Raw genomic sequence first — 57,671 nt, 5'->3', positions numbered from 1 at the left:
GATATTGCTTACAAAGCGATTATAATTGGTTAATAGAGAGGCTCGCACCTTGATTTTAACATTTTTTTAACAATTTATTTGGAGGTTTATTCGTTATTTGGTCGTACCAAATCTTAAAATGCCCCAAAATGAATACCTATACCTACAAAGTAGTAGTTATACTATTTGCTGTATTCCTAACTTTTTCATGTAGCAAAGACAGTATTGATGACGATCTTTCAGCAGAAGCCATCGTTGATATCAGTTATACCAGTTTTGAGATCGATATCCTGATGAAGATCAATGAACACAGGACTTCTATAGGCCTGCCGGAGCTTCAGATATCCGATAAAGTATCTTCTGTGGCTCAAGGCCATACAGAACATATGATAGAGGTTAACAAAGTATCTCACGATTTCTTTTTTCAAAGAAGATCTGCCCTGGCTAATAACCCGGGTGCTCAATCCGTGTCTGAAAATGTAGCTTTCGCCTTCAGTACAAGCGGAGGTGTGGTTAGAGGATGGTTAGAGAGCGATGCTCACAGGGCCATCATCGAAGGAGATCATACCCATTTCGGGATTTCGGTAGAAAAGGACTCCGATGGGAGAAACTATTTTACCAATATCTTTATCCGTCTGGAGGACTAATTTTACCTCAGGGAAATGATCAGGAACTCTGTTCTCCTGTTCAACTGATGCTCGTGTTCGGTACATCTGGAACCGTTAGGACAATTGGCTACTAACTGTTCCTCTCCGTAACCTTTCACCTCAATGATCCTTTCCGGAGCTACTCCGCGTTCTACCAGGTATTTAAAGGTAGAATCCGCTCTTCTTTGAGAGAGTCCAAGATTATAGGCCGATGAACCTCTGGAATCTGTATGAGAACTGATCTTGATGGTCATTTTCGGGTATTCTTTCAGCATTAGCTCTATAACCCTGTCCAGTACTTCCTGCGCATCACTTCGCACATTGGAATGGTCGAAATTAAAGTAAATATTGTTGATCACCGGAGGTGTCTCATCAATAAAAGGTATCCTGCCCAGAATGACATCCACTATAATCTCCGTAGTTTGGTTCGGAATGCCTTTGGAAGTGAGATCGGTTTTCTTTTCGTTATAACCTTCCTTTAGTGTGGTAAGCTGATAGTCTGTATTACGCTCTATATCTATTTCATAATACCCGTTTTCATCTGTTTCCACCTGTGCTATCAGGTTTTCACGATTGTCCTTTAACACCATAATGGCATTCGGGATCGGGAGTTTGGAAATACTGTCTGTAACGTGCCCCTTCAGTTTTAAAGGAGGTATTTTTGTAAAGACATAAATATCGTCGTCGTAAATATTTTCACCCCTGTTGGATGCAAAATAACCGGTTACCCCGTCCTCTTTAAGGAAAAAGGAGAAATCGTCCTGATTACTGTTAATAGGAGCCCCCAGGTTGATGACATCCACATAGGCACCGCTTTCATTCTTCACCGAAGAAAATACATCCAGTAATCCGAGTCCCACATGCCCGTCCGAAGAGAAAAACAAGATCCCTTCATTGTTGATAAATGGGAAAACATCGTCTCCCGATGTGTTGATCACATCTCCCAGGTTCTGAACATTGGTCAGGCTTCCGTTTGCTCCGATCTCAGCCTTGTAAAGGTCCATCCCTCCAAATCCTCCTGGCATATCGGAAGCAAAATAGAGATATTTGCCATCCTGACTTAAAGCCGGGTGAGTTACCGAATAATTATCGTTGTTGATGGAAAGGCTTTTTTCATTGGCCCAGGCACCATTTTCCCTGGAAACCGAATAGATCTTCAGGTGGGTTATTTTTTTGCTGTCGCGACCACGCTTGTTATTGTAATAACTGTTACGTGAAAAATACATGGTATTCCCATCCGGGCTGATGCTTACGGATGCTTCATGGAAACGCGTATTGATCCCATCGGAAAGCCTGTTTTTATGTGTAATCGTATCAGTTCCTTCTTCAACCGCATAAAGGTCGAGGAAAGGCTGCTGATTCCAGCTGTATTTTCTTTTTATGGATACTCCTTCGTTACGTGAAGAAGAGAAATAGAGTGTCCCGTCTCTTTCATAGGCACCAAAATCGCTGTAATCTGAATTAAAGGCTACGGTGTCTACCTCGTATTTAGGGTTAACGGCAAATATATTTCCCGAATAGGTGTCCTTACCGGCGCCGTGGAGATTGGAAAGATCCCCGCCTTTTTCTTCGAATTTAGCAAGCCATTTCAGGGCTTCATCATATTTTTCGATCCCCTTTAACGCCTGGGCGTATTTGTAGTAATACTCTACAGGAACATCGGGCTGGTTAACCACATCTTTATAGTAGATAACCGCATTTTCCGGATCTCTTAAATAGGTATAGGACTCGGCCAGCCTTCTTTTGGCGTGATCTACATTATATCCTTTTTCTACAAGTTTTTTGTAGGAGTCAATGGCTTTTACGTATGCAAATTTATCAAATAATGCATCTGCTCTTTTTTGTGTGCCGTATTGCGCATAAAGCGAAGTGCTGAATGCCAATAGGAGAAGAGATATTATATATTGTATACGCTGCATCTGATTTTGCTTTTAGAAGTATCTTGGCGATTTTAATTTTGAACTGCTGAATTTAAATTCATAAATCAACAGAAATTCATGGGTTCCACTGTTAAAGGGCCTGATATCCGACACCGAATATTCATAGGCATATCCTAACCTGAGCTGGGGAGATATCTGAAAATCCGCAATAGCTCCTACAGAGTCTCCGAAGCGGTAGGAAGCTCCCAGCCATAATTTCTCATGAAAGAGGAAGGTAGCCGTCATATCTACCGAAGCAGGAGCACCTTTGGTGTATTTAACTAAAACGGAAGGGCGGAACTTTACACTGTAACTAAGCGGAAATACATACCCACCCAGAAAGTAATAACTGTTCCTGTCTAAAGCCCTGAAGGCGTCTCCTTCTGTTTCGTTATTATCGTAATTAATGATCCTTGGAGATGAAGCTCCGATATACCATTCATCACTGTGAAAATAGAGCCCTAATCCGAAATTGGGATTCCATCTGTTTACAGGTTGCTGGAAGAAAGGATCGTTCGCTACATCCGGGTCCAGGAATAATTCATCATCCAGGGAATATCTGGTAAAACCTCCTTTTAGTCCGAAAGCCAGTTTTGTCTTTACCCCGGTCTGGATGGTATATGAAAAATCTCCGTAAAGGAATGTAAAGTTCTCAAAACCAAGGGCATCATTAATAAATGATACTCCCAGACCTATTTTATCGTTCCTGAGAGGAGAATGAATGGACAAAGTGCTGGTTTCCGGTGCCCCGTCAAAACCTGTCCACTGGTTCCTGTGAATACCAACTATACTCAGGGCATTTCTGCTTCCTGCATAGGCAGGATTAATAGAAATGGTGTTGTACATATATTGGGTGAATTGCGGCAATTGCTGAGAATAGGCCGTAAAAGCACACCAAAAAAGAATGATATATACTAAGTTCTTTTTCATCAATTAACGGGAATTTGTTCCTACATAGATAAATCCGGTAATGGGATCTATTCCACTATTTCTTAAAGTCACTACGTAATAATATGTTCCGGAGGGTACGAAGCCTGAACCAGATCTTGAAGTTCCGTTCCAGTTGTTCTGGTAGTCCTGAGATTCGAATACTTTATTTCCCCATCGGTTAAAGATGATCACATCTACTATAAAACCGCATCCTTCAATTCCGGTAACCTCGAAGAATTCATTATAGGGATCTCCGTTAGGAGTCAGTACTTTAGAGATAACCACATCTCCTTCAGTACAAGGGAAAACCACACAATCGCCGTTTACATTGATCCTGAACTCTATGGCTGCAGGACAACCCTCATCCTCATTGGTGAAGTACAGGATCTCATAATCTCCCAGAGCCAGATCTTCAGGGTTGAAGATACTTCCGTCAAGAGTTACATCTCCTGATCTTACTTCAAAGGTACCATCGGTAGGTACTCCGTCAGGGAGAAGGTTCAGCAGGTCAACCGGATCATCCAGGGTACAGAACTGGAATTCCAGAATGGTACTGTCGTCGGCAGTTGCGCTTATGATCTGATCGTGTACCACCTCATTTCCGCAGGTATCTACAGCAGTCCATGTTCTGATAACAAGGAAATCGTTAGTCCCTTCTACGTCTTCTCTTCTTTCTTCGAAGCTTACTTCTACTTCGCCTGCACAATTGTCTACGGCTGTAAGAACAGGTGCATCAGGGATCTGGCTACATGAAATGGTAATATCTTCAGGAAGCTCTTCCACAAAGGTAGGAGCCTCGGTATCGCTAACAGTAATGGTTTGTACGTGAGAAACTGAGTTTCCGGTACAATCGGTAGCAGTCCATGTTCTTCTGATGGTCATATTGAACGGACAGGAAGCATCGGTCTGCTCTACCACTTCTTCAAAAGTAACTTCCACATCCGGGTCGCAATTATCGATTGCTGTTAGTACAGCTGCATCAGGTACTTCATTACAGGAAACCTCTGCGTCCTGAGGAAGTTCTTCTACAAAAGTCGGTGCTTCCGTATCGCTTACGGTGATGGTTTGTACATGAGAGACTGAATTTCCTGTACAATCTGCAGCGGTCCACGTTCTGGTAATTACAAAGTTGGCATTACATAACGGATCCTCGGTTCTGGATTCTTCAAACAGAACTTCCACCTCCGGATCGCAATTATCTATAGCCGTTAACACGGGTGCATCCGGTATATCGTTACAGGAAACTTCTGCATCCTGAGGAAGTTCTTCCACAAAAGTTGGCGCTTCGGTATCGCTAACAGTAATGGTCTGTACATGAGAAACCGAGTTTCCGGTACAATCTGTAGCAGTCCACGTTCTGGTAATTACAAAATTGGCATTACACAGCGGATCTTCCGTCCTTGTTTCCTCGAAAACCACTTCTACTTCCGGATCACAATTATCTATCGCTGTTAACACAGGTGCATCCGGTATATCGTTACAGGAAACCTCTGCGTCCTGCGGAAGTTCCTCCACAAAAGTCGGTGCCTCCGTATCACTTACGGTGATGGTTTGTACATGAGAAACCGAATTTCCGGTACAATCTGCAGCAGTCCATGTTCTTGTAATTACAAAATTGGCATTACACAGCGGATCTTCTGTTCTTGTTTCCTCGAAAACCACTTCCACTTCCGGATCGCAATTATCTATCGCTGTCAGTACAGGTGCATCCGGTATTTCGTTACAGGAAACTTCTGCATCCTGCGGTAACTCCTCTACAAAAGTTGGTGCTTCGGTATCCCGAACTGTGATGGTTTGCACATGAGAAACCGAATTTCCTCTACAATCTGTGGCCGTCCATTTTCTGGTGATCACAAAATTGGCATTACATAACGGATCCTCTGTTCTTGTTTCTTCAAAAACTACTTCCACATCCGGATCACAGGCGTCCTTTGCCGTCAGTACCGGTGCTTCGGGAATATCATCACAGGAAACCTCTTTGTCCTGCGGAAGTTCCTCTACAAAAACAGGTGGTTTGGAATCTTCAAAGAATACGATCTGATCATCAGAATCAAAATTTCCGTATTTGTCATATACATACCAGGTCCTGATAATTTTTACGATCCCGCATTCGTCATATACGATCCTTTCTGTCCACTCTACCGTATAAGGGTGATCCTTATCGTAACCGTTAACGTCTACGGTCGGGTAATGGAATATTACTTTAGGATTTTTAAAGCAGATAGAAGCGATCCCTCCGTCTCCGTCGAGAACCACTTTCATTTTGTACACATTTTCATAAGCTCCCAGTTCAACGGTAGAAATACCATTGTCACCTCCAACCGGAATAGGAAGAGAGGCTATAAGGGAATCATCCGATCCGAATAACTCGATATGAGCATCGGTTTGATCGGCTTCTATATCTATCAGACGGATCCTCGACATACGTACACCTCCCAGACTGCTGAGATCGAAGAAGATATAAGCTCCTTTTTCATCCAGGTCTTTTGGCGTTGCTGAGGACGGATCCTGTATTATCAGAATATTATTTCTTGCAATTGCATTGGCTCCCGCACTGGAAGGAATTCCTCCTGTACCTTGTCCCGGACCGCCAAATGCTGCATTGGGAGTTCCAAGGTCTGTTTCCGCACCGGGAGAAGAGCTGTCAAATATCGCAAGGTTTGCAGTATTTCCGGGATATCCCGCACTTACTGAAACTCTGTTGTCCCTGAGATATATGTTGGAAGGATCGGATACGTCCTCGAAATCCATACACGGAATATAATCTGTACATTCGGTACACTCAAACTTCCTGTTGGAAGGAGCGTGGATCTCTATACTTCCCAGCTCTGTGTCTGTATCCGACCCCGAACCAGGCTTTGGATTATTTAATTGATCCCCATTTCCGGTTGAAAAAAAACCGTAAGTACCAATTAACCAGAAAAGAAAAATAAATTGTAAAAATTTCCCCATTTATAGCTCTTTATTTTTTTATAAAAGCTAAGTATGGTTTAAGTTTGTTCTATGGTGTATAAAACACCTTAAAATCAACATGTAAAAAAGAATTGGGAATAAAATATTGTCTGAAACAATAACGGAGCCAAAATAGATTGGTATTTTTTTCTGACAAAGAAATTAAGACAAAAACGCGGTTTTATACGTTTAATTGTAAGTTTTAAGAATGTTGAATAGGAAATTAATCTTAGTAAGACACGCCAAGTCATCGTGGAATTACGATGCAGCAGACAGGGACAGACCCCTGGCTCAGCGTGGAATAAATGATGCGCATTTGGTATCTTCATATCTGGGAGGGAAACTACCTTCTGCAGATGCTGTTTTTTCGAGCCCTGCAAACAGGGCATTACATACCTGTACTATCTTTTTGAGGAATCTGAATATCCCCTTTTCCAAACTGACCGTTACGGAAGATCTTTACGATTTTGGAGGAGAGGGAGTGGTACGCTTCCTTAAAAATGCGGACGATTCACACCAAACCATTATGATCTTTGGGCATAATCATGCATTTACCTCCGTAGCTAACTTATTCGGAAGCACATATATAGATAATGTGACAACCAGTGGAGTGGTAGTTATCGAATTCAATACGGATAGCTGGAAAAACATAGATGAAGGAAAGACAGAACTAACCCTTTTCCCAAAGCAACTAAAAAAATGAGTGAACCCAAAAATCAATATGTAAACAGAGAGATAAGCTGGTTACAATTTAATGCAAGAGTCCTTCAGGAAGCAGAGGATAATACCGTTCCCTTAATTGAAAGACTTCGTTTTCTGGGGATCTTTTCCAATAACCTGGATGAATTCTTTAAAGTTCGTTATGCCACGGTAAAACGGATTGCCCTTGCGGGAAAAAAGGGAAAGAGTGTTTTGGGAGGTGCTAATGCAAAGGATCTTCTGGAAGAGATCACTCAAATAGTTATCAAACAGCAGGCCGACAGTTTGAATATCCTGAAGGGTATTGAAGAAGAGCTTCGGGCCGAGAATATTTTTATCATTAATGAGGAGGAGGTAAGTCCGTCCCAAAGTGCATTTCTTGAGGATTATTTTCTCAGAAAAGTGAGCCCGGCCCTGATGACCATCATCCTGAACGAATTGGATGAACTCCCGTTATTAAAGGATAGTGCAGCTTATCTGGCCATTAAATTCGTTCTGAAGGATGAAGAGACCAAAGGGATCAAAAAGATATTCGGAGGTACTTCAAGAGCCAATATAAAATACGCTCTTATCGAGATCCCTAAGTCCATGGATCGTTTTATTGTTTTGCCTACTGAGGGAGATAAACAATATATTATTCTGCTGGATGATCTTATTCGTCACTGTATGGGGATCATATTCAGTATTTTCGACTACGAATCCCTTAGTGCTCATATGATTAAGATTACCAGGGATGCCGAACTGGATATAGACAACGATCTGAGTAAGAGTTTTATCGAAAAGATATCTACCAGTGTAAAAGGACGTAAAATAAGCGAACCTGTCCGTTTTGTCTACGATAAGGAGATTGATAAGGATACCCTTAAGTTCCTGATGGATAAAATGGGAATTGAAAACACCGATAGTGTTATTCCGGGTGGACGCTACCATAACAGACGGGACTATATGAGCTTTCCGAGCCTTGGAAGACATGATCTGTTGTATAAGACATATCCGCCTCTTCCGGTAATCGGGCTGGAACAGCACGGAAGCCTCCTGGAGAAGATATCTAAGAAAGATTATTTGCAGTACGCTCCCTATCACACCTTTTCCAATATTGTAAAGTTCTTGAGAGAGGCAGCCCTGGATCCTCAGGTAAGATCTATTAAACTAACGGTTTACAGACTTGCCAAGGTGTCTCATATTGCCAGCTCCCTTATCAACGCAGCTAAAAACGGAAAACAGGTAACCGTTCAGATAGAATTGCAGGCACGTTTTGATGAAGAAGCCAATATTATGTATGCCGAACAGCTTCAGTCCGAAGGCGTAAACCTGATTTTCGGAGTTCCCGGCCTTAAAGTACACAGTAAGATATGTGTGATCGAACGCCTGGAAGAGGATAAACTTAAACGATATGGTTTTATCAGTACGGGGAACTTTAATGAATCGACTGCAAGGATCTATACGGATTATACACTCTTTACATGCAATCCGGATATCCTGAAGGAAGTAAACAGGGTCTTTAATTTCTTTGAAGCCAATTATAAAGTAAACAGGTATCAACACCTGATCGTTTCTCCTCACTACACCAGAAGTGCCTTATTCAGGCTTATAGACGGAGAAATAGAGAATGCCAGAGCGGGAAAAAAAGCCTATATCAAACTTAAAATGAATAGTTTGACCAGCTATAAAATGATCGATAAGCTCTACGAAGCAAGCAGGGCAGGAGTTAAGGTACAGATGATCATCAGGGGGATCTGTTGCCTGATACCCGGGGTGGAAGGAATGAGTGAGAACATTGAGGCTATCAGTATTGTGGATAAATTCCTCGAACACCCCAGACTCTATATTTTTGGCAACAACGGGAATTCTAAAATATATATATCTTCGGCCGATTGGATGACAAGAAATATTGACAACAGGGTAGAAGTAGGTTGTCCGGTGTATGATGAAGATATTAAAAAGGAACTGCTGGATACCTTCGATATTGCCTGGAACGACAATGTAAAGGCCAGGGTATTTTCTGTAGATCAGAATAATGCGTATCGCAGAAACGACAAACCAAAAATTCGCTCACAATTTGCTACATACGATTACTATCTCGCAAAAATGTCGAACAAAAACTAATTGAGATTTGAAAATACGAAAACTCGCAGCTATCGATATCGGTTCCAACGCGATCAGGCTTTTGATAAATAACGTCATAGAGGAAAAAGGAAAGAGCCCTCAGTTCAGGAAAAGTTCCCTGGTAAGGGTTCCTATCCGCCTTGGGCAGGATTCCTTTACCTTTGGTGAGATCTCCGATGAGAACAAACAGAGGATGATCGATGCCATGAAAGCCTTTAAGCTGATCATGAATGTGCACGGCGTGGAAAAGTATATGGCCTGTGCTACTTCGGCAATGAGAGAAGCCAATAACGGGCAGGAGGTTGTAGGACTGATAAAGAAAAAGTCGGGTATTAATATAGAGGTTATCGACGGAAAAAAGGAAGCTGCAATTATTGCTTCCACCGATCTGTACAAACTTATAGAAAAAGACAAATCCTATCTCTATGTGGATGTGGGAGGGGGAAGTACCGAATTTACTGTTTTTACAGGCGAAAAGGTCATCGCTTCCAGGTCTTTTAAGATCGGTACGGTGCGATTGCTTAATGAAATGGTGGGCCAGCCTGTTTGGGATGAAATTGAGAAATGGATAAAGCAGTACACTTCCAACCTTTCCAAGATCTCTATTATGGGTACCGGTGGAAATATCAATAAACTTCACAAAATATCCGGAAGGAAGATCGGAGAACCGCTGTCCTATATCTGGCTGAATGCGCAGTATCAGTTTCTTAAAAGCCTGAGTTATGAAGACCGGATCTCAGAACTGGGACTGAATCCCGACCGGGCGGATGTGATCATTCCCGCAACCCGTATCTATCTGTTGGCGGCCAAATGGAGTGGCGCCAAAAAAATACATGTACCTAAGATCGGATTGCCCGATGGTGTGATCAAGATGCTTTACCACAATTACTACAATAACAAAACGAAAAAGAAAAAGGGCTGATTTTTTAGCCCTTTTATTATTAGTATCGATTTAATTGAGAAGCTGATCCCGGTTTTTCTTTAATCAGCCGTGCATGGTTTCTTTTTTTCCCAGGTTTTTCATGATCTCGGCTTCATATTCCAGAAGATCGTTCCATTTCTTATCTACTTCTTCCCGATCTCCGTATTTCCTGGCAAAACCAAGGAACATGGTATAGTGGTTAGCCTCACTCGCCATCAGGTTCCTGTAAAAGGTGGCCAGCTCCTTATCATTGATATTTTCGGATAAGAGACGGAAGCGTTCACAACTCCTGGCTTCTATCATGGCGGCATATAATAATTTGTGGATGAGGTGTGTTTCCCTGCTGCCTCCTTTTGGGAAAAATTTCATCAGTTCTATAACGTATTCATCCTTCCTTTCTCTGCCCAGTTTCCATCCTCTTTCAAGGATCCGGTCGTGTACCATTTTAAAATGGCTGATCTCTTCTTTTACCAAAGCAGTCATCTCCTGTACGAGGTCACTTCTTTCCGGAAATCCTATGATCAGTGAAATGGCCATTGAAGCCGCTTTTTGTTCACAATAAGCATGATCGGTAAGGATCTCTTCTATATTCTTTTCAACGATATTTACCCAACGAGGGTCTGTAGGTAATTTTAATCCAAGCATTTTATCAAAAATTCAGTGTTTATCTCTTTTCTTTAATAAGGCTTAACTCTAATTTAAGCTAACTCATATATACTAAAACTCTTTTGGCCGGTTCTTAAAAGGAGTTTTTATACGTCCAGATCAAATTCTTTTCTCAGCTTGTCCAGCAGGGGATTCTTTTCTCTCAGCTTCTCATATTTTTCCTGAGGGGTAAAAGCATATTTTTTGGCAGCTACTTCATTTACAGTGATCTTAAGCTCGATCTTGTAGTTGTTAAGTCGCTTTTTTAGGTGTTCCATCAAAGGATAATGCTCCCTTTCGATCTCCTTTTTCATGGTATCGTTCGGAAGTTCGATCCAGATGGTATTTGTATCTCTTAGTTTGGGAGTATCGGCTGCAAGATTGGAAGCCATTATCTTTTTCCCATCCCCTTCAATCTTCTTTATATAATCACTCCAGGCATCCTGCATTTCCTCTTCCTTAAAGCTGTCTTCCGGGAGTTGCTCTTCATCGATCACAACCTCCATCTTGTTTATCTCGTGCTCTTTCTTCGCTTTAATGCTTGAAAGGGAAAGGCCTGAAACCCTTTTTCCTATATCCTTCAGCTGGATCTTTGGAGGTGCTTCTGTTTTTTCTTCTTCAGTCTCAGGTTCGTTTGCAGGTATTTCTGCCGGGGTTTCCACTTTTTCTTCTGCAACCGGTTTACTATCGGTTTCTGCAGATGCAGGTACTGGAGTCGGGCTTTCGGTTTTTACGGTTACCGCGCTGCCATTAACAAAAAAGGAAGCGGGAATTATGAAGGGTCCGTCATTTTTTTTTTCTCCATCGAAAGTGATGGAGGCAAGCTGCATAAGGCAAAGTTCTACCAGCAGTCGCTGATTCTTACTGACCTTATAATTCAGATCGCATTCATTGGCCAGCTCTATCGCCTTCATTAAAAAGGGGAGAGAGGTATTCTGAGATTGTTCCGTATATTTTTGCCTGGTGCGTTCTCCTACCTCCAGTAAAGCTATGGTAGAAGGGTTTTTACAGACCATCAGGTCTCTGAAATGGGAAGCGAGTCCCGAAATAAAATGATGCCCGTCAAAACCTTTGGCCAGGGTATCGTTAAAATTGAGAAGTAACTGAGGAATATTGTTTTCCAGTATCCTGTCGGTAGCCTCGAAATAAGTCTCGTAATCGAGTACATTCAGGTTTTCGGTAACCGCCTTTCTCGTTAGCTCGGATCCTGCAAAACTCACCACCCTGTCAAAAATCGAGAGGGCGTCCCTCATAGCTCCGTCTGCTTTTTGGGCAATAATATGAAGAGCATCATCCTCAGCCTGGATCTGCTGGCTTTCTGCAATATATTTTAAATACTCCTTGGCATCGCTTACCGTGATCCTTTTAAAATCGAAGATCTGACAACGGGAGAGGATGGTGGGAATAATTTTGTGTTTTTCTGTAGTAGCCAGGATAAAAATGGCATGTTTCGGAGGCTCTTCCAGCGTCTTCAGGAAAGCATTGAATGCTGCCTGTGAAAGCATGTGAACCTCGTCTATGATATACACCTTGTATTTACCAACCTGGGGAGGGATGCGTACCTGATCGATCAGGCTTCGGATGTCATCCACGGAATTGTTGGATGCCGCATCGAGTTCAAAAATATTAAAGGCGAAATCCTCTTCCGGATTTTCGGTACCGTCCTGGTTGATCTTTTTAGCCAGGATACGGGCACAGGTTGTTTTTCCTACCCCTCTGGGGCCACAGAATAAAAGTGCCTGAGCCAGGTGATTGTTCTCTATGGCATTCAGCAAAGTATTGGTAATTGCCTGTTGCCCGACAACGTCTTTAAACGTTTGCGGGCGATACTTTCTTGCCGATACTATGAAATGTTCCATATAGAAAAACTGGTTCCACAAAGATAAAAATCTCCCAAAGATTTTGAATTCCTGCAACTGAATTTTCGGAGGAGTTATTAACAATTCCTGAGGTTGCTATGAATAAAAAATGTAGTTTTGCGCCGGCAGGCTATCTTATCGCTCCTGTTTATTTCGGGGGAGGAAAGTCCGGACACCAAAGAGCAGTATAGCGGGTAACGCCCGTCCGTTGAAAGACGAGGACAAGTGCAGCAGAAAGAATGTACAGGTAAGGCTGTAGTGAAATCAGGTAAACTCTATACGGTGCAACGCCATGTATACCAGTGTTTGAGGGTTGCTCGCCCGATGCTGGAGGGTAGGCGGTTAGAATTGTCGGGTAACCGGCAATCCAGATAAATGATAAGACCAGACAGAATCCGGCTTATCGGCCTGCTTTTTTTTATTCTTTGGATTTAGCAATCTTCGTCGCAGCAGTTCTCATCCTTTACCAGCTTACAGCTTACTACAGCCAGAAGAGCACCTATAACAGGAGCCAGGAAGTAAAGCCACAAATGTTGGAAGTGACCGGAGATAAGGGCCGGCCCCAAAGAACGTGCAGGATTCATAGAAGCTTTGGTAATAGGGCCTGCAAACATGGCCTCAAGTAATATAACTCCACCGATTGCAATTCCGGCAATCACCCCGATCTCTTTTGAGCCTGTAGAAACATTAATGATCACCACCATAAGAAAAAAGGTGAGCAATAATTCCAGCACAAAGGCCCTTAAAGCATCTACAGACGGGATCGTGGCCCCGTAATATTCGCTGTCGGGAAATAAAAACAACAATAAGGAACTGGCGGCAATAGCTCCAAGGAATTGAAAGAATGCGTATTTGGGAACTTCTTTCCAGGCAAACTTTTTGGCGTAAGCAAAGGCAATGGTTACGGCAGGGTTAAAATGTGCACCCGAGATATCCCCAAATGCGTAGATCATTCCCATTACAATAAGTCCCCAGGTAATAGCTACTCCTACGTGCCCGATCTCTCCTCCGGTTACTTCATTAATGGTCATAGCTCCTGTTCCGCAGAAAACAAGAGAAAAGGTCCCTATAAATTCTGCAATGTAGTTCTTGGAGTTTTTCATCTGTCAATATTTGCTTTTAGGAGACGGAAAGGACAAATCACTTTCAGCCCTTTGCCATGGTTACGGTTTATTTGCAATGGCAAAAATAGAATATTTTAAAATGAGAACGTTATGTGAATGTTAATGATTGGGCAACGGTAAGGGGGAAATATATTTGATTTTACAGTTATATTTTACTGTTTATCTGTTTTAAAGCCCGGAATAAACCGATTCTTATTATTTTTAAGAACAAGCTATTAATCTATGATCAGAGGGGGTATTATTCTGTTTTTTATGTGTGTTTTCGGAGTTTCGGCACAGACCGGATTCACCGAAAAGGGGACACTTCCAGGTGAAGTGGAAGAAAATTCCGGACTCATCTTTTACAATAACAAACTCATTACTCACAACGATTCTGGCGGAGCTGCGGAGCTTTATGAAATAGATACACTTACCAATGCGATAAGCCGGACCGTGAGCATAATGAATGCCACCAATGTTGACTGGGAAGATATAAGCCAGGATAACAATTATATCTATATCGGAGATATCGGTAACAATAGCGGAAGCAGAACGGACCTCAGGATATACCGTATAGCAAAATCCGATTACGATGCAGGAGACACTGTTAATGCGGATATTATCTCCTTCAGTTATGAAGATCAGACCGATTTTACCCCCAGCCTTAATAATACCAACTGGGATGCGGAAGCCCTTTTTGTGTTCGATAATATGCTGGTGATCCTTACCAAGGAATGGATAGACCGGGAAACCTCTGCCTACAGCGTTCCGCTGGAGCCGGGAGATCATATTGCACGTAACCTAGGGGATTTTGACATACAGGGACTGGTAACCGGAGCTACTTACAATCCGGATACCCAATTGCTGTATATCTGCGGATACAGCCCCACTTTGTTGCCTTTTATCAGCAGAAGTTCAGGCCTGACCACGAATAATATTTTTGCCGGAACCCAGATCAAGACCAATATTTCCGAGGAAATAGGTTTTGCCCAGATAGAAGGGATTGCCGGAATTTCATCTGACCGCTATATGTTTTCCAGTGAAAGGAGTACCGCATTTTTTACTCTGGAACCCAAATTGTTTGCTTTCAATACCGATGATGGGTCTAACCCGGATGAGGTTGATATAGATCTGGTAATTTTTCCTAATCCCGGAAGCGATTTTCTGAATTTTGAGAACCGACTTAATGCTCCACTTCTCCGGTTGATCATTTTTGACGAGACCGGCAGGAAGGTCATTGATGAAAATGCTTCTGCTATTGAAGACAACCGATTAGATATATCTTCGTTACAAACGGGTTTTTATCATATAAAGTTTTGTTTTGAATCCCGAACCGTGAGTAAGAGTTTTATCAGGAAATAACTGTAACTGCAAGCTCATTTTAAGTTTTCCTTAACATTTAATACCTTTTTTATGGAGTAATTTCGTGCTAGTAATAACTAACACTAATAAAAACATGAAAAAAATAGCATTATTTTTCAGCTTTGTAATAGCCGCACTTACTGTAAATGCGCAGGTTACAACACCACAGCCAAGTCCAACGGCCAAAATAGAACAAAAGGTAGGTCTTACCGATGTAAGCGTAACTTACTCCAGGCCATCTATGAAAGGAAGAACAATATTCGGAAACCTGGTTCCTTATGGAGAATTATGGAGAACAGGTGCCAATGCCAATACGGTAATTAGCTTTAGCGATGATGTAAAAGTAGGAGGTCAGGAATTAAAAGCAGGATCCTATGCGATCTTTACCAAGCCTTCGGCAACTTCCTGGGAAGTGATCTTTTATGCAGATACCAACAACTGGGGAACTCCAGGAGAATGGGATGAAAGTAAAGTAGCAGCAAAAGTTTCTGCCAATGTAGTGAAGGTTCCTTTTAAAGTAGAGAGCTTTACCATAGATTTCAATAACCTTGGCAATAGCGGTGCAAACCTTGAATTTATCTGGGAGCAGGCGTATGTAGCCGTTCCTTTTGAGGTACCGACAGAAAAAGCGGTTCTTGCAAGTATTGAAAGAACTATGTCTGGTCCTTCTGTAAACGACTACTACTCTGCAGCAGTATATTACCTGGAAGAAGGAAAAGATCTTAACAAAGCCAAGGAGTGGATAAACAAAGCCATTTCTAACAGAGAGCAACCTGCTTTCTGGATGTACAGACAGAAATCTTTGATCCTTGCAAAAATGGGAGATAAGAAGGGAGCTATCGCGGCAGCTAAAGAATCTCTTAAACTGGCTAAGGCAGCACCTAACGCAGATTACGTAAAGCTAAACGAAGATTCACTTAAGGAATGGGGAGCTTTCTAAAAAGTGCCATTTCCAAGAAATAAAAAAGGCCTGGTGTTTAACACCGGGCTTTTTGTTTTTAATACTTTAAACCGATCAGGTTTCTTATCTTATCGAGGAGTTGGATGAGTTGTAAACTCATTTCAAAAGACATCAGAGGACTCTCCTTTTTGCCCTGCAGAAAAAGCTCGGTCATATGGGCTGCCTCATAACTGTATCCTCTGCTGGTATATCCGAAATCGAGAGTTTCTTCTTTTCCGTTATCAGGTTTGATAGTAATGTCTGTTGCTTCATGAAAACGGGTATTCAGATGAAGTTCTCCCTGTTCACAGTAAAATACAGCTTTGGTAGGTGTGTCCTCTCTCACCGTACTTTTGAGACGTGCTACCGCACCGTTCTTATATTTAAACCTGATGAGGCATTCATCGTCCACTCCGGTCTGGCAAAGATTGGCATCAGCTTCTATTTCATCCGGATACCCCAGAGAAGATAAGGCAGCAAAAACCGGATAAATACCAATATCCAGCAAAGTTCCTCCACCAAGTTCTTTGTTAAAAAGCCGGGAATTGGGATCGAAGGCAGCATAAAAACCAAAATCTGCTTCCAGCTTTTTTACTTTCCCAAGTTTTTCCTCCCTGATAAAATCCAGGGCAAAACGAAAGTGGGGAAGAAAGCAGGTCCACATAGCCTCCATAAAAAGGGTATCGTTCTCCTTTGCAGCTTTGATCATTCCGCTGACCTGCTCTGTATTCATGGCCAGGGGTTTTTCGCAAAGAACAGCTTTTCTGTTTCTCAGGCAAAGCAGGCTATTCTCATAATGAAATACATGAGGAGTGGCTATATAAACAATATCAACTTCCGGATCTTCCACGAGCTCATTGTAAGTCCCGTAGGAACGCGGAGCGTTGTATTCTGAGGCGAACTCCTCAGCTTTCTTCAGATCTCTTGAAGCTACGGCATATAGTTCGGCCTGAGCGACCTGTTGCAGATCCTGTGCAAATTTATGAGCGATCCTTCCCGGACCTATAATTCCCCAGCGTACTACTTTTTCAGGAAGTGCCATTGCTTACTTTATTAAATGCCGTTAAGAGAACCGCAATTAAGATAACAAGCGCACATCCGATAAAGTTTAACCATAAATACCCGATCATCTCATCAACATAAACAAATTGATAATAAATGTAAAAGATGATCAATTGAGTTATAACTGCCGATAAGAAAACAGCATTTGCTTTTATAAACTTAAAGAAAAAGGCCAGTAAAAATATTCCGAGGATATTTCCGTAGAATACCGAACCAATAATGTTTACCAACTGGATGAGGTTATCCACCAAAGAACCGAAACTGGCAAAAATAATGGCTATGACCCCCCAGAGCAGGGTAAACCATTTAGAGGCATTTACATAATGCTTATTATCTCTTTCTTCCTTTCCTTCATGGCTTCGTTTATAAAGGTCAATAGCAGTAATGGTACCCAATGCATTCAATTCGGATGCGGTAGATGACATAGCCGCAGACAGAATAACCGCTAACAGCAGTCCGATAAGCCCTCTGGGCAGGTTGTTCAGGATAAAATGAATAAATACGTAATCCTTATCGTTGGTTTCCTGAGAATCATCAGCTTTCTTTATAATGGCACGGGCTTTCTCACGATTTTCCCGCTCCATCTCATTAATACTCACAATGGTGTTTTGGGCATCCTTTATAGTGTTGTATTCCTTTACATCCAGTACTGATGAGAAATGCTCCTGAGCCATTTTCTTTTCGACCTCCAGTTTCTGATGCTCTGCCTCCAGAGCCTGGTATTCTTCTTTGTAGTCCGATTTAAGTACCATTTCCGTGGCAGCCGGATTAAAATTTAATGGTGATGCATTGTACTGATAGAAGACAAATACCATCACCCCTACAAGAAGGATAAAGAACTGCATAGGAACCTTTAACAGGCCGTTAAAGATGAGCCCTAACTGACTTTCCCGGATCGATTTCCCGGAGAGGTATCGTTGCACCTGACTCTGATCGGTACCAAAATAGGAGAGAGCTAGGAAAAAACCACCGGTAATCCCACTCCAGAAAGTATATCTGCTTTTGGTATCCAGTGAAAAGTTGAGAATATCGAGTTTTCCGTTAGCACCGGCTATTTTCATTGCCTTGCTAAAAGTAATATCAGAAGGGAGATAACTCAGAATAAGAAAAAAGGCTACAAACATTCCGGTCATGATCACGAACATCTGTTGTTTCTGAGTTACACTCACTGCTTTTGTTCCTCCGGATACCGTATAGATAATTACCAGTAATCCGATGATCACGTTTAAGGTCTTCAGATCCCATCCGAGGACAGCAGAGAGAATAATGGCAGGAGCAAAGATGGTGATCCCTGCAGCCAGCCCCCTCTGAACAAGAAATAAGACCGCAGCCAGTGTCCTGGTTTTAAGGTCAAACCTCCTTTCGAGGAATTCATATGCTGTAAATACGTTTAACTTGTGATAAATTGGTATAAAGACCATACATATGACCACCATGGCCAGAGGAAGTCCGAAATAAAACTGAACAAAACCCATTCCGTCGTGAAATGCCTGTCCGGGGGTGGAGAGGAAGGTGATGGCACTGGCCTGAGTAGCCATGACCGATAGTCCGATGGTCCACCATTTGGCTTCCTTGTTTCCTAGAATATAATCTTTAACGTCTTTACTACCTCTTGTTTTTAGAACTCCGTACACTACAATAAAAAGCAGTGTACAGATAAGTATTACCCAATCAATTTTATCCATGGATTATCGGTTTCCGGTCATTATAAAATAAAAAATAAGTATGTAGATGAGATTAGCTATAAGAACCACAGTATAGCTTTTTCTCCAGACAAATTTATTGAGCATAGGTTTATCCTTTTATGTTTTCTCTTTTTTCTATTTTGGTTTTCCCGATAGACAGCATATTGGCAAAAAGCTTATATGCACCGGGTACTCCCGCAGGAAGTTCCCTGAAGAAACTCAGACCGGTATAAATATAATGACCTTTTCCGTAAGGAGCTACAAGTAAGCTCCCGTCTTTAGCATTCTCTCCCTTGTCGTTCATAGAAAGGACCGCTGTAAATTCACTTCCCCATTTATTCGGGAAATACAGGCCTCTTTCCTGTACCCATCCGTCAAAATCCGTTTCCTGGATCTTATTAGGGAAGTTTAAGAGGGAATGCTTTTTGGCCAGCAGGCGTACTTCTGCATTCTCATCGGTTACCCTGTCTCTGGATAACTGCAGATCATACGGGGCCAGGTTATCGATACCCAGGCCATTTCTCCTGGCGGTATTGTACTGGATGATGAGATTTCCTCCGTCATTCACATACTCCAACAGGAATTTTTGCTTGAACCTAAGCGATTGTACAACATTGTAGGCACGGATCCCCACTACGATAGCATCGTATTTTTCGAGGGTACCTTCTTCAATATCTTCGGGTTGTATGGTAACAACATTATAACCTATTTGTTTCAGACTTTCCGGAACACCATCACCTGCACCAACAATATAACCTATGTTCTCACCGGCTTTCTCAATATTGAGGCGAACCACTTTAGCTTCTGACGGAAGCAATACGGATTGCTTTGGTATATGATCGTAATTAATTTCTATAAGTTCTTTGGAATAGTTACGACCTTCTGTTTCGATAACCGGATTGATATAACCTTCACTTTCATTATCCGGAGGACTAACCGTAAACACAACTGTTTTTTCATCGCCTTTCTGGGCAATTGAAAAATCTATTCGCTCCGGGCTTACTTTCCATCCGGCAGGATAGGATAGAGAAACGGTTCCGTTAAGATTGGATTTACCCGCTTTTATTTTTACCGGAAATTCTCTTGGATTGGCATCGGCAAAGATGGTTACCTTATCTGCCATACTTGCCGTAGCCGGAGGAAGTATCTCGAAAGGCTCGTAGATCTCTCCTTTGGCAGGGTTTCCGTATTTAAAGACCAGGTCTTTATCAAAGCTTATGTCTGTATTCCCGATCTGCAGGGTAAACCTTACCGAGATCGCTCTTGGTGTTTCGGGAAGCCCTCTCAGCATGATATCATCTACTTTATACGTACCTAAAGACCCTTTGCTTTCTAACCAGTAGGGAGCTGTATACTTTGCATCGGCTGCAATGGAAAAATCCAGTCTTTCATTCCAACGTTTGTTATCCTGCAGAATTTGTCCGGGATTCGTTTTCTGGTTGTATCCGGATAGCTCTACCGACTTAAGGACAATTTTCTGGCTGCTTCTGTTCAGCGCTTCCAGGTTAATTGTTACTTTCTCCCCCGGTGCAGCTGAGGACTGATTTGCTACAGCTTCCAGATATAAACCTGTTACCGCTTCTATGATCCTTTTTATTTCTTTTGATTTCAGATCCCTCCAGTGCTTATTCTCCAGCTTCTGGATAAGATCATAAGCCTTGAGCAGTTCCGGAAGGTGTGAGGAAGGATCGTTAAAATTAAAATTCTTTTCCACTCCGTCCATAATGGATTTAACTGCCTGTCCGCCCTTAACTCTGGTCCATGTGGTATTGATCCCTTCAAAAAGGTTGGTCTTGTCTTTCGGCGCATCACCTTTCAGCAATTCCACCCATTCTTCCTGGCTTCCTCTAAAGGAAACCCTTCCGAAGCCCTGGCAAAGGTGTTGACTACTGGCAATAGAGGCTATTTCATTATTGGAAAGACCTTTTAGAGGGTAATATACTCCCACATCTACAGAGACGAGATTGGTCTTATCTGCTTTATCAAAGTTTTCTCTGCTTCCGTAGAACCACCAACCGGTGTTAAAGAAAAGTCTTTTGGGTTGCCAGGTATCTACATATTTAAGTTGTTCGGGATATACATTTTTATCGTTTACAATATCGAAAGCCTCTACACTTAAAATAGCAGAAGTAGTATGATGTCCGTGTGTAGTTCCCGGAGTACGATGGTTGAACCTGTTGATAATTACATCGGGTTTTAGCTTTCTTATGGCCAGTACCACATCGCTTAGAACCGCATCTTTATCCCAGATACTTAAAGTCTCATCCGGGTGTTTGGAAAAACCAAAGTCATTGGCCCTGGTAAATAGCTGTTCTCCTCCGTCTACACGTCTTGCTGCCAGAAGTTCTTCTGTTCTTAAAACCCCGAGGAGTTCTCTTAATTCGGTACCGATAAGGTTTTGACCTCCATCACCCCTGGTCAGGGAAAGATAGGTTGTTCTGGCTTTGATATTGTTGGCCAGATAAGCAATCAGACGGGTGTTCTCATCGTCGGGATGTGCCGCAATATAAAGGGCAGTTCCCAGAAAGTTGAGTTTTTGAACGGCTTCATAGATCTCTGTAGAAGATAGTTTTTTAGGAGCCTGCGCCTGAACCGAAAAATTAAATAGAAAAATAATGAGCAGAAGTATAGACTTTCTCATACTGGTGTTTTTTATTAGAGTTGCACCAAATATACTAAGAATAGCCATCTTAGCTCTTCTTTTAAAGTTTCTTTAACAGCTTTTCATTCTCCTGCTTCAGACCCTTTTATAAGTGAGATTTCAGATACCCAGACTGTCCCTCAAAGCCAGGTCTGCATTGGAGTTCTTTCTCCAGTACGGGCTTTTTATCGACTTTATTTTCTTTGCCGTAGAGGTAAGGGTTTTGGCATTTGGTCCGAATCCGCTTTTAAAGGATTCTGTCCATCCTTCTATCTGGAAAGGAAAAGCGGCACCGAACTCTATACTCAGTGTTCTTCCCAGTTCGGGATATTCTATTCGATAAACTTTTAAGGCTCCTTTTTCTTCGATGGAAGCGATAGCTTTATAGGCTTTTAATTCTTTATGCCTCAACCTGGAATATTCAAGAGAAGGGATGATATTTAGTTCACCCGTTGGTAGTCCGTCAGGGTTGATCCTGATCTTAGCCCAAAGTTCGTTTTCCAGGATGCCTTTTTCTATTGAAAAATCCTTATCAGCTTCCCCTTCAAAATACGAATGGGAGCTCACCTCAAACTTTTTCCGGTTGTTTAACTGAGAATACACATGCCCGCACCATTCCTGAACACTGTTAGATACTTTAATGGCATGACGATTATCCGAAACCGGGTAAAAAGTACTGGTCATAATGGAATAGGGATATACACCGGTCAAATAATTCTTAGTACTGTTCAGTTTTAAAACGGGTACATTGTCTGGATTTCTCCTGTCTGCCTTAACCTGTACATCTGGGAGGAAGTCTTCGGTTACAAAAACAAGTACGGCCTTTCCGTCTCTGAGTTCTCCGTAACGGGCCTGCTCGATCTGATAGGAGGTAAGCTCTGCTTCTCCTGCATACCAGTATTTTTTAAATTCTTCAGAAAGATTTTTTTTAGGATTTTCAGCAGAAACCTTAATATCTTCGGTTTTGGTATCGTTTTTTGCAACTTCTTTTTTGGTGGTATTGGAACAGGCCAGGATAACTATGGCCATAAATACAGAAGCCGGTAAAATATATTTTGCGAATTTCATTTTGGATCTTTTTAGATGGTTATTCAAAAGTATTGAAAAGCCCTTAGCTTACCATACTCCTTAACGTTTTATAAACAAGATGCGTAGGGAGTCCCATAACATTAAAATAGGAGCCTTCAATTTTAGTTACGGCTATAAAACCTATCCATTCCTGAATGCCGTAGGCTCCGGCCTTATCAAAAGGCTTGAATTGATCTACATAGAACCATATCTCTTCATCACTCAATTCCTTAAAGTAGACTTTTGTGATGGCGTTGACCGTTTTTTGAGCGTTTTTGGTGGTAAAACATACCGAGGTGATCACTTCATGAGAATTGTTGGAGAGCGACCGGATCATATTAAAGGCGTCCTCCCGGTTTTTGGGTTTACCCAGGGCTTTGCCTTCAGACCATACAATGGTATCTGATGTGATCAGGATCTCTTTTTCCTTTAATTCCTCTCTAAGAGGTAAGGCTTTTATCTGCGCCAGGTAATCGGAAATATCACTGCCTCTCAGGCGATCCGAATAGATCTCTTCAACTTCTTTTAAACGGATCTCGAAATCCAGGCCCAGGTCTTTGAAAAACTGTTGCCTTCTGGGCGAACCTGATGCCAGGATGATATGGTAGCCTTTTAGCTCTTCGTGCAACATCTATATTCCTTTTAAAATATAATAATGAACCGGGATTATGGAAAGCACCCCAAACACCATAAGCAATTTTAATATCATGCTCAATGTAGCAAAATCTTTTCTCTTTTTGGCTTCCCAACCCGAAAAAAGGAAATAGAAGAGAGGTGCCATCAGCAGGAAGAGAAAATAAATAACAAGGATGCGGTTTTCAAAGAGATAGGTGTATACAAAATAAAAGACCCCGGCCAGCGGAAGCAGGCTTAATGTACAAACCACTTTTACCGTCCGCTCTTTTCCCAGGATAATGGGGAGAGTACGAATGCCATGGGTATAATCGCCGTCTACATCTTCAATATCCTTGATGATCTCCCTCATAAAATTAATAAAGAAGGCAAATGCCGAATAGATCAGCAGGATGCGGAAGAGGTATTTAACCACATATTCATTGGTCTCCGAAATGAGTGGTAGAACGTCAAAAATACCTATGATAAGGATACTTGCTGCTACCAGAAGGGAAACCAGAAGATTGTTGATTATCAGGATCTGTTTGATGGTAGTTGCATAAAAATAGAGCAGGCCGGCAATCATCACAAAGAGAACGGCAAATCCCGATTTTCCGATAAGGTTGGAAATATAAAACCCGAGGGCAACCCCTGCAAATGTGAGGATGAGGTAAGCATTGTTTGCCTGCTTTTCACTTATCGATCTCCCGACAATTCGTTTTGCGGGTCTGTTTACCTGATCTATCTCCTGATCCTGAATATCGTTAATGATGTTTCCGCCTGCGGCTATACATAAGGTAGCCAGAACGAGCATCCCGAATTCCATATTACTCAGGGCTGTTTCCCGAAAAAAGGAATCGATAAGGAAATGCTTGAACAAAACCTGGGTAAGCCCGATAATGATCAGATTCGGATAACGGATAAGATTCAGGAATCGCATCATGAGCTAGTTGTAATCGGCTTCAAAATTGTTATTCCATTTTCCCTGTACCTTAAGTACTTGTTCTATTACGTCGCGGGCACATCCTTTTCCGCCTTTTTTATGTGAAATATATTTACTGATGTTCTTTATTTCCGGAGCTGCATCCTGAGGGCAGCAGGGCAGGCCTATCATCTGCATGGGCGGCAGGTCGGGAATATCATCGCCCATATAAAGCACATTTTCGGCCTTAATCCCGTAAATATCAAAGTACTCATCCAGTTGTTCGGTCTTATGGCTAATTCCAAGATAGATATCGGTTACTCCCAGCCCTTTGAGACGTTGGCGTACCCCTTCGTTATTTCCTCCCGAAATGATGCAGACATTATAGCCTTTATCTACCGCGGTTTTAATAGCATAGCCATCTTTGATATTCATATTGCGGAGCATTTGCCCGTCTGTAGTTACGATAATAGTTCCATCGGTCAATACCCCGTCTACATCAAAAACAAAAGTGGTTATATGTTCCAGGTATTCCTTATAGCTTTTTTCCTCCATGTGCTGATAAAATTGATGAAGTAAGTGTTTTATATAGTTCGGTATATTGCGGGAAAGAGTTTTCCAGCATATACAATTGTTTTTCTATGGTCTTGGCATCGCCTCTTTTGGCAGGACCGGTCTGCGCCTCATAGGGGGGCAGTTCTTTTATTTTTTTGGAAGTCTCCTCAATCAAAGGTTGAAGGATCTCAAAACTCAGATCGTTAAAATGGCAGATATCACTCCCGATCTGATAGAGGTGATTCACAAAATTATTGACAAACACTGCTGCCAGGTGCATCGATCTTCGTTGCTCACTGTTTACCTCATATATTTTTTGGGAAATAGCTTCCGCCAGTGTTTTAAGGGTATCAAGATCCTCTTTCTTTTCGGCTTCCAGGCAAAGCGGGATATTATTAAAATCGGTTTTTTTACCCCTGGAGAGTGTCTGGAGAGGATAAAAGACCCCTCTTCTGTGTTTACTATCCAAAGCATTGATATCAACACTCCCCGAAGTATGTGCCACCAGGCTGTTTTTAAAGGGAAGCGTCTCGGAAAAAGGACCAATCGCATCATCGGAAATAGCCACGATATACACATCTGCCGGTTTTAAGTCCGATAACTCCTCGGTTACATCTACCTTGTCCTTGTATTTTTCGATGTGTTTTTTATCTCTACCGAACCACTGTAACAGCCTGATATCCTGCGATGAGGAAAAGGCCTCGAACAAATGGGTGGCTACATTACCCGCTCCGAGTATGCTGAGTGTTAACATGTGGCTAAAATAAACATATTTAGAGATAGATCTTCCTGTCTTTTATAGATAATTTTTTCTGCTGCTCTAACTTTTTTACAGCCCTGATTACCGTTTCTACCCTTAAGCCCGTCAGTTCGGAAATCTGCTGGCGGGTAAGATTCACTTCATAAATATCTTCTTTTCCCGATTCTGTTTTGAGAAAGTTCAGCAATGTTAGTATCCTGTGCTCCGGCGGATAGACCGAAACTTCCTTAACGATCGTTGCCTTATAGTGTATCCTGTTGCATAAATTGGCCGTTAACTGCAAATGTGCTTCCGGGTTTTCTTTTAAAAGATCGAGGAATTTTTCCCGCGGAAGGATATAGAGAACAGTGTCTCTGGTGGCTATGGCGCTGGCCGGGTAATTAAAATTTCCCAACAGGGGAGGTTCTCCAAAACTTTGCCCGTCTTTAAAATATCCCTGAACAAATTCCTTCCCTTCCGGGCTCAGGTTGAACATTTTTATTTCCCCGTTTTTGATCTGATAGTAAAAATTAGAAGTACCTCCTTCTTCGAAGATCAATTGTCCTTTGCTGTAGGATCTCTCGGTAAAGGGATAGTTATTTAGAATTTCAAAAGCGATCATTTGTATATGATTTGGATCATAAAATAACAAAGATAACAAGGGCAATTTTGTAATGTGAAATTAAAAAATAAAAATTGCAATGACATATTATCATCAATACCTGGCTAAGTTCAGGGAGAACTATATGATGTATATTCCGCTGACCATTATCCTTCAGAGTTGCCTGGGATCTGTGGCTGCAATGTATATCCTGCAAAATAATGACAGACCTTTTTTCCTTGTGCAATTATTTCTTTGTGTTTGTGTATGTATGTTTTACAATGCGGCTATCCTGGCGCAGTTAAAAACAAAAATTGTCTTTAATTTGCTGTTGATTAGTTTGTTCCTAAACACAGTTCTGATCGTTATTAATTATTTATGAGTATTAAAAAAGACATTAAAAGCAGGGAAGATGTTTTTCTTCTTATCACCACTTTCTACGGAAGAATAAGAAAGGACGAACTATTGGGCCCTTTTTTTAACAAGCATATACATGACTGGGAAAGTCATTTTGAACGTCTTACCGATTTTTGGGAGACCAATCTCTTCTTTGTGAAGAAATTTAAAGGAAACCCGCTGCAAAAACACCAGGAAGTAGATACTGCTCATGACCATAAGATATCCGAATATCATTTCGGAATATGGCTGAATCATTGGTTTCAGACACTGGATGAATTATTTGAAGGAGAGAATACAGAAAAGGCAAAGGCAAGGGCCCGGAACATGGGAAGTTTTATGTATCTGCAGATGTTTAAATCCCGAAGTTCGAAAAACGGAGAAAAGACAGAATAGCTACAGATGAAAAAAGATTGTTAATAAAGGTGAATTTTGCCAAAAAGACCGTAATTTTGCAGACTGAAATTCACACCGTAAAGTCTTTATCTACAATGACTGATTATATAAAGAAAATTCTTTTTTCTACCCGATTAATGGCCGTCCTCTTTATTGTTTTTGCTACCGCTATGGCTTTCGGAACTTTTGTCGAAAGTTGGTACAGTACGGAAACTGCCAGAATATGGATCTATAATGCCAAATGGTTCGAGGCCATTATGGTATTTTTTGTGATCAATTTTATTGGAAATATCTGGAGGTATAAACTCCTTCGCAAAGAGAAATGGGCAGTGTTGCTGCTACATATTTCCTGGATCCTTATTATTCTCGGAGCTTTTGTAACCCGTTATATCAGCTACGAAGGGATTATGCCGATCAGGGAAGGAGCTACGGAAAGCTATTTCTTTTCCGAAAAGACCTATGTTACGGTGCTGGTTGACGGAGAGATAGACGGACAGGCGTTAAGAAAGGAACTCAAAGATGATGTATTAGTCAGTAAGGAAGGTATACGCGCTAACTTTCCGTGGAATGACAATTTTAATAAACAGGACTTTACGATCTCCTATGCTGGCTTTATTGAAGGAGCAGATGAGGGACTCATTCCCGATGAAAACGGAGATGAATATCTTAAGATCGTTGAAGCCGGAGGAGGGAACAGACACGATCATTATCTGAAGAACGGAGAGATCGTTAGTATTCACAATGTGCTTTTTGCTCTTAACAAACCTACCCGGGGAGCAATAAATATCAGAACTACAGACTCTATTTACACCATAGAATCTCCTTTTGAAGGCGATTTTATGAGAATGGCAGACCAGTTTAGAGGTACGGTCGCTAAGGACAGTGTACAACCTCTGATGCTCAGATCTCTTTATAATACGGCCGGAATGCAGTTTGTTTTTCCGGAACCCCTGATAAAAGGAAGTTACGGAGTGATAGAACTTCCGGAAGATCAGAAGACCAAAAATTCTCAGGATGCCATTATCCTGAATGTCACTACTCAGGGGCAAACAGAACAGATCAAATTACTGGGAGGAAAGGGGATCATCAACGATCCAAGGCATATAGCCCTTGGAGGTCTGGATTTCTACCTTTCCTACGGTTCTATCCGTCAGGAATTGCCATTCAGTATTAAACTAAACGACTTTATAGCCGAGAAATATCCGGGAACCGAAAATGGTTACTCCTCATTTATGAGTAAAATTACTGTAAACGACGAACGCTCTTTCGATTACGAGATCTTTATGAACAATGTACTAGATCACGGGGGATACAGATTCTTCCAGGCATCTTTTCAACCCGATGAAAAAGGAACTGTTCTTTCGGTAAATCACGATTTCTGGGGTACCTGGATCACGTATATCGGATATTTCCTTTTGTATCTCGGGCTGATGGGAATTATGTTTTATGGGAAGACCCGCTTCAGGGATCTGGGTAAAATGCTCGAAAAGATCAAAGAAAAAAAATCGGCACTTAGCCTGATCCTTATTCTTGCTACCGGATTTAGCGGACTTGCACAGCAAACCGATGCGCATACAGAAGATGACGGGCATGTGCATAATGCATTACCAACACCGGCTCAGATAGATTCAGTCTTATATACTACCAAAGTATTACCGGAACACGCGGCAAAATTCGGAGCTCTTGTTATCCAGGATGACGGCGGAAGAATGAAACCGGTGAATACCTTCGCATCCGAATTGCTCAGAAAGATCAGTAAGAACGATGTGTACAAGGATATGGATGCCAATCAGGTATTCCTTTCCATGATACAGAATCCGGCAGTCTGGTTTAATATCGACTTTATGTACCTGAAAAGGGGGAACGATAGTATCAGGAGCCTTATCGGTGTGGATAAGGATCAGAAATATGTAAAAGCAATTGATTTCTTCGATGCTCAGGGGAATTATAAACTGGCACCTTATCTGCAGGAGGCATATTCCACAAATACCCCTAACCAGTTCCAAAAGGATTTTAAAGAAACAGATCAGAAACTGGGCTTGCTGAACAGGGCTTTGGGAGGTCAGATATTAAAGATATTTCCTCTGCCGGAAGATGACAACAACAAATGGGTGTCTGCAGTTGAGTTTAATGCCGGTCAACTTGAGGTGAAAGACTCTCTGTACAGTAATTTTATTAAGCGTTCCCTGCCATTCTATATGCTGTCTTTAAGACAGGCTAAAGCTTCCGGCAATTACGAACAGGCTGATAAATTACTGGAGGCCTTCAAACAAAACCAGCAGAACTACGGATCGGAAGTTCTGCCTTCGGACAAAAAAGTAAATGCAGAGATCCTGTATAACAAATACGATATTTTTAAGAAGCTTTTCAGTTGGTATATGTATGCGGGAACTCTGATGTTCATTTTCCTTATCATACAGATATTCAAGGATCGTAAAGCTATCGGTGTGCTGATAAAGATCAGTAAGATAGCCATTGTTGTACTCTTTATTTTGCATACCGCCGGACTTATAGCCCGTTGGTATATTTCGGGCCATGCTCCCTGGAGTGATGCCTATGAGAGTATGATATATGTTGCCTGGGCCACCATGGCACTCGGACTGGCTTTTGCAAAGAAAAGTGACCTTACCATTGCGGCAACGGCCTTTGTAACCTCCATGATCCTGATGATTGCACACTGGAACTGGATGGATCCTGCTATTGCCAATCTTCAGCCGGTACTTAACAGTTACTGGTTAATGATACACGTATCTGTAATTGTAGGTAGTTATGGTCCGTTTACGCTCGGAATGATCCTGGGAGTAGTGTCGTTATTGCTGATGCTGATGACCACCAAAAAGAATAAGAAGAAAATGGAGCTCAATATCCAGGAGCTAACGGTGATCAATGAGCTGGCTTTAACGGTAGGACTTGTAATGCTTACCATAGGGAACTTCCTTGGAGGTCAGTGGGCAAATGAAAGCTGGGGACGTTACTGGGGATGGGATCCTAAAGAAACCTGGGCCCTGATAAGTATTATGGTCTATGCTTTCGTGATCCACATGCGCCTGGTACCTGGTCTGAGAGGAAAATGGATATTCAACTTCTTTAGTATCGTTGCCTACGCAAGTATTATGATGACCTATTTCGGGGTTAACTTTTATCTCACAGGATTGCACAGTTATGCCAGCGGGGAAAAAATTATCACTCCGAACTTTGTGTATTACTCTGTAGTAGTGGTGTTTATATTGGGAGCATTGAGTTTCTGGAGATATAAAAAGCACTATGCAAAGGCTTAAACAGTCTTACCCTTAACATATTTTTAATTGCATTTCTTTAAGGTTTTCTGAAAGTTGTGGCGGTTTTTCACGACTTCTTGGAAAAGAACCTAAAAAAATGAGAAAGAAATACATCGGCAGCTTGTTCTTGCTATGCGCTATGCTGGTGTTTGTATCCTGCAACTCCGAGGATAATTCTTCCGTTTTTGTAGATGATGGTAATCTCGCTAATCTCGTAGCTAACAATCAGATTGAAATAGATAATGTAATTGCCTGTGCTTCGGGCTCTGATGAGGATGCAAATCAAATTATCGCATATGTATATCCCAGAGAAGGAGTTCGGGATATCCGCTTTTACGAAACCGAAAACGCAGAAGTGGATAAAGACGATTATGAGAATTACACGCAGATAGACCTTCCCGCTGAAGATTTTTTCAACGGTTACCTGAAGAAATTCACCAGGACCACCGAAGAGGAAAAATGGATCATTATTAGCTTTTTTGAGGGAGATGTGCTTCAGTTATCCAATCCAATCAGATTAAAACATAAAACCATTCCCACAGAATTTACAGATGAAGTTGCCATAGACAGTTCCGTGCCCTCCATGCCGGTTTTTGAATGGGAAGATGGTGCGGTAGAGGAGAATGCTATTTATTTCCAGGTGGTTTCTACCGATGAGGAGGACTTTCTTTCGGGAACTTATACTTTTGAACGGAATTTTCAATACTACGTGCTGGATAACGTAGTCCTTAATATAACTACAGAATTACCACCTGCTTTGTCTGCCGGTGTCCCATACGGTTTTACACTGATGGGAGTCAGCGAAGACAATTGGGTGAATCTATTTATTCAAAAAAGTTTTATTCCTTAAAATATGAGATCAATTTTACTATCGGCTTTCCTGCTGATAACATCTGTTAGTATGGCGCAAAATACGACCGGAAACCCAAAAATAATATCAGAACTTAAGATAGAGGGGCTGAAAAAGACCAAAGAATCCCTGATCCGGAAAATTGCCAGAGTAGAAGCAGGACAGGAACTGGATACGGTAGCCATTGCTGAAGATATTGAGCGTTTAAAGAGGCTGGCATCGACCGCTTATGCCGATTATGAGATCACTCATAAGGAAAATGGAGAATATATAGTTACTTATAGAATAGAAGAGAACTTCACCATCATTCCGGGGCTGAATATCTTTACGGCAAATAACGGGGATGTAGCCTTTAGGGTGGCCATTTTTGAATTCAACCTCTTCGGACAAAACATTACCACCGGAGGTTTCTTCCTGAGAGATGTATTTAACTCCTATGGAGGATACTGGGAGGCTCCTTACCTGTTTAGTGATAAACTGGGAGTATCCTTTAACCACAAGAACAATACGACCTTCGAACCGATCTTCTTTAATGATTCGGAGGCTAATTATAAATACGAGAACAAGAATTATGAAGCCAAGCTGCTTTATAATTTTGATTTCCATCACAGGGCAGAGCTTGGGATCAATTATACCGATGAGGATTATGAATTCCTGGAAGGAGCTACCAGCCCTGATGTACCTCTTACTGCCAGATCCAGTCAGCTGGCCTACCGCGCCCTATATGAATATGCCAATGTGGATATTGTATATCAGTATATAACCGGGGTAAGGGTGAAGACCACTGCTCAATACATAAACAATCCGAACGAATTACTGAACAGTTCCTTTATAGGAACAACAGAGTTCCAGTACTTTGCCAAAATAGGGCAGAAAGGTAACTGGGCTACGAGAACACAGGCTCTGTACGCATCTAATACCGAATCGGCCTTTGCACCTTTTGTAGTAGATAACAACCTGAACATAAGAGGTTCCGGAAATATTCAGGACAGGGGAACCGCAGCCCTGATCCTCAATACCGAATACAGGCATACCTTCTATGAAAAAGGATGGTTTGTATTTCAGGGGAATGTTTTTGTAGATGCGAGTACCTGGAGAAATCCTAACCGCGACCTGAGCGAATTGATCGATGGAAGCACCCTTCGTGTCAACCCGGGAATAGGAGTAAGATTTATTCACAAACGTATTTTTAATGCGGTGATCAGGCTTGATTACGGTTTCGGGATAACCGATAACGGAGATAGCGGTCTGGTATTCGGAATAGGTCAATTCTTTTAAAATAAGGGAATTGCGCCGGCAACTCCTTAGGACAATTCCAATTTTTTTTAAATATCTTTTTTGAGTTGTCAAAAAAATGACTCATCTTTGCTTCATCATGAAGTTATGAGAATTATATTAAATATACCGTCACTGGCCGTGATACTGGCATAAATCCGGAGCTTTTCCGGATCAGTCGACTGTTTTAAACTTTTCTACAATATATAATTCTTAAATATAATGACGTCACAGACACAAAAACTCACTTTTAAAAAGTTATTAGGATACTTTAAAATTGCTGTAACCGGTAAGGAACAGGAATTTACCAGTGGTAGTATCCGTAGAGCCATCTTTATGCTCTCCATTCCTATGATCCTGGAGATGCTGATGGAATCTATTTTTGCACTGGTAGATATAGCCTATGTATCACGGGTCAGCGTAAATGCAGTGGCCACCATCGGACTTACCGAATCGGTGCTTACACTGGTCTATGCTGTTGCTATCGGCTTAAGTATGGCCGCTACCGCCGTAGTGGCGAGAAGAGTAGGGGAAAAAGATATAAAAGGAGCTAATCAGGCTGCGGTACAGGTAATTTTTCTCGGAGTCGGGATTGCTGTGATCATCAGTGTTATTGGGATCCTTTTCCCAAGAGAGATCCTCGGATTGATGGGAGGAGAACAGGATCTTATAGATGAAGGTTACGGCTATACCCAGGTATTGCTCGGAGGGAATATTACCATTATGCTTTTATTCCTTATCAATGCTATTTTCCGGGGAGCGGGAGACGCATCAATTGCCATGTGGACCCTTATATTTTCCAATACCCTGAATATTATTCTGGACCCGATCTTTATTTTCGGATTCGGACCAGTTCCTGCCTTCGGTGTGGAAGGAGCAGCTATAGCTACTACCATAGGAAGGGGATCTGCGGTATTATTCCAGCTGTTCATTCTTTTCTATGGATGGGGAAGGATAAAACTGAGAGTCAGGGATATTGTTTTCAGGGCCAAGATCATGCTAAATCTCATTAAGGTTTCGCTTGGTGGAATAGGACAATTCCTGATCGGAACCTCAAGCTGGGTGTTCTTAATGCGTATCATGGCCGAGTTTGGAAGTGAGGTGCTGGCAGGTTATACCATCTCGATCAGGGTGATCATGTTTACGATGATGCCATCCTGGGGAATGAGTAATGCCGCTGCAACCCTGGTAGGACAAAACCTGGGGGCCAAACAACCCGAAAGAGCCGAGCAATCGGTTTGGAAAACAGGAAAGTACAATGCCATTTTTATGGCAATCGTATCGCTGATATATTTACTCTTTGCGCATTTTATTATCGGCCTGTTCAGCAGTAAACCGGAGGTAATTACCTACGGTGCTCTGAGCTTGCAGATCATAGCCGCAGGATATATCTTTTACGCATACGGAATGGTGATCATTCAGGCATTTAACGGTGCCGGGGATACAAGAACCCCCACCATCATTAACTTTTTCTGTTTCTGGATCTTTCAGTTACCTTTTGCCTACCTGATGGCCGTTGTGCTGGACGGAGGGCCCAGAGGCGTTTACTGGGGAATAACCCTGGCTGAGGTATTGATCACTGTAGTAGGGATCTATATGTTCAGACGCGGCAGATGGAAAACCGTACAGGTATAGAAATATAATGGAAACCCTGACGTTGACAGTCAGGGTTTTTTATTTAAAAACACATTTCATACTAATTTTGTTTTTCGCCTTATTAACGATCTAATTTTTATTAATTTTAGATTTAAAATACTTTCAACATGAAAAAGAGACCAGGATTAAATACAGTTTGTACACATACGGGAGAAGTAGAAGACAAGAGGTTCGGAGGCGCAGTCTCACCCCTTTATATGTCTACAGCCTATGTGTTTGAAGATATTGACGAGAAACGTTACCCGAGATATTTCAATACGCCTAACCAACAGGCATTGTGCAGAAAGATCGCAGCTCTGGAACATGCCGAGGATGCTTTGATCTTCGGAAGCGGAATGGCGGCGATAAGCAGTGCCCTGTTTGCTTTTTTGAGAAAAGGAGACCACGTGGTTTTCCAGAACACCCTTTATGGTGGGACCATTAATCTGGTAAGGGAAGAATTTGAGAAATTCGGTATAGAATACAGTTTTACCGAGGGCTTTGCTCCCGAAGATTTTGAAAGGGAAATCCGCCCGGAAACAAAAGTCATTTATATAGAGACCCCTTCCAATCCCTTGCTGACGATTACAGATATCAGGGCTATCTCTGCCATGGCTAAAAAGCACAATCTGGTTTCCATGATCGATAATACCTTTGCCAGCCCGGTAAACCAGAACCCGATAGATCTGGGTATAGATATCGTATTACACAGTGCTACCAAATACCTTGGAGGGCATAGTGATATTCTGGCCGGAGCCGTAGCCTCCAATTCCGAATATATAGACAGGATCTTTCAGCTGGCCAAGAATTTCGGAGGAAGCCTGAGCGACTATACAGTGTGGCTGCTGGAACGAAGTATAAAAACCCTGGGAGTACGAGTAAAAGCACAGAATAAGAATGCCAAGAAAATGGCTAAGTTCCTGGCTAAACACAGCGATGTGGAGAAGGTGTATTATCCCGGACTTAAATCACACCCGGATCATGAACTGGCAAAATCGCAAATGAGAGGCTTTGGAGGTATGCTGTCTTTTGAATTAAAAGACGGCCTGGATGTTTCCGAATTCCAGAAATCCCTTAAACTGATCAAGCCGGTAATGAGCCTGGCGGGAGTAGAAAGTACTATCTTATCTCCGACACTTACCTCTCACGCGCTTCTGACCCCTGAAGAAAGAGAGAAGCAAGGAATAAAGGACGGCCTCATCAGATTCTCCCTGGGCATCGAAGATGTTAAGGACCTGATGGAAGATATAGACCAGGCCATTGAAAATGTTAAGTCGAAAGTTGAAGTTGTAAGTTAATTTTTTGAAATATTTTTGCAAACAAACCGACTCACTTTAACCTTACCATATATTAAAAGATAAATGAAATTAGATATACTCGCCATAGGGGCTCATCCCGATGATGTTGAACTGGGATGTGGTGCAACCATTGCCAAGGAAATTGCAAACGGTAAAAAAGTAGGAATTATAGATCTGACCCGCGGAGAGCTGGGAACCAGAGGATCTGCCGAACTCAGGGATGAGGAAGCAAAAATAGCTGCCGGGATCCTGGGAGTGGTAGCCAGGGAAAACCTTGGGTTTGCCGATGGTTTCTTTTCCAACGATAAAGCGCATCAGCTGGAGATCATTAAAATGATACGTAAATACAGACCGGATATCGTTCTGTGCAACGCAATAGACGACAGGCATATAGATCACGGAAGGGGAAGTAAACTGGTAAGTGATGCCTGTTTCCTGAGTGGACTGATCAAAATAGAGACCCGATCGGAAAGCGGGGAAGTACAGGAAGCCTGGAGGCCCAAACATGTGTATCACTATATACAATGGAAAAACCTGGAGCCCGATTTTGTAGTAGATGTTACCGGTTTTATAGAAAAGAAAAAGGAAGCCGTATTAGCTTACAGCTCTCAGTTCTTCGATCCGAACAGTGATAAGCCGGAGACACCTATCAGTAGCCGAAATTTTATAGACAGTGTGAGTTACAGGGCCCGCGATCTGGGCAGGCTGATAGGCAAGGAGCATGCTGAAGGCTTTACTGTAGAACGTTTTGTTGCAGTAGACAGCCTGGACGATCTTATTTAATAAAAAGGTTTTCCTGTTGGGAAAAACCTAATTTGTTTATTTTCAGGGGAAGGAGAAGACAAGAGTAAAAAGCTGTTCTTTCCACTGGAAAAAGAAGATAAAATATTCGCCAAAATCCTTTGAAGAAAAGGCTAAATAAATTACATTTGCATCCGCAATTCGCATGGTGGTTGTAGCTCAGCTGGTTAGAGCGCTGGATTGTGGTTCCAGAGGTCGCCGGTTCGAACCCGGTCTTCCACCCAAAAAAGCCTTCAAAAATTTTTGAAGGCTTTTTTTATACGCAAAAACAAAGCTTGCTTTGGATTTTGCGTATAAAAAAAGTATCAGGCATAAGCCTGAAGGCTTTATTGGCAGGTTTCCCATACTCCGGATCAGTGCAGCTAACCCGTTTTTGATAAGCTTGCTTTGGATCAAAAGACAGAAAAGTACTTTAATAGCTTCCATATAGAGGAAGCTTTTTTACTTTTATATCCTAATACTTTAATATGAAAAAGAGAAAACTTGTTTGCCTTGGCGACAGCCTTACCGAAGGATATGGTGTTGAAAGAGTATACTGGTGGAGCGAACTTCTGGATCGCACTTTGGACATTGAGATTGTTAATGAAGGGATATCCGGAGATACCACCGGTGGTATGCTGGCCAGATTCAAAACTTCCGTTATAGACCACGATCCATCCCATCTGCTCATTACGGGAGGAACAAACGACCTCTATTTCGGTATTCCGAATCATTATATTATCAGTAACATCATGGCAATGACCCGGCAGGCAAGGTATAGAGGGATCATTTCTGTTATCGGGATCCCAACTCCCTTTTTCCCGCCCGAACCTCAAAGCAGGCATACCTTTCAGGAAGGAATGGATTATGTTAAGCTTATTGAGTCTTATCAGGAGGAACTGAGAAGATATGCAAAAGAGGATGAATTTGAAGTAATAGACTTTTCACTGAATATGGAACCTCATTTGTTCCTGGAAGATGGCCTCCATGCCAATGAAGAAGGGCACAGGCAAATGTATAAAAACGCAAGACCGATCCTGGAAAGAATATTTGATCTGTAGATGATATCACACTTATAAACAAAAAAGATCCCGGGAGCATATCCCGGGATCTTTTTATATATAGAATAAGATATTACTTATTTAGCTTCAACCGCCTTATCAGCAATAATACGCTTGTCACGGTTAGCAACTTCCCATGCGGTATAGAATACCAATTTGGTTCTGTTGGTTAAAAGATCGTACTGGATCTTGTCAGGAGTATCACTCGGACGGTGATAATCGTCGTGAGTACCGTTAAAATAGAAAATGATCGGTACATTGTTCTTCGCGAAGTTATAGTGGTCACTTCTGTAGTAGAAACGGTTTGGATCATTTTCGTCATTATAAGTATAATCGAGAGTGATATTGGTGTACTTCTTATTCACTTCTTCGGAAAGATTGTGAAGCTCCGTACTTAATTTATCAGAACCGATCAGGTATACATAATTTCTGTCACCTTCTCTTTTAGGGTCTGTTCTTCCGATCATATCTATGTTAAGGTCGGCTACTGTGCTTTCCAGCGGGAAGATAGGATTGTCGGTATAGTATCTGGATCCTAATAAACCTTTTTCTTCTCCTGTAACGTGAAGGAAAACAACAGAACGCTTAGGTCCGTTTCCATCATCGGCGGCTTTTTTAAAGGCCTCAGCAATTTCCAGTACAGCAACAGTTCCGGAACCGTCATCATCTGCTCCGTTGTATACTTCTCCGTTCTTTACACCTTCATGATCCAGGTGAGCAGAGATCACTAAAAACTCATTTGGCTTCTCAGAACCTTTAATATAAGCCACTACATTTTCAGAAGAGATTTCTTTTGATTTGCTTTCAAAAGCAACTTTCAAGTCAGCTGTCTGCGTAGAAGAACTATAAGTACTTTCAATTCCGGGATAAACTGCGGTAGCAACATCTTTGTTCACAAAAAGATAGAAGAAAGGATTCTTCTCCTGCGACTTAAGGCTGATACGCCCATTCTGCTGATTCTTCAGGAAGTTGAATTGCTGCTGGATCACACCAAAGTTAGCTTCGTCAAAGAATAATAGCCCTTTAGCTCCTTTTTCTCTGGCAAGACCGATCTTTTCGTTGAAAGCCTGTCTCAGGTTAGACCATTTTGACGCTTCCGAAGAACCGCTTATTTTATAAGTACCATCATCATTCTTAGGCTCTCCTGCCTTGATAAGTACTACTTTACCTTTAACATCCAGGTTTGCATAATCTGAATATTTCTCGTCCTCGATACCGTATCCGGCATAAACTACATTTGCAGCTCCGGTACTGATATTTCCAGGTCCGCCAAAAGTGGCAAAATCCTTTCCAAGGGTGAAATCTTTTCCGTTAACGGAGAATTGAACTCCGGGAACACTACTGATTTCCAAAGGAACATTCTGGAAGTAATCCCCGTCAGACTTAGCAGCAGGAATTCCCATTTTTACATAATGGTCCTTTAAGTAATTTACAGCTTTCTTTTGTCCGGGCTGTCCGGTTTCTCTTCCTTGAAATTCATCGGAAGCATATGTGTAGAGATGCTTGGTAAGATCTTCCTGTGTAATGGTCTGGGCATAAGGAGTCGGGTCGTAATTGGCCCCCTTCTTTTCTTCTTTTTTCTCGGTAGTCGTCTGTTGCGCTGAATTACAGGCTACAGTCAGTCCCAAGAGGACTAAAAATACTTTTTTCATTTAAATCGTTTTAAAGTTCTGTCTACAAGCTATCTTATTGAATAATGTTTAATTTTTGGCTTGTTTCAATAGCTATTTTAAAAATATTCCCAAATATATTGAAAAAACCATCGCATAACGCAAAATTGACCTAAAATTAAGATTCCCCTTTTTCATTTCACAAACCGGCTGAAAATGCGTAAAAATCTAAAAGCTTCCAATTTGAAAAACCTCCGTTTTTTTAGTAATTTAGTTAGATGAGGAACACCCTGGCCATCACTTTAATATTTGTTCTTTTCCTCACTTCATGCAGGCGCTGCAAAGATATAGATGCTGTTGCTGCAAAAAGTGTTCAGGAAGAGGTGTTGGATACATTGTTTACTGACAGCATTCCGGCGAACGTGAAGCCCGATATTATCGACATTACTCCTTTATCCGAACTGGCCGATACTGTTTTTGTCAACTTAAAAAACTACAACAACGGTTTTAGTTATGACCTCAGGTATGCGACAGCAGACAATTTCTTAAAGGAAAAAGTTTATGAGTGCGGGGAATGCTATACCAGGGTTAAAACTGCAAAAGCCCTTATCGCTGCCAATGAAGAATTAAGAAAGAAGGGGTATCGTATTCATTTTTTTGATTGTTACAGGCCTCATGATGTGCAAAAGAAAATGTGGACCATATTACCCAATTCGCAATATGTTGCCAATCCTGCCAAGGGCTCTATACACAACAGGGGAGGTGCCGTGGATATTACACTTGCAAAACTCGATGGAACTGTATTGGATATGGGAACAGCCTTTGATTACTTTGGAAGGGAAGCATATCACGATTACACTCTTCATTCGGAGGAGATCAACAACAACAGAAGACTGCTGAAAGAAACTATGGAAAAATACGGTTTCTGGTCTGTCAGGACCGAATGGTGGCATTATAATCTGAAAACCACTTCAGCTTACGGGATTGCTAATTTTACCTGGGATTGTGAAGATTAAAAGTCAACGATCATGATCTCGACCCTGCGATTTCTCTTTTCATCTTCTACCGTTTCTTCGGGCCAGGCTCTTGGAGAACTAAAGCCAAAGCCTTTATAGGAGATCCTGTCCGGATGGATATTCTTGAAATTGATAAGGTATTCGTAAATGGTCCTAGCCCTGTCTACGGAGAGCGTTTTGGTTTTAGTATCTATATTAATAACATCTCCAGGATCATCTCCCCCGCAGCAGACATGTCCCTGAACTTCTATTTTAAACCCTCTGTTTCTCTGAAGAAAAGATCCGATACTATCGAGAACGCTGGTGGAATAATCATACATCTTGGTACGACCCCTGAAGAAATACAGATTTTTGATCTCTATTTTATCGCCTATATGTATATCCCTGACCGGAATTCCCAAAAACAAACTGTCTATAATGGGGATATCCGCTTCAACGCCCTGGTAAAAAACAGTAATATCTACCCTGCGGTCGTAAGAGTTTCCACTCTCCTCCAGTTTTTCCTTGCTGAATAATTCGCCGAATCCCTTTTTTCTGATATTTGTGTTAAGGGTGTCGACAATCACGCTCAGATATTGATAGACGGCTGTGGCCCGACTAAAAGACAATTCCTTGTTGTATTCGTTAGTATCTATATAGTCGGCATAACCCTTGATGTCTATTTTAGAAATATCTAAGGCCTTTAAAGGGGACAATTCATGTTTTATCTTAGCCTTTTGCTGTTCATTTAACTCATAAACACCAGTGTCATAATAAAGAGAAAAATTAATAGCTTGTTGACTAAGCCCCTGATAGCAACATAGTAAAAGCAAAAATAATTTCTTCATATAACCAATATAAAAAAGTTTTCAAAATCTTCCTTTTTTACTCTTTTAAACGAAAAATAAAGTCGGGGAATTGTATTAAACCTCTTAAGTTAACGATTTTTTACAGCATAAAACTATTTTATCGTTATTCATATCGGTCGTGAAAAAGCAATACAGATTACCTCCCCCAGCTATTTTAAGGTTCTTTCGAACCTGAGCAACGCTCTCGGGGAAATTTCGTGTACTGATATGGGCTTTGGTGTTTTTAAAGAAAGATCTGAGCTGTTTTTTCTGATAATTCAGCTTTTCTTCCAGGCTGAAGACCCTCCCGGGGAAAGCTAGCAGCTTATCTGAAGTGTATAAATGAGAATGTTTGTGAAGCTTATGTACTCCGAGCTTTCCGGCAAGCGTCTTAAAGGCCCCGGCTTTAAGAATAGCTGCATTGGGCTCATATATGTATTTAAGAGGTAATGAAAGCGTAGCTTCACTCTCTTTTTCATCTTCATGGATAAAATCAAAAAGCTGATCCCCGTCTTTTTTTAAATTGATTGTCTTTATCACAATAGAACCTGAATATCCCTTCTCAATAACCCATAACAGTTCTTTTACTTCATTGTTCAGTGCCACAACATGGATCTCTTTTACAAACGAAAGCTCCTTTAAGCCAACAGATATGTCCAGAAGGGGAGATGTCTTGATAAGGATATTGGAAGAGAATTCTAAAAGTGTGTCGAGGTTCTCCGGAACATTGGGTGTGCAATCACTCAACATAAAAACTTTTCCTTTTACATCATCTCTCCGGGAAGGATCTGTGTAGATCCAGTCGAATTGTTCCTTTTCCCGCTGTAAAAAAGAGAGGCCGTCCCGGGCCACCGTCCGGATATTTTCTACTCCTAAAATTTCGTAGTTATGAGTAACGATTTTGGAGAGTTCCTCATTAATTTCACAATGAATAAGGGACTCTGTTCTCTGTGCAAAAAAATAGGAATCCACCCCGAAACCTCCGGAGAGGTCTATCATCTTTTTTCCGCTTACGATCCCTGCTTTATACCGGGCGGTAGATTCGGAAGACGTCTGTTCTATAGAAAGTTTGTTGGGATAGTAAATTTGGGCAGTATTAAACCAGGTAGGCAATTTTGTTTCGCACTTTTTCCTGGCTTCGATCTGTTCGGCGATCTCTTTGGCCGAAACTTCCTGAAAAGGAACGCCTTTTAGCAAAACTGCCGTTATGTCAGTATTTGAATTTTTATTTATAAAATCCTGTATTCCAGCCTTTAATATGTTCTTGTTCAAAGTGTTGCTATAAATCTTTAGTGAGAGATCTTACAATCTTGTTTTCCGCCAAAAATTCCTTTAAAATCACCTTAATTGCCGTATAACTGGGCACCGCAACGATCATTCCAACCACTCCGAAAAGGAGTCCGCCTATAATGATCACCAAAAAGATCTCCAGGGGGTGAGATTTTACACTACTGGAAAAAATAAAGGGTTGACTAAAGAAGTTATCTATCAGTTGTCCGATGATAAACCCTATCATCACATAAATGGTTTTTGGCAAAATAACACTGCTGAAATCCTGCCCCAGATTACTGGTCATTGTCAGCAATAACATCAGGAAACCACCTACCAGCGGTCCGATATACGGGATCAGGTTAAGAAGGGCGCACAGAAAGGCAATGACCACCGCATTTTCAATTCCGAAAACGAGGAGGACTATGGTGTAGATCACAAAGAGGATCAGGATCTGAAAAACCAATCCGACAAAGTATCTTGAAAGTAGATCTTTGATCTTATTCATGGATTTTCTCAATCTGCTTTCTTTGTTATCGGGGATAAGAACCATAATACTATCCTCAAACAATTTACTGTCCTTTAAAAAGAAAAAGGAAATAAAAACTACCGAAAAGAAACCTATACTAAAACTCCCGAGAGTTCCGATCAGGCTGTTCAGGAAATTTGGAATAGCCCCGAAATCGAGTCCCGATAAAAGATTAGATTCCTTTATGGTCTTTTCAATATCTATATCGTTAATGGCAAAATAGTCGATGACCTCTCTGTAAAGGTTTTCAATATTAAGCTGCAGTTCTTCTATATTTAAGAGAGAAAGGTTCTGTCCCTGTTTTACCAGTAAGGGGACAAACATGGAGATCAGACCAATAATGAGCCCTACCATAAGTACCATGGTAACGATAACAGCCAGGGTATTTTTGAATTTTAATCTTCGTCTGAGAAAAATAACAATAGGACGGCCTATAAGAGCCACCACAGCTGCAATGGCAATATATACAATAACCGATTGGATCTTATACAGGAAGTAAAATAACAAGGCTACCCCTAATAATATGGAGATAGCTCTCAGGATGCCGCTGGCAATAATTTTAGGATTCATTTATTTATAGGGTTGGTTTTGTTTTTTAATTTTTGAAAACGTATTGGACGATATTCGCTCCCATTCTCAGGGCCTTTAAGCGTACTTCTTCCGGATCGTTATGGATCTCCGGGTTTTCCCATCCGTCTCCCAAATCGCTCTCGAAAGTGAACAATAAGACCAGCCTGCCTTCGTGGAATATACCAAAAGCCTGCGATCTCTTACCGTCGTGTTCGTGGATCTTCGGAAGCCCGTTCGGGAATTTGTACTTCTGATCGAAGATCGGATGCTCTTTAGATAATTCAACGAGTTCTTTACCCGGAAAGACCTTTTTTAACTCTTTCCTGAGATAGGGTTCCATTCCGTAATTATCATCGATATGAAGAAACCCGCCCGAAAGCAAATAATCCCTTAGGTTAGAGGCCTCCTCATCATTAAAGTAAACATTTCCGTGCCCTGTCATATGCAGGAACGGGAATTGAAATATATCTATACTTCCAACATCTACCGTTTGTGGTTTTGGATTGATCCGGGTATTGATATTCTGATTGCAAAAATTAATAAGATTAGGAAGTGCTGTCGGATTGGAATACCAATCGCCGCCACCGCCGTATTTTAAAATGGCAATATCCTGAGAATAAGCTGTTCCGGAAAAAAAAAGGAAAGATAATATTATGTTAAAAAGAGTAAGCCGCATAATCCTTAATCGAACATATTTAAAGATGATTTCAAAAATAATCATTATTCAGGGAAAATATCTCCCTCTTATTTTTTGAAAAATAAAAAAAATCTGACGAATCTTCTAAAATTCAAAACTTAAATTACATGAAAAAGCTGCTTTTAACATTTGTTATCATTTTAGGATTAGGATTTACTACTACAGAGAGATCCAACCTTGCCTTCGAGCCTATTGTCGTTCTGGAATTATTTACCTCTCAGGGGTGCTCCAGTTGTCCTTCTGCCGATAAATTGCTCAATGAGGTGAGAAAGGAATACAATGAAAAGAATGTATTTGCCTTGTCCTATCACGTTTCCTACTGGAACTATATAGGATGGAAAGATCCTTTTAGCAAAGAGGAATATACCGAGAAGCAACATGCGTATGCAGCCAAGTTCAGAAGCCGTTCTGTGTATACACCTCAATTGGTAGTGAACGGAAAAGAACATTTTGTGGGTTCTGATCAGTACAAACTCTACTCCAGGTTAAAGAGTTATTCGAAAACTTCTGTTCCCAATCAGGTGATATTAAAGAATGTGAAAAAGAACGGAAGTGAAGTTTCTTTCGATTACGAGCTTAAGGGGAACCTTTCAGGTAAAAAACTACGTACGGTATTGGTGATCAATGAAAGAGAGACGTTTGTAAAGAGAGGAGAGAACAGGAACAGAAAACTGACCAACTCCAACATTGTAGTCGCAGAAAGATATATAGATCCATCAGCGGGAAATACAAAAGGATTAAAGATCAGGGTGCCTGAAATTGTAGAGGCCGGAGATGAGTTACAGCTTATTACCCTGGTAGAAGATGCAAATTTAAATATTACGGGAGCTGCGAAAAAGGCTTTATAGATTTATAAAAGCTACGCTATGGCATGCTACAACAGCCGCAGTCTCTGTACGTAGCCGGGTTTCTCCTAACATGAGCGGGAGAAACCCGTTTTTTTTTGCCAGTTCTATCTCATCCTTCGAAAAATCGCCTTCGGGGCCTATGAGAATAAGAGAATCTTCCTCTGCTTTTAATGTGTCTTTTAAATTGGTTCGTTCCGTTTCCTCACAATGAGCTATAAATAACTTCTCATTCCCGTTTTCCTGGCTTAAGAACTGAGCCAGCGGAATTGCTTCATTGAGTTTAGGGAGATAACAGCTGAGGGATTGTTTCATAGCCGATTGTAATATCCTCTCAAAGCGGGAAGCCTTTATCTGCTTCCGCTCCGAATGTTTACAGATGACCGGTGTAATTTCATGGATCCCGATCTCCGTTGCTTTTTCGAGAAACCATTCATAGCGTTCATTCATTTTGGTCGGAGCTACCGCCATATGAAGCTTGTATTTAGAAGGAGGTTGTAATTCGCTATCTGTGATATTTACAATACATTTTTTTATATCGGCTATCTGTACTTCGGCTTTGAACAACCAGCCTTGTCCGTTGGTAATATGAATAATATCGCCTTCTTTTTTCCTCAGTACTTTAATGATATGTTTACTTTCCTCTCTGTCGAAGGTATAAGTACGGGTAGAAGGATCTATAGCCGGATTGTAAAAAAGCTGCATAAAAAAATATTTAAATTGAATACCTGGCTTTGGCGGTTACCGTCTCATCGGAGAAATTCCCTTCCAGGTATTTTAAATAACCTACAATGGCTATCATAGCTGCATTATCGGTGCAATATTCAAATTTAGGAACAAAACTTTTCCATCCGTAACGGGACTCCCCGTCTTTCAGCATGGCTCTTACTCCCGAATTGGCGGAAACTCCACCTCCGATAGCGATCTGTTTTATACCTGTTTCCTTCACCGCCTTTTTGAGTTTGTCCTTTAAGATCTCGATAATGGTATACTGGATGGATGCACAGATATCGTCCAGGTTCTCCTCAATAAAATTTGGGTTCTCCTTTAGTTTTCCCTGGATAAAATACAGGATCCCTGTCTTTAAACCGCTGAAGCTAAAATTAAGCCCGTCCACTCTTGGCTTGGTAAATGAGAAGGCTTTCGGATTCCCTTTTTGTGCATGTTTATCTATCAAAGGACCTCCGGGATAGGGGAGTCCGAGTATTTTGGCACTTTTATCGAAAGCTTCCCCCACGGCATCATCAATGGTTTCTCCGATAACCTCCATGTCAAAATAGTGATTCACTTTTACGATCTGCGTATGCCCACCACTGATGGTCATGGCCAGAAAAGGAAAGGAAGGTTTGCTCTGTTCTTCCTCCTCTATAAAGTGTGCCAGAATGTGTGCCTGCATATGGTTTACTTCTATCAGGGGAATGTCCAGACCCAGGGCCAGCGACTTGGAAAATGAAGTTCCGACAAGTAATGATCCCATTAAGCCGGGTCCGCGCGTAAAAGCTATGGCTGATAACTGTTTTTTGTCGATATTTGCCTTAACTAAAGCCTGATGAACAACCGGTACGATATTTTGTTGATGTGCTCTGGAAGCAAGTTCCGGAACAACACCGCCATATTCCTCGTGAATTTTCTGATTGGCAACAACATTAGATAATATTTTTCCGTTGAACAATATAGCCGCCGATGTGTCATCACAGGATGATTCAATAGCAAGGATGTAAATTTTAGAAGTATCCATTCAATGAATTTGGAATAATAATTGTACTGTTGCAAAAGTAAAACATAAACCGCTATCAAAAAACTTAGAAAAATATTGTTGAGAACCCTTTTGGCAATTTTAATATTGCTCTTTGTGGTTGTCATCGTTTTTTCTATCCCGGCGGTTCAGAACGGTATTGCAAGACGCCTTACCAATTCCCTTAACAAAGATTACAATACGAACATCTCCATTGATAAAGTAGACCTGTCGCTTTTAGGCCAGGTAGCCCTAAAGGGAGTATATGTTCAGGATTATAAAAAAGATACACTTATCTATATCGATCGCCTGAACACTTCTATCTTAAGCGCCAGGAATGCCATAAACGGGAAGCTTGAGTTCGGAACTATCGATATTGATGAACTCACCTTTAACCTCAAGACCTATGAGGGAGAGCGGGACACCAATCTCGATATTTTTGTGGCAAAACTGGAAGGAGAGGAGGATACTACATCTACCTCTTCGTCTTTTTTACTCACTTCTTCTCTCATCAGAATGAACAAAAGTAAGTTCAGACTGATCGATGAAAACACGGATCCTGAAAAGATTTTGGATTTTTCCGATCTGAGGGCCAGGGTAAACGATTTTAAAATTGAAGGTCCCAATGTTAACGGGTTGATCCGTAAACTGGGCTTTACGTCAGACCGCGAACTGGAAATGGAAGATCTGAACACAGATTTTACCTATACCCTTAAGCAGATGCGTTTTGATGATCTGAGTATTAAAACACCCAAGTCGGAGCTTAAAGGAGAACTGGTCTTTAATTACAGGCGTGAAGATTTTGCGAATTTCCTCAATGCAGTAAAGGTGTCGGCTAAATTTAACGAATCGACGGTAGCACTGGAAGAAGTCAATCATTTTTACAATGAATTCGGAAGGACCAAAACAGTTACTTTTTCTACGGAGATAGAAGGGGTGCTGAATAACTTTACCGCCCTTAATACCGACCTGAAGTCGGATAGATCTATTATCAGGGGTGATTTTAATTTCCATAATATATTTACCTCTTCAGCCGATTTTAAACTGGATGCGGGAATAGAGAATGTTTCCTCCAGTTATTATGAGCTAAAGGCATTATTGCCGGATATTCTTGGGAACAACCTTCCCTCGTCTTTTGCCAAGCTCGGCTATTTTACCATCAACGGAAGCTCGGTGATCACTGAAGAAGACATCAATGCATCGATCACTCTTTTTACCGATCTGGGAACGAGCTATTCCAATATGGAACTGACACATATAGACGATATAGACAATGCCTCTTACAAAGGCTTTGTTTCTTTTATAGATTTCGATCTCGGGAAGTTTCTCAACGACCCCGATCTAGGTCAGGCAACCCTCGACTTTAACGTAGACGGAAGCGGTTTTACCCAGGAAACCCTGAATACGGAGGTTATCGGTAAAATTTTAAAGATCAGATACAACGAATACGATTATACCAATATCGATGTTTCAGGAGTATTGAAAGATCAGTTGTTTGACGGGAACATGATCTCCAGGGATCCGAACTTTAAATTTAATTTTAAAGGACTGGCAGATCTCTCTCAGGAGAAGAATAAATTTAACTTCATAGCCTCTGTTGATTATGCCGATTTTAAAAAGCTGAATATCATCACTACAGACAGTACTTCTGTCTTTAAGGGGAATATAGATATTAATATGACCGGTAACTCCCTGGATAATGTAGAAGGGGAGATCACTTTTACTAAAACCAATTACACCAATCAGACCGATAGCTATTATTTTGAAGATTTTAAAGTAACCTCGTCCTTTACCGGGGAGGAAAGGGAACTCACGATTAATTCTCCCGATTTTATCACCGGAAACATTAAGGGGAAATTTTACATTGTAGAACTGCGGAAGCTGATAGAAAATTCTATCGGAAGTATTTATACCAATTACAACCCCAGTGAAGTGACTTCCGGGCAGTATATGGATTTTAACCTGAAGATCTACAATAAGATCGTTGAGGTTTTTTATCCGGATGTCAGGTTCGGAAAGAACACCTTTATCAGAGGGAAGGTAGTTGCTGATGAAGGCGATTTTAAACTCACATTTAAATCCCCGAGAATTGACGCTTTCGGGAAAAGTTTTGACGATGTAAATGTTCAGATAGACAACAAGAACCCTTTATTCAACACCTATGTGGCGGTAAAAGATATAGATGCAGGTTTCTATAAAGTAACCGATTTTAACCTGATCAACGCTACAGTAAAAGACACCTTATTCTTTAGAACGGAGTTTAAGGGAGGAGATGATTATACAGACATATACAATCTTAACTTCTACCACACCTTTAATAAGAAGAACAGATCGGTGATCGGGCTTAAGAGATCGGATGTGGGCTTTAAGGGAACCAAATGGCTGCTTAATAAAAACAATAACAGTAAGAACAGGGTGGTTTTTAACCGTACCCTCGACAGTATTGATGTAGACGAGATAGATATGACCTTCGGAGAGGAACAGATCAACCTCCGTGGAGTACTTATCGATTCTACATACAAGAACATTAAGCTTCAGTTTAAAAAGGTGGCCCTGGACAAGATTACTCCTACCATAGATAGCCTGTCTATGAACGGGGTGGTGAACGGGGAGCTTAATATCCTTCAGCGGAACAGCAATTATTTCCCCTCGTCCAATCTGGTCATAGATCATTTTTCTCTTAATAATTTTGATCTGGGAACTTTAGATATAGGTATCATAGGAAGTGAGAGTATTACAGAATACACGGTAGATGCAGGCTTATTCAATAGTTTCAGGGAACAGTTGCGGATCATTGGAAAAGCCAACTTCGATACCAAGGATGCTATTGTAGACCTGCAGGCCTATATAGATAATCTGGATCTCGAACCCTTTAGTCCGCTGGGAGAAGACGTCATATCCGATATACGGGGCTTTGTTTCGGGAGAAGCCCGGATCACGGGACCTTTGCGAAACCCGGATATACGAGGACAACTCAGACTGAACGAGGCCGGGCTGAAAGTACCTTATCTTAATGTTGACCTGAACTTTAATGAACAGGCCAGTGTAAAGCTTCACGATCAGACCATAGAATTCGATAATGTGGCGCTTACAGATACCAAGTACAGTACAGGCGCCCTGCTGAACGGAACGATCACTCATACCAATTTCGAGGATTGGTTCCTCAACCTGAAGCTGAATACCAACGGAGGAAGATTCCTGGTGCTGGATACCGAATTCAGTGAGGATGAATTGTACTACGGAACCGGATTTATTAGTGGGGAAGCCGATATTTTCGGACTTACGGATGCTCTTACCATAAAGGTGAATGCCAGAACAGAGGAAGGAACCTCCTTTAAGATCCCGATCAGCGATGTGACCTCGATCGGAGATTCTTCCTTTATCAATTTCGTCAACAAAAATGAAACCATTGAGGAAAGAAATCAGCGGGAGTTGGCAGAGTACCAGGGACTGGAGCTGGAGTTCGATCTTGATGTGAATGACAACGCCGAAGTAGAGATCGTGGTAGACCGGAAATCGGGAAGTACGCTGAGAGGAAGAGGAGCGGGGAACCTTCTGATAGAGATCAACACCAATGGTAAATTCAGGATGTGGGGTGACTTCCTTACCTATAGCGGAATATATAATTTTAAGTATAAAGGTTTACTGGATAAGAAATTTACGGTGCTTCCCAACGGAACCATCAACTGGGATGGAGATCCGCTAAAGGCGAATGTAAACTTACAGGCGGTTTATTCAACGTCGGCTAATCCGGCCGTCTTGCTGGATAATGCTTCTGTAACAAGGAAGATCGATACGGATGTGGTCATAAAACTGGAGGGAGAGTTACTTCAGCCTACCATAGAATATGAAATACAATTCCCCAATACCAATGCCGTAACGGTTTCTGAGCTTAACTACAGGCTTGAAGATAAGAACAGAAGGGAGCTTCAGGCATTATCCCTTTTATCGCAGGGGACCTTTATTAATGAGGTGAGTATTACGCAACAGGCACTTACCGGAAACCTGATAGAAACGGCTTCGAGTCTTATTAACGATATCCTGAACGGCGATAATGATAAATTAAATATTGGTGTTTCCTATGAACAGGGAGACAGGAGCCCTCTGGGGATCAATACCGAGGACAGGTTCGGGGTAACGGTCTCTACACAGATCAATGAACGTATCCTAATTAATGGTAAGATAGGGGTGCCGATCGGGGGAGTAACAGAATCTGTGGTGGCAGGAGATGTGGAAGTGCAGATCCTCCTTAACGAAGACGGGAGCCTGAGTGCTAAAATATTTAATAAGGAAAACGAAATACAGCAGTTTTTATCCGATCAGATAGGGTATACCCAGGGGGTTGGTCTTTCCTACCAGGTAGAATTCGATACGTTTAAGCAATTAATGCGTAAAATTTTCAAGAAATCCGATGCTAAAAAAGAGGAGAAAAAGAAGAAACCCGAAACCCAGGAAGTTGTAAAGGATGACTTACTGAATTTTTCTCCCAAGAAGAAGAAAAAATCCTCTTCTCAAAACAAAAAATAATTCCCCCTTCGGGAAGTTACCTTCTTTCCCGTACGCAAAATTCCAAATGTGTTTTTTACGAGTAAAACCGGAAATAAAATCGGTTTAAAGGGTAGTTTTTATGCTTCTATAACCCTCTTTAAACATGAGAATTAAAAAAAATTATTAACGAAAACGTTTGAAATTTTAGAAGGCGCAAAAATTAGATCAGACTATACTTAAAAAGTAAAATAAGTTTGGTAGCTTTACTTTTCTAAACGAAATATAATGACGCTAAACGTAAAAAAAATAGCCGTTTTAACGTCGGGTGGAGATTCTCCCGGAATGAATGCAGCTTTAAGATCTGTTGTTAGAACCTGTGCGTATTACCATGTGCAATGCGTGGGAATTTACAGGGGATATCAGGGGATGATAGAAGGCGATTTCAAGGAGTTGAATGCCCGTAGCGTGAATAATATTGTCAACAAAGGAGGGACGATATTAAAATCGGCGCGTTCGCAAGAATTCAGAACTACGGAAGGACGGGAAAAAGCCCATGAGAACCTCAAGGAACATGGGATTGAAGCTTTTGTAGTAATTGGTGGAGACGGAAGTTTTACAGGAGCCATGATCTTTAATGAAGAATATGGCTTTCCGGTAATGGGGATTCCGGGTACAATAGACAATGATATTTATGGGACCAATTTTACCCTTGGTTTTGACACTGCCTTAAATACCGTCGTTGAGGCAATCGATAAGATCAGGGATACCGCCAGTTCCCATAATAGATTGTTCTTTGTTGAGGTCATGGGAAGGGATGTAGGACATATTGCGCTCAACGCAGGTGTGGGAGCAGGTGCCGAAGAGATCCTTATCCCGGAAGAAGACCTTGGTCTGGGACGTTTGCTGGAATCTCTTAAACGAAGTAAACTTTCAGGAAAATCATCCAGTATTGTTGTTGTTGCCGAGGGCGATAAGATCGGGAAGAACGTATTCGAACTAAAAGAATATGTAGAAGAGAATATGCCCGATTATGACGTTCGCGTTTCCGTTCTTGGGCATATGCAACGAGGTGGTTCTCCTTCCTGCTTTGACAGGGTGCTGGCCAGTAGAATGGGAGTAAAGGCCGTAGAGAGCATCCTGGAAGGCAAAACAAATTATATGGTTGGGGTAGTGAATAATAAAATGGCCCTCACACCCCTGGAAAAAGCCATAAAAGGACACTCATCCATAGATACTGAATTGCTGAGAGTGTCTGATATCATGACTACTTAAAAATTAATAAAAATCAAGAATTTATGACAAAAGTAAAAATAGGAATTAACGGCTTTGGAAGAATCGGAAGATTGGTATTGAGAGCAGCTGTTAAAAGAAATGATATAGAGGTTGTTGGAGTTAACGATTTACTCGATGTAAATCACCTTGCATATTTACTGGAATACGATTCCGTACATGGAAAGTTTGACGGAAAAGTTGAGGTTAAGGACGGAAATCTGGTAGTAGATGGTAAATCCATCAGGGTAAGTGCGGAGAGAGATCCCAGAAACCTGAAATGGGATGAAATAGGAGCGGAGATCGTTGCAGAATGTACAGGGATATTCACAACACAGGAATCGGCGAATTACCATATAGAAGCAGGAGCTAAAAAAGTGGTTATTTCTGCGCCTTCAAAGGATGCACCTATGTATGTTTACGGGGTAAACCACAAGGAGATCAAAGCATCGGAAACCATTGTGTCTAACGCTTCCTGTACAACAAATTGCCTGGCTCCGATTGCCAAGGTTTTAAATGATGAATTCGGAATAGCAGAAGGTCTTATGACCACAGTACATGCTACTACCGCTACACAGTTAACAGTAGACGGTCCTTCCAGAAAGGATTTCAGAGGAGGAAGAAGTGCAATGATCAATATTATACCGGCTTCGACAGGAGCTGCAAAAGCGGTAACCAAAGTTATCCCTGCTCTTGAAGGAAAACTAACGGGAATGGCTTTCAGGGTACCTACTGCAGATGTTTCTGTTGTAGACCTTACCGTTCGACTGGAAAAGAAGACTTCCTATGAAGAGATCAAAAAGGTAATGAAGAATGCATCTGAAACCGGCGATCTTAAGGGAGTACTGGGATATACGGAGGCTCCGGTGGTTTCTCAGGACTTTGTGGGAGAGACAAGAACCAGTGTTTTTGATGCGGAAGCAGGTATGGAACTCAACCCGAACTTCTTTAAGATTGTTTCGTGGTATGATAACGAGGCAGGCTTTTCAAATAAATTACTAGATTTGGTGGCTCATACCGCATCTCTGTAGAATGAGGAAAAACGATTGAGGTTTTTACCTGTGGGGGTAAAGGCCATATTTAAAAAAATGATATGGTATTAATAGTAGACAGTGGGGCAACAAAATCCGATTGGATTGCCCTTGACGAAGATGGAAATCAATTGTTTATGACGCAAACTTTAGGCTTAAGTCCTGAAGTCCTGACCAGGGAGATCATAGATGAGCGATTGGCAAATAATTTTGAATTGTCCAAGCACAGAAAGGAAATAAGTCGTCTGTTCTTTTACGGCGCCGGCTGCGGGACCATCAGAATGAAAAATTATTTGACAGATATATTCCAGGCCTACTTTGTAAATGCCGAGATCTCCGTCAAAGAAGATACCTATGCTGCGGCTTATGCAACTACTGCTCCGGATGAGCAGGCGGTTGTATGTATCCTCGGAACAGGTTCTAACTGTTGTTATTTTGACGGGAATCAGTTGTATCAGAAAGTGCATTCCCTTGGATATATCTTAATGGATGATTGCAGCGGGAATTACTTCGGGCGACAGTTGATCAGGGATTTTTATTTTAATAAAATGCCATTGCAACTGGTCAAGAAATTCGAGCAGGAATACGACCTGGATGCCGATGTTATTAAAAATAACCTGTACAAACAGCCCAATCCGAATACCTATCTGGCTACTTTTGCCAAGTTTATAATTCAGAACAAGAACGAAGACTATTGTCAGAAACTTATAAAGAAGGGTGCTCAGCTCTTTATAGATAATTTTATCCGTCAGTTTAAGGAGGCAGAACATGTGCCTGTGAATTTTGTCGGGAGTATAGCGTACTATCTTCAGGATGAACTAAGAGCCATACTTAAAGAAAATAATCTAAAACCTGGAAATATACTGAGAAGACCTATAGACGGCCTGGTAAAATACCATCAGGCGGTATTCCATTAAAACAAAAAAAAGCCACTGAAAAGTGGCTTTTTTATTATTTAGATGCGATCATTGAGATCTCCACATTTACATATTTCGGAAGATTGGCAACTTCCACGGTTTCCCGTGCAGGTGCGGTATCTTCATTAAAATAGGAACCGTAAACTCCGTTCACCGAAGCAAAATTGTTCATATCACTCAGGAAGATGGAGGTTTTAAGCACATTTTCAAAGTTCATTCCGGCTTCTTCCAGAACCGCTTTAAGGTTCTCCATTACCTGTCTGGTTTCGTCCTCGATCCCCGATTGTACCATTTCTCCGGTTTTAGGATCTATCGGGATCTGTCCGGAAAGATATAAGGTATTTCCGCTAAGAACGGCTTGATTATAAGGCCCCAGAGGTGCAGGAGCTTTATCTGTTTTGATGATCTTTTTCATAATAAAATTGTATGGTTATTTAAAAATAGAATTTTACAATCTTCTGTCCGGATCTCTTCGTTTTTCCCATTTAATATCGCTGAGGATAGATCCTTTGATCCCGATAAAGAAGAACCAGGTTCCGCTTTCTCTGAAAGGCTGCCAGTCGAAACTCATTCGCCAGCTATCCAGATCCCTTTCAAATCCGAGATTGGTAAAACCGAATCCTTTCCCCAGAATATCATAACTCGAAGAAAACCGCACCCTCCATTTCTGAGAGAGCTCTACGTTCCCGCTAAACTGAATGGAGTTATTGGTAACCTGATTTTGCCGGTTAGAATTGTTGTATCCAAAGCTGTAACCGATCCGCAGATCCCAGGGAATGGCACTGTTATAGGGGGTGTTGTCTGACCTTTCCCGATCTCTGTCATCATCTTCATCAAAGGAACTCCGCTGGTTCCGCCCAATGGCAAAACCGCTCTCAAAAAAGGCATCATCTACATCTTCCTCCACAGATTTACCACTGTCATCATCTTCTGCGCCTCTCTTTTTTCTCTGGAAGGTCTTATTGGAGAGGGAATAACTCAATGTAGCATTGGCATTCGTGAGCCTGAATAAGCTTCCCCCGTTGTCTATATTAAAGGTGTTTATCCTTCTTCCGCTATTGTCAATGGCATAGGGGTCCAGTGTAGCTCCGAAGTTTATACTCATCTTGTTGTCCAGGATCCTGGTACCTCCGGTAACCCTCAGCGGGCTCCATCTTAAGGAATCGGCTTCGAGATTATAAGCGGTGTTAAAATTCAAACTGCTTAGGAGCGATATCTTTTTAGGTTCGGTTTCTGTCGTATCCCGGCTCCGGACCTTTGCTTCCAGGGTATTACTGATGTTAATACCTATATTGTTGGCACTCCCGAGACTGGGCCTTCCGAGAATACTGTTTTCAAAACGGGTAAACTGCTGAACTTCGCCGTTTTCATCAATGTACTCGTCAAATAACCGATCCGAAGGTGGAGTGTATCCCCAGGAGATCGACGGCCTCATTACATGACGAATAGCCTGTATTTTTTTATCCTCTCCAAAGTTAAAAGTCCCATAGAGAGTTGTTCCCAAACTGGCTCCTAAACTATATTGTGCAAAACGGTCAAAACCGGCAATAGTATCAATGGGGGCTTCACCCAGAGCAGCATCGAAATCCCTTCTTCGTATCGTTTCAAAAACCCAGGTGTCGTCATAATTGGCATTAAGACTTACACTGAGATATTTGGCTACCTTAAAATTGGTGTTGATAGGAATAGAGTGTCTTGCACCGATCTCTGCATCGTCAAACATCTGACTGGTCAGAAAAAGAGAATCTGTAGTCTGTATCCTGTTCTCACCTCTTAAATTGTACTGAAAGTTAATATTTTGAAGAAGCCCTTTCTTGGGTTTGTCTTTAGGTGCAAACGGAAAGATCCTCTCCACACTGGCCTGCAGGGTAGGCAGGGTCAGGTTAATGATCTCTGTATTCGTATTCTGGTTGTGCGTGGCCGTAAGGCTTATGTTCACTGCCGGATAGGCAGGAAAGGTCTTGGTGTATGAAATAGATGAACTCAGAGTGTTCTGTAAAAAGTCTCCCGTGTTGTTCAGCTGGTTCAGGGATTGTCTGAAGAACTGACTACTACCAACGTTTACCGAAGCAGAGAATCTGGAATTCGGATTGGCTTTCGGATCCTGCGTATGCCTCCATCTTAAATTAAAAACACGTTGCTGGGTGAAATCGGAGAAACCACGCTGACTTGTAATATTGTTCTCGAAGCGGAAACTCAACCCTCCGGTAAAACGATAACGAAGTGCATAAGTACTCTCTGCACGTACCCCGAAACTTCCGTTGGTAAAATAATCCCCGGTAAGAGCCAGGTCAAAATAATCACTGATCGCAAAATAATATCCCCCGTTCTGGAGGAAGAACCCTCTTTCATTAGACTGTGAGAAGGTCGGGAAAATAAATCCCGAAGTCCTGCTCTGGGTTAAGGGAAAATATGCAAAAGGAACTGCAATGGGTGTAGGTACATCGGCGATGTACATATTACTGAAACCTGCAATTACCTTCTTTTTGGGTACAAATTTCCCTTTTCTCACCCGGATATAATATTCCGGATCATCTATATTCTCAGAAGTGGTAAGCTTTCCTTCATACAGATAGTAGACCGAATCATTCTCTTTTTTGGTTACTTCTGCTTTGACCGTAATTCCGCCTCCGCTGCTCACACCGCTCAAACCTCCGACAGATTGTTCGGATTTTGAGTTCCAGATCAGCGCTTTTTCGGTATCGAAATTAAAACGGATGGAATCTGGTTCAACTACATTGTTCCCCTGTTTAAAATAAGGGCGCTGTGTGTAATTCCCTGCAGAGTCCTTTATCCGGCCTGCATAAACTTCATTCTTTATATAATCTATGACAATGATCCCTGCCTTTAATTCTGTATCCTGATAATAAACTTCCGCTTCGTTGTAGAGATAGATCTTTTTGTCTTTCTGACTGATCCTCTCGTAATCTTTGGCATTACGTTTGATCTGATCGAGGAGAAGAGGTTTTTTCCTGTTTAGGCTATCGGTCTTTGTCGTATCTGTTTTAACGGTATCCAAAGGCTTGACTAGCAAAGAATCTTTGACCGGACGGGTTACCGTTGAATCTTTTTTTGCAGGGATATTCAGAGGTTTTTTTACAGGAGGTTCCTGTGCGAATAACGATAAGCTGCAAAGAAAAAAAATAACGATTAAAAGTATGTAAGGTTGTTTTGCTTGCAAAGCTTTAAATCCTATTTTTGTATAACTATGGCTCAATTTTTGAAGAGTCAAACTTACGTATATTTTTTCGTCTGTTTGCAAGAGTTTACAAATATTTTAACCAAATAAATAACTAAATACATACGTTATTATTACAACATGAAAAGACTTTTTTGTACAATATCAATCCTGATCATAATTTTTGGTTTGCTGACTTCTTTCAATTCGCTCAAAAATCAAACCAAAAAGAAAAAGTTTACTGTTGTTTTAGATGCGGGACACGGGGGTAAAGATCCCGGTAAAGTAGCCAAACAAGGTAAAAAGCGGTATTTTGAAAAAGATATTGCTCTTAATATCGTACTTCTCGTAGGGAAGGAGCTGGAAAAGAATGAAGATATAAATGTTGTCTATACCAGAAAGGACGACACCTTCGTAGACCTCTATGTACGCGGGAAGATAGCCAATGAAGCCGGTGCAGATCTTTTTGTTTCCATTCATTGTAATGCCCATAGTTCTCAGGCATATGGCAGTGAGACCTATGTTCTCGGGCTTCATGCCAATGAGCAGAATTTTGAGGTAGCCAAATCGGAGAACGAATCCATTTATTTTGAAGAGGACTATGAGACCAATTATGCCGATTATAACCTGGATTCTCCGGAATCGGTTATAGGATTGACCATTACCCAGGAAGAATTCCTGCTTCAGAGTGTGCAACTGGCTGCCAGGATCCAGCAGAATTTTGAAAATAAACTCAAAAGAAAGAGCAGAGGAGTAAAGCAGGCGGGATTCAT

The 57,671-nt window shown here is 41.5% G+C and carries 47 protein-coding genes, 1 tRNA gene and 1 other RNA gene (2 of these 49 only partly in view); 25 read left to right on the top strand and 24 right to left on the bottom strand.

Annotated elements, in window-relative coordinates:
• Window positions 1–53, top strand: the 3' end of a protein-coding gene (gene pdxH, locus GWK08_RS11415; protein WP_163607316.1) for a pyridoxamine 5'-phosphate oxidase. The gene continues 595 nt to the left of window position 1, outside the view; 53 of the gene's 648 nt are visible here — the last part of the coding sequence; the start codon falls outside the window, past its left edge; it ends in the stop codon at window positions 51–53.
• 75 nt (window positions 54–128) lie between these two features.
• Complete coding sequence (locus tag GWK08_RS11410) at window positions 129–626, top strand: CAP domain-containing protein (protein WP_163607315.1); 498 nt, start codon at window positions 129–131, stop codon at window positions 624–626.
• Between the two features lie 2 nt (window positions 627–628).
• Here the strand turns inward: GWK08_RS11410 and GWK08_RS11405 are convergent, their stop codons facing one another.
• The 3 genes from GWK08_RS11405 to GWK08_RS11395 are packed head-to-tail and all read right to left on the bottom strand — an operon-like array spanning window position 629 to window position 6,427.
• The gene (locus tag GWK08_RS11405; RefSeq protein ID WP_163607314.1) at window positions 629–2,545 is read right to left on the bottom strand and encodes an OmpA family protein; all 1,917 of its coding nucleotides are present in this window, start codon (window positions 2,543–2,545) and stop codon (window positions 629–631) included.
• A 12-nt stretch (window positions 2,546–2,557) separates the two neighbouring features.
• On the bottom strand, window positions 2,558–3,475 hold the full coding sequence (locus GWK08_RS11400; protein ID WP_163607313.1) for a PorP/SprF family type IX secretion system membrane protein: 918 nt from the start codon (window positions 3,473–3,475) through the stop codon (window positions 2,558–2,560).
• A 3-nt stretch (window positions 3,476–3,478) separates the two neighbouring features.
• Window positions 3,479–6,427, bottom strand: coding sequence for a gliding motility-associated C-terminal domain-containing protein (locus GWK08_RS11395; protein ID WP_163607312.1), 2,949 nt, complete (start codon window positions 6,425–6,427; stop codon window positions 3,479–3,481).
• Window positions 6,428–6,635: 208 nt separating this feature from the next.
• Between GWK08_RS11395 and GWK08_RS11390 the strand changes: the two genes are divergently transcribed.
• Genes GWK08_RS11390 through GWK08_RS11380 form a run of 3 tightly spaced genes read left to right on the top strand, consistent with a single transcriptional unit; the run spans window position 6,636 to window position 10,154 of the window.
• Window positions 6,636–7,130 (top strand): SixA phosphatase family protein, encoded by a 495-nt coding sequence (locus GWK08_RS11390; protein WP_163607311.1) that lies wholly within the window; start codon window positions 6,636–6,638, stop codon window positions 7,128–7,130.
• Entirely contained in the window at window positions 7,127–9,232 is a 2,106-nt protein-coding gene (ppk1, locus tag GWK08_RS11385) for a polyphosphate kinase 1 (RefSeq protein ID WP_163607310.1), read from the top strand. Before GWK08_RS11390 ends, ppk1 begins: the two co-directional genes overlap by 4 nt.
• 7 nt (window positions 9,233–9,239) lie before the next feature.
• Window positions 9,240–10,154, top strand: coding sequence for a Ppx/GppA phosphatase family protein (locus GWK08_RS11380; RefSeq protein ID WP_163607309.1), 915 nt, complete (start codon window positions 9,240–9,242; stop codon window positions 10,152–10,154).
• A 63-nt stretch (window positions 10,155–10,217) separates the two neighbouring features.
• Here the strand turns inward: GWK08_RS11380 and miaE are convergent, their stop codons facing one another.
• Window positions 10,218–10,799 carry a tRNA-(ms[2]io[6]A)-hydroxylase gene (gene miaE / locus GWK08_RS11375; protein ID WP_163607308.1) on the bottom strand — a complete coding sequence of 194 codons (582 nt, stop codon included), beginning with the start codon at window positions 10,797–10,799 and terminating at the stop codon, window positions 10,218–10,220.
• A gap of 107 nt (window positions 10,800–10,906) precedes the next feature.
• Complete coding sequence (locus GWK08_RS11370) at window positions 10,907–12,658, bottom strand: DNA polymerase III subunit gamma/tau (protein WP_163607307.1); 1,752 nt, start codon at window positions 12,656–12,658, stop codon at window positions 10,907–10,909.
• A gap of 122 nt (window positions 12,659–12,780) precedes the next feature.
• On the opposite strand from GWK08_RS11370, the gene rnpB reads away from it, so the two are divergent.
• An RNA gene (rnpB, locus tag GWK08_RS11365) (RNase P RNA component class A) lies at window positions 12,781–13,077 on the top strand.
• Window positions 13,078–13,089: 12 nt separating this feature from the next.
• Here rnpB and GWK08_RS11360 read toward each other — a convergent pair.
• Entirely contained in the window at window positions 13,090–13,761 is a 672-nt protein-coding gene (locus GWK08_RS11360; RefSeq protein ID WP_163607306.1) for an MIP/aquaporin family protein, read from the bottom strand.
• 243 nt (window positions 13,762–14,004) lie between these two features.
• Between GWK08_RS11360 and GWK08_RS11355 the strand changes: the two genes are divergently transcribed.
• Window positions 14,005–15,123 carry a T9SS type A sorting domain-containing protein gene (locus GWK08_RS11355; protein WP_163607305.1) on the top strand — a complete coding sequence of 373 codons (1,119 nt, stop codon included), beginning with the start codon at window positions 14,005–14,007 and terminating at the stop codon, window positions 15,121–15,123.
• Window positions 15,124–15,217: 94 nt separating this feature from the next.
• Window positions 15,218–16,063 (top strand): DUF2911 domain-containing protein, encoded by an 846-nt coding sequence (locus GWK08_RS11350; RefSeq protein WP_163607304.1) that lies wholly within the window; start codon window positions 15,218–15,220, stop codon window positions 16,061–16,063.
• A gap of 58 nt (window positions 16,064–16,121) precedes the next feature.
• Here the strand turns inward: GWK08_RS11350 and GWK08_RS11345 are convergent, their stop codons facing one another.
• The 9 genes from GWK08_RS11345 to GWK08_RS11305 all read right to left on the bottom strand — a co-directional run bounded on the left by GWK08_RS11345 (window position 16,122) and on the right by GWK08_RS11305 (window position 25,969).
• Window positions 16,122–17,105: a Gfo/Idh/MocA family protein gene (locus GWK08_RS11345; protein ID WP_163607303.1), complete on the bottom strand. Its 984-nt coding sequence runs from the start codon at window positions 17,103–17,105 to the stop codon at window positions 16,122–16,124.
• The gene (locus GWK08_RS11340; protein WP_163607302.1) at window positions 17,092–18,810 is read right to left on the bottom strand and encodes a sodium:solute symporter; all 1,719 of its coding nucleotides are present in this window, start codon (window positions 18,808–18,810) and stop codon (window positions 17,092–17,094) included. The genes GWK08_RS11345 and GWK08_RS11340 overlap by 14 nt, the downstream gene beginning before the upstream one ends.
• A gap of 109 nt (window positions 18,811–18,919) precedes the next feature.
• On the bottom strand, window positions 18,920–21,451 hold the full coding sequence (locus GWK08_RS11335) for a PIG-L family deacetylase (RefSeq protein ID WP_163607301.1): 2,532 nt from the start codon (window positions 21,449–21,451) through the stop codon (window positions 18,920–18,922).
• A 120-nt stretch (window positions 21,452–21,571) separates the two neighbouring features.
• A complete protein-coding gene (locus GWK08_RS11330; RefSeq protein WP_163607300.1) occupies window positions 21,572–22,519 on the bottom strand; it encodes a septum formation inhibitor Maf in 948 nt (315 codons plus the stop codon).
• Window positions 22,520–22,562: 43 nt separating this feature from the next.
• Window positions 22,563–23,150, bottom strand: coding sequence for a Maf-like protein (locus GWK08_RS11325; RefSeq protein WP_163607299.1), 588 nt, complete (start codon window positions 23,148–23,150; stop codon window positions 22,563–22,565).
• On the bottom strand, window positions 23,151–24,074 hold the full coding sequence (locus GWK08_RS11320) for a geranylgeranylglycerol-phosphate geranylgeranyltransferase (RefSeq protein WP_163607298.1): 924 nt from the start codon (window positions 24,072–24,074) through the stop codon (window positions 23,151–23,153).
• A 3-nt stretch (window positions 24,075–24,077) separates the two neighbouring features.
• A complete protein-coding gene (locus tag GWK08_RS11315) occupies window positions 24,078–24,608 on the bottom strand; it encodes a KdsC family phosphatase (protein WP_163607297.1) in 531 nt (176 codons plus the stop codon).
• Window positions 24,589–25,362 carry a Rossmann-like and DUF2520 domain-containing protein gene (locus GWK08_RS11310; RefSeq protein WP_163607296.1) on the bottom strand — a complete coding sequence of 258 codons (774 nt, stop codon included), beginning with the start codon at window positions 25,360–25,362 and terminating at the stop codon, window positions 24,589–24,591. Before GWK08_RS11310 ends, GWK08_RS11315 begins: the two co-directional genes overlap by 20 nt.
• Before the next feature lie 19 nt (window positions 25,363–25,381).
• The gene (locus GWK08_RS11305; RefSeq protein WP_163607295.1) at window positions 25,382–25,969 is read right to left on the bottom strand and encodes a Crp/Fnr family transcriptional regulator; all 588 of its coding nucleotides are present in this window, start codon (window positions 25,967–25,969) and stop codon (window positions 25,382–25,384) included.
• 79 nt (window positions 25,970–26,048) lie between these two features.
• Here GWK08_RS11305 and GWK08_RS11300 point away from each other — a divergent pair, with 79 nt between their 5' ends.
• The 10 genes from GWK08_RS11300 to GWK08_RS11255 all read left to right on the top strand — a co-directional run bounded on the left by GWK08_RS11300 (window position 26,049) and on the right by GWK08_RS11255 (window position 36,917).
• Window positions 26,049–26,330: a hypothetical protein gene (locus GWK08_RS11300; protein WP_163607294.1), complete on the top strand. Its 282-nt coding sequence runs from the start codon at window positions 26,049–26,051 to the stop codon at window positions 26,328–26,330.
• 2 nt (window positions 26,331–26,332) lie between these two features.
• On the top strand, window positions 26,333–26,740 hold the full coding sequence (locus tag GWK08_RS11295; protein WP_163607489.1) for a group III truncated hemoglobin: 408 nt from the start codon (window positions 26,333–26,335) through the stop codon (window positions 26,738–26,740).
• Window positions 26,741–26,835: 95 nt separating this feature from the next.
• Window positions 26,836–30,018, top strand: a complete 3,183-nt coding sequence (ccsA, locus tag GWK08_RS11290) for a cytochrome c biogenesis protein (protein ID WP_163607293.1) — start codon at window positions 26,836–26,838, stop codon at window positions 30,016–30,018.
• A 97-nt stretch (window positions 30,019–30,115) separates the two neighbouring features.
• Window positions 30,116–30,868, top strand: coding sequence for a hypothetical protein (locus GWK08_RS11285; protein WP_163607292.1), 753 nt, complete (start codon window positions 30,116–30,118; stop codon window positions 30,866–30,868).
• Between the two features lie 3 nt (window positions 30,869–30,871).
• A complete protein-coding gene (locus tag GWK08_RS11280; RefSeq protein ID WP_163607291.1) occupies window positions 30,872–32,146 on the top strand; it encodes a POTRA domain-containing protein in 1,275 nt (424 codons plus the stop codon).
• Between the two features lie 219 nt (window positions 32,147–32,365).
• The gene (locus tag GWK08_RS11275; protein ID WP_163607290.1) at window positions 32,366–33,778 is read left to right on the top strand and encodes an MATE family efflux transporter; all 1,413 of its coding nucleotides are present in this window, start codon (window positions 32,366–32,368) and stop codon (window positions 33,776–33,778) included.
• A 128-nt stretch (window positions 33,779–33,906) separates the two neighbouring features.
• On the top strand, window positions 33,907–35,076 hold the full coding sequence (locus GWK08_RS11270; RefSeq protein ID WP_163607289.1) for a trans-sulfuration enzyme family protein: 1,170 nt from the start codon (window positions 33,907–33,909) through the stop codon (window positions 35,074–35,076).
• Window positions 35,077–35,139: 63 nt separating this feature from the next.
• Entirely contained in the window at window positions 35,140–35,859 is a 720-nt protein-coding gene (gene bshB1, locus GWK08_RS11265) for a bacillithiol biosynthesis deacetylase BshB1 (protein ID WP_163607288.1), read from the top strand.
• 165 nt (window positions 35,860–36,024) lie between these two features.
• Window positions 36,025–36,100 (top strand) — tRNA-His (locus GWK08_RS11260).
• A 244-nt stretch (window positions 36,101–36,344) separates the two neighbouring features.
• Window positions 36,345–36,917 (top strand): GDSL-type esterase/lipase family protein, encoded by a 573-nt coding sequence (locus GWK08_RS11255; protein ID WP_163607287.1) that lies wholly within the window; start codon window positions 36,345–36,347, stop codon window positions 36,915–36,917.
• Window positions 36,918–36,994: 77 nt separating this feature from the next.
• On the opposite strand, the gene GWK08_RS11250 is transcribed toward GWK08_RS11255, so the two are convergent.
• Window positions 36,995–38,569, bottom strand: coding sequence for a M28 family metallopeptidase (locus GWK08_RS11250; protein WP_163607286.1), 1,575 nt, complete (start codon window positions 38,567–38,569; stop codon window positions 36,995–36,997).
• Between the two features lie 236 nt (window positions 38,570–38,805).
• On the opposite strand from GWK08_RS11250, the gene GWK08_RS11245 reads away from it, so the two are divergent.
• A complete protein-coding gene (locus GWK08_RS11245) occupies window positions 38,806–39,543 on the top strand; it encodes a M15 family metallopeptidase (RefSeq protein WP_163607285.1) in 738 nt (245 codons plus the stop codon).
• Here the strand turns inward: GWK08_RS11245 and GWK08_RS11240 are convergent.
• From GWK08_RS11240 to GWK08_RS11225, 4 genes are all read right to left on the bottom strand, one after another.
• Window positions 39,540–40,370: an OmpA family protein gene (locus GWK08_RS11240; protein ID WP_163607284.1), complete on the bottom strand. Its 831-nt coding sequence runs from the start codon at window positions 40,368–40,370 to the stop codon at window positions 39,540–39,542. The genes GWK08_RS11245 and GWK08_RS11240 overlap by 4 nt on opposite strands.
• An 84-nt stretch (window positions 40,371–40,454) precedes the next feature.
• The gene (locus tag GWK08_RS11235; protein ID WP_163607283.1) at window positions 40,455–41,642 is read right to left on the bottom strand and encodes a class I SAM-dependent methyltransferase; all 1,188 of its coding nucleotides are present in this window, start codon (window positions 41,640–41,642) and stop codon (window positions 40,455–40,457) included.
• 7 nt (window positions 41,643–41,649) lie between these two features.
• Entirely contained in the window at window positions 41,650–42,738 is a 1,089-nt protein-coding gene (locus tag GWK08_RS11230) for an AI-2E family transporter (protein WP_163607282.1), read from the bottom strand.
• Between the two features lie 25 nt (window positions 42,739–42,763).
• Window positions 42,764–43,414 (bottom strand): DUF4159 domain-containing protein, encoded by a 651-nt coding sequence (locus GWK08_RS11225; RefSeq protein WP_163607281.1) that lies wholly within the window; start codon window positions 43,412–43,414, stop codon window positions 42,764–42,766.
• 128 nt (window positions 43,415–43,542) lie between these two features.
• Between GWK08_RS11225 and GWK08_RS11220 the strand changes: the two genes are divergently transcribed.
• Window positions 43,543–44,283, top strand: coding sequence for a DUF1223 domain-containing protein (locus tag GWK08_RS11220; protein ID WP_163607280.1), 741 nt, complete (start codon window positions 43,543–43,545; stop codon window positions 44,281–44,283).
• Here the strand turns inward: GWK08_RS11220 and GWK08_RS11215 are convergent.
• Together GWK08_RS11215 and tsaD are read right to left on the bottom strand one after the other, a co-directional pair.
• Entirely contained in the window at window positions 44,278–44,985 is a 708-nt protein-coding gene (locus GWK08_RS11215) for a 16S rRNA (uracil(1498)-N(3))-methyltransferase (RefSeq protein ID WP_163607279.1), read from the bottom strand. The two genes, GWK08_RS11220 and GWK08_RS11215, sit on opposite strands and share 6 nt — an antisense overlap.
• Before the next feature lie 10 nt (window positions 44,986–44,995).
• Window positions 44,996–46,018 (bottom strand): tRNA (adenosine(37)-N6)-threonylcarbamoyltransferase complex transferase subunit TsaD, encoded by a 1,023-nt coding sequence (gene tsaD, locus GWK08_RS11210; RefSeq protein WP_163607278.1) that lies wholly within the window; start codon window positions 46,016–46,018, stop codon window positions 44,996–44,998.
• Window positions 46,019–46,096: 78 nt separating this feature from the next.
• Between tsaD and GWK08_RS11205 the strand changes: the two genes are divergently transcribed.
• The 4 genes from GWK08_RS11205 (at window position 46,097) to GWK08_RS11190 (ending at window position 53,720) form a co-directional block, all read left to right on the top strand.
• A complete protein-coding gene (locus GWK08_RS11205) occupies window positions 46,097–50,542 on the top strand; it encodes a translocation/assembly module TamB domain-containing protein (RefSeq protein ID WP_204336043.1) in 4,446 nt (1,481 codons plus the stop codon).
• A gap of 246 nt (window positions 50,543–50,788) precedes the next feature.
• A complete protein-coding gene (gene pfkA, locus GWK08_RS11200; RefSeq protein ID WP_163607277.1) occupies window positions 50,789–51,775 on the top strand; it encodes a 6-phosphofructokinase in 987 nt (328 codons plus the stop codon).
• Window positions 51,776–51,798: 23 nt separating this feature from the next.
• Window positions 51,799–52,803 carry a type I glyceraldehyde-3-phosphate dehydrogenase gene (gene gap, locus GWK08_RS11195; RefSeq protein ID WP_163607276.1) on the top strand — a complete coding sequence of 335 codons (1,005 nt, stop codon included), beginning with the start codon at window positions 51,799–51,801 and terminating at the stop codon, window positions 52,801–52,803.
• A 62-nt stretch (window positions 52,804–52,865) separates the two neighbouring features.
• Window positions 52,866–53,720: an N-acetylglucosamine kinase gene (locus GWK08_RS11190; RefSeq protein ID WP_163607275.1), complete on the top strand. Its 855-nt coding sequence runs from the start codon at window positions 52,866–52,868 to the stop codon at window positions 53,718–53,720.
• 34 nt (window positions 53,721–53,754) lie between these two features.
• On the opposite strand, the gene GWK08_RS11185 is transcribed toward GWK08_RS11190, so the two are convergent.
• Together GWK08_RS11185 and GWK08_RS11180 are read right to left on the bottom strand one after the other, a co-directional pair.
• On the bottom strand, window positions 53,755–54,135 hold the full coding sequence (locus GWK08_RS11185) for a RidA family protein (protein ID WP_163607274.1): 381 nt from the start codon (window positions 54,133–54,135) through the stop codon (window positions 53,755–53,757).
• A 33-nt stretch (window positions 54,136–54,168) separates the two neighbouring features.
• The gene (locus GWK08_RS11180) at window positions 54,169–56,952 is read right to left on the bottom strand and encodes a putative LPS assembly protein LptD (protein WP_163607273.1); all 2,784 of its coding nucleotides are present in this window, start codon (window positions 56,950–56,952) and stop codon (window positions 54,169–54,171) included.
• A gap of 87 nt (window positions 56,953–57,039) precedes the next feature.
• Here GWK08_RS11180 and GWK08_RS11175 point away from each other — a divergent pair, with 87 nt between their 5' ends.
• Window positions 57,040–57,671, top strand: partial view of an N-acetylmuramoyl-L-alanine amidase gene (locus tag GWK08_RS11175; protein ID WP_163607272.1) — the 5' portion only. It continues 565 nt past the right edge of the window; only the first 632 of its 1,197 coding nucleotides appear in the window; the start codon lies at window positions 57,040–57,042; its stop codon lies beyond the right edge, outside the window.

The sequence above is a fragment of the Leptobacterium flavescens genome, assembly GCF_010671605.1.
In the GTDB taxonomy this organism is placed as follows: domain Bacteria; phylum Bacteroidota; class Bacteroidia; order Flavobacteriales; family Flavobacteriaceae; genus Leptobacterium; species Leptobacterium flavescens.
Note: the sequence above shows the minus strand (reverse complement) of the source record. Positions and strands in the feature narration are given on the sequence as shown.

Excerpts from the sequence above, each read along its gene's own strand:
- GWK08_RS11410 (WP_163607315.1), top strand. The coding sequence starts at position 129 with ATGAATACCTATACCTACAAAGTAGTAGTTATACTATTTGCTGTATTC.
- GWK08_RS11405 (WP_163607314.1), bottom strand. The coding sequence starts at position 2,545 with ATGCAGCGTATACAATATATAATATCTCTTCTCCTATTGGCATTCAGC.
- GWK08_RS11400 (WP_163607313.1), bottom strand. The coding sequence starts at position 3,475 with ATGAAAAAGAACTTAGTATATATCATTCTTTTTTGGTGTGCTTTTACG.
- GWK08_RS11395 (WP_163607312.1), bottom strand. The coding sequence starts at position 6,427 with ATGGGGAAATTTTTACAATTTATTTTTCTTTTCTGGTTAATTGGTACT.
- GWK08_RS11390 (WP_163607311.1), top strand. The coding sequence starts at position 6,636 with ATGTTGAATAGGAAATTAATCTTAGTAAGACACGCCAAGTCATCGTGG.
- ppk1 (WP_163607310.1), top strand. The coding sequence starts at position 7,127 with ATGAGTGAACCCAAAAATCAATATGTAAACAGAGAGATAAGCTGGTTA.
- miaE (WP_163607308.1), bottom strand. The coding sequence starts at position 10,799 with ATGCTTGGATTAAAATTACCTACAGACCCTCGTTGGGTAAATATCGTT.
- GWK08_RS11370 (WP_163607307.1), bottom strand. The coding sequence starts at position 12,658 with ATGGAACATTTCATAGTATCGGCAAGAAAGTATCGCCCGCAAACGTTT.
- GWK08_RS11360 (WP_163607306.1), bottom strand. The coding sequence starts at position 13,761 with ATGAAAAACTCCAAGAACTACATTGCAGAATTTATAGGGACCTTTTCT.
- GWK08_RS11355 (WP_163607305.1), top strand. The coding sequence starts at position 14,005 with ATGATCAGAGGGGGTATTATTCTGTTTTTTATGTGTGTTTTCGGAGTT.
- GWK08_RS11350 (WP_163607304.1), top strand. The coding sequence starts at position 15,218 with ATGAAAAAAATAGCATTATTTTTCAGCTTTGTAATAGCCGCACTTACT.
- GWK08_RS11345 (WP_163607303.1), bottom strand. The coding sequence starts at position 17,105 with ATGGCACTTCCTGAAAAAGTAGTACGCTGGGGAATTATAGGTCCGGGA.
- GWK08_RS11340 (WP_163607302.1), bottom strand. The coding sequence starts at position 18,810 with ATGGATAAAATTGATTGGGTAATACTTATCTGTACACTGCTTTTTATT.
- GWK08_RS11335 (WP_163607301.1), bottom strand. The coding sequence starts at position 21,451 with ATGAGAAAGTCTATACTTCTGCTCATTATTTTTCTATTTAATTTTTCG.
- GWK08_RS11330 (WP_163607300.1), bottom strand. The coding sequence starts at position 22,519 with ATGAAATTCGCAAAATATATTTTACCGGCTTCTGTATTTATGGCCATA.
- GWK08_RS11325 (WP_163607299.1), bottom strand. The coding sequence starts at position 23,150 with ATGTTGCACGAAGAGCTAAAAGGCTACCATATCATCCTGGCATCAGGT.
- GWK08_RS11320 (WP_163607298.1), bottom strand. The coding sequence starts at position 24,074 with ATGATGCGATTCCTGAATCTTATCCGTTATCCGAATCTGATCATTATC.
- GWK08_RS11315 (WP_163607297.1), bottom strand. The coding sequence starts at position 24,608 with ATGGAGGAAAAAAGCTATAAGGAATACCTGGAACATATAACCACTTTT.
- GWK08_RS11310 (WP_163607296.1), bottom strand. The coding sequence starts at position 25,362 with ATGTTAACACTCAGCATACTCGGAGCGGGTAATGTAGCCACCCATTTG.
- GWK08_RS11305 (WP_163607295.1), bottom strand. The coding sequence starts at position 25,969 with ATGATCGCTTTTGAAATTCTAAATAACTATCCCTTTACCGAGAGATCC.
- GWK08_RS11300 (WP_163607294.1), top strand. The coding sequence starts at position 26,049 with ATGACATATTATCATCAATACCTGGCTAAGTTCAGGGAGAACTATATG.
- ccsA (WP_163607293.1), top strand. The coding sequence starts at position 26,836 with ATGACTGATTATATAAAGAAAATTCTTTTTTCTACCCGATTAATGGCC.
- GWK08_RS11285 (WP_163607292.1), top strand. The coding sequence starts at position 30,116 with ATGAGAAAGAAATACATCGGCAGCTTGTTCTTGCTATGCGCTATGCTG.
- GWK08_RS11280 (WP_163607291.1), top strand. The coding sequence starts at position 30,872 with ATGAGATCAATTTTACTATCGGCTTTCCTGCTGATAACATCTGTTAGT.
- GWK08_RS11275 (WP_163607290.1), top strand. The coding sequence starts at position 32,366 with ATGACGTCACAGACACAAAAACTCACTTTTAAAAAGTTATTAGGATAC.
- GWK08_RS11270 (WP_163607289.1), top strand. The coding sequence starts at position 33,907 with ATGAAAAAGAGACCAGGATTAAATACAGTTTGTACACATACGGGAGAA.
- bshB1 (WP_163607288.1), top strand. The coding sequence starts at position 35,140 with ATGAAATTAGATATACTCGCCATAGGGGCTCATCCCGATGATGTTGAA.
- GWK08_RS11255 (WP_163607287.1), top strand. The coding sequence starts at position 36,345 with ATGAAAAAGAGAAAACTTGTTTGCCTTGGCGACAGCCTTACCGAAGGA.
- GWK08_RS11250 (WP_163607286.1), bottom strand. The coding sequence starts at position 38,569 with ATGAAAAAAGTATTTTTAGTCCTCTTGGGACTGACTGTAGCCTGTAAT.
- GWK08_RS11245 (WP_163607285.1), top strand. The coding sequence starts at position 38,806 with ATGAGGAACACCCTGGCCATCACTTTAATATTTGTTCTTTTCCTCACT.
- GWK08_RS11240 (WP_163607284.1), bottom strand. The coding sequence starts at position 40,370 with ATGAAGAAATTATTTTTGCTTTTACTATGTTGCTATCAGGGGCTTAGT.
- GWK08_RS11230 (WP_163607282.1), bottom strand. The coding sequence starts at position 42,738 with ATGAATCCTAAAATTATTGCCAGCGGCATCCTGAGAGCTATCTCCATA.
- GWK08_RS11225 (WP_163607281.1), bottom strand. The coding sequence starts at position 43,414 with ATGCGGCTTACTCTTTTTAACATAATATTATCTTTCCTTTTTTTTTCC.
- GWK08_RS11220 (WP_163607280.1), top strand. The coding sequence starts at position 43,543 with ATGAAAAAGCTGCTTTTAACATTTGTTATCATTTTAGGATTAGGATTT.
- GWK08_RS11215 (WP_163607279.1), bottom strand. The coding sequence starts at position 44,985 with ATGCAGCTTTTTTACAATCCGGCTATAGATCCTTCTACCCGTACTTAT.
- tsaD (WP_163607278.1), bottom strand. The coding sequence starts at position 46,018 with ATGGATACTTCTAAAATTTACATCCTTGCTATTGAATCATCCTGTGAT.
- pfkA (WP_163607277.1), top strand. The coding sequence starts at position 50,789 with ATGACGCTAAACGTAAAAAAAATAGCCGTTTTAACGTCGGGTGGAGAT.
- gap (WP_163607276.1), top strand. The coding sequence starts at position 51,799 with ATGACAAAAGTAAAAATAGGAATTAACGGCTTTGGAAGAATCGGAAGA.
- GWK08_RS11190 (WP_163607275.1), top strand. The coding sequence starts at position 52,866 with ATGGTATTAATAGTAGACAGTGGGGCAACAAAATCCGATTGGATTGCC.
- GWK08_RS11185 (WP_163607274.1), bottom strand. The coding sequence starts at position 54,135 with ATGAAAAAGATCATCAAAACAGATAAAGCTCCTGCACCTCTGGGGCCT.